Source organism: Limnohabitans sp. (assembly GCF_017848645.1).
Taxonomy (GTDB): Bacteria; Pseudomonadota; Gammaproteobacteria; order Burkholderiales; family Burkholderiaceae_C; genus Limnohabitans_A.
The window spans coordinates 1-55,798 of sequence record NZ_JAFEIF010000031.1; the positions used below are offsets into that span (position 1 = coordinate 1).

At 61.2% G+C, this 55,798-nt stretch carries 49 protein-coding genes and 1 pseudogene; 29 read left to right on the forward strand and 21 right to left on the reverse strand.

Translation table 11 applies throughout. From position 1 onward, the window contains the following. The first annotated feature begins 356 nt into the window (after positions 1 to 356). On the forward strand, positions 357 to 620 hold the full coding sequence (locus QZ190_RS07425; protein WP_291915142.1) for a type II toxin-antitoxin system CcdA family antitoxin: 264 nt from the start codon (positions 357 to 359) through the stop codon (positions 618 to 620). Then, complete coding sequence (locus QZ190_RS07430) at positions 620 to 937, forward strand: CcdB family protein (protein WP_291915143.1); 318 nt, start codon at positions 620 to 622, stop codon at positions 935 to 937. The genes QZ190_RS07425 and QZ190_RS07430 overlap by 1 nt, the downstream gene beginning before the upstream one ends. Positions 938 to 1,030: 93 nt before the next feature. Here the strand turns inward: QZ190_RS07430 and QZ190_RS07435 are convergent, their stop codons facing one another. Continuing rightward, on the reverse strand, positions 1,031 to 2,041 hold the full coding sequence (locus QZ190_RS07435; protein WP_291915144.1) for a fumarylacetoacetate hydrolase family protein: 1,011 nt from the start codon (positions 2,039 to 2,041) through the stop codon (positions 1,031 to 1,033). 125 nt (positions 2,042 to 2,166) lie between these two features. Between QZ190_RS07435 and QZ190_RS07440 the strand changes: the two genes are divergently transcribed. From QZ190_RS07440 to QZ190_RS07450, 3 genes are all read left to right on the forward strand, one after another. Beyond that, positions 2,167 to 2,994 (forward strand): IclR family transcriptional regulator, encoded by an 828-nt coding sequence (locus QZ190_RS07440; RefSeq protein WP_291915145.1) that lies wholly within the window; start codon positions 2,167 to 2,169, stop codon positions 2,992 to 2,994. Between the two features lie 83 nt (positions 2,995 to 3,077). Beyond that, positions 3,078 to 4,562, forward strand: coding sequence for a DUF3108 domain-containing protein (locus tag QZ190_RS07445; RefSeq protein WP_291915146.1), 1,485 nt, complete (start codon positions 3,078 to 3,080; stop codon positions 4,560 to 4,562). Positions 4,563 to 4,658: 96 nt separating this feature from the next. Continuing rightward, positions 4,659 to 4,940 (forward strand): DUF3567 domain-containing protein, encoded by a 282-nt coding sequence (locus QZ190_RS07450; RefSeq protein WP_291915147.1) that lies wholly within the window; start codon positions 4,659 to 4,661, stop codon positions 4,938 to 4,940. Between the two features lie 7 nt (positions 4,941 to 4,947). Here the strand turns inward: QZ190_RS07450 and QZ190_RS07455 are convergent, their stop codons facing one another. Together QZ190_RS07455 and QZ190_RS07460 are read right to left on the reverse strand one after the other, a co-directional pair. Beyond that, the gene (locus QZ190_RS07455; protein ID WP_291915148.1) at positions 4,948 to 6,024 is read right to left on the reverse strand and encodes an AbrB family transcriptional regulator; all 1,077 of its coding nucleotides are present in this window, start codon (positions 6,022 to 6,024) and stop codon (positions 4,948 to 4,950) included. Between the two features lie 31 nt (positions 6,025 to 6,055). Next, the gene (locus QZ190_RS07460) at positions 6,056 to 7,369 is read right to left on the reverse strand and encodes an aminotransferase class III-fold pyridoxal phosphate-dependent enzyme (protein ID WP_291915187.1); all 1,314 of its coding nucleotides are present in this window, start codon (positions 7,367 to 7,369) and stop codon (positions 6,056 to 6,058) included. A 301-nt stretch (positions 7,370 to 7,670) separates the two neighbouring features. On the opposite strand from QZ190_RS07460, the gene QZ190_RS07465 reads away from it, so the two are divergent. The 5 genes from QZ190_RS07465 to QZ190_RS07485 all read left to right on the forward strand — a co-directional run bounded on the left by QZ190_RS07465 (position 7,671) and on the right by QZ190_RS07485 (position 12,554). Then, positions 7,671 to 8,324, forward strand: coding sequence for a rhodanese-like domain-containing protein (locus tag QZ190_RS07465; RefSeq protein ID WP_291915149.1), 654 nt, complete (start codon positions 7,671 to 7,673; stop codon positions 8,322 to 8,324). Positions 8,325 to 8,362: 38 nt separating this feature from the next. Beyond that, the gene (locus QZ190_RS07470; protein WP_291915150.1) at positions 8,363 to 9,136 is read left to right on the forward strand and encodes a LysM peptidoglycan-binding domain-containing protein; all 774 of its coding nucleotides are present in this window, start codon (positions 8,363 to 8,365) and stop codon (positions 9,134 to 9,136) included. Positions 9,137 to 9,176: 40 nt separating this feature from the next. Then, entirely contained in the window at positions 9,177 to 10,037 is an 861-nt protein-coding gene (gene purU, locus QZ190_RS07475) for a formyltetrahydrofolate deformylase (protein WP_291915151.1), read from the forward strand. Positions 10,038 to 10,084: 47 nt separating this feature from the next. After that, entirely contained in the window at positions 10,085 to 10,960 is an 876-nt protein-coding gene (locus QZ190_RS07480) for a LysR substrate-binding domain-containing protein (RefSeq protein WP_291915152.1), read from the forward strand. A gap of 85 nt (positions 10,961 to 11,045) precedes the next feature. Continuing rightward, positions 11,046 to 12,554: an FAD-linked oxidase C-terminal domain-containing protein gene (locus QZ190_RS07485; protein ID WP_291915153.1), complete on the forward strand. Its 1,509-nt coding sequence runs from the start codon at positions 11,046 to 11,048 to the stop codon at positions 12,552 to 12,554. 28 nt (positions 12,555 to 12,582) lie between these two features. Here QZ190_RS07485 and radA read toward each other — a convergent pair whose 3' ends face one another. The 3 genes from radA to QZ190_RS07500 form a co-directional block, all read right to left on the reverse strand. Next, positions 12,583 to 13,968: a DNA repair protein RadA gene (gene radA, locus QZ190_RS07490; protein ID WP_291915154.1), complete on the reverse strand. Its 1,386-nt coding sequence runs from the start codon at positions 13,966 to 13,968 to the stop codon at positions 12,583 to 12,585. A 98-nt stretch (positions 13,969 to 14,066) separates the two neighbouring features. Further along, on the reverse strand, positions 14,067 to 15,146 hold the full coding sequence (locus QZ190_RS07495) for a nitronate monooxygenase (RefSeq protein WP_291915155.1): 1,080 nt from the start codon (positions 15,144 to 15,146) through the stop codon (positions 14,067 to 14,069). A gap of 47 nt (positions 15,147 to 15,193) precedes the next feature. Continuing rightward, on the reverse strand, positions 15,194 to 17,875 hold the full coding sequence (locus QZ190_RS07500) for a response regulator (RefSeq protein WP_291915156.1): 2,682 nt from the start codon (positions 17,873 to 17,875) through the stop codon (positions 15,194 to 15,196). 270 nt (positions 17,876 to 18,145) lie between these two features. Between QZ190_RS07500 and hpaR the strand changes: the two genes are divergently transcribed. From hpaR to QZ190_RS07555, 11 genes are all read left to right on the forward strand, one after another. Continuing rightward, on the forward strand, positions 18,146 to 18,640 hold the full coding sequence (gene hpaR / locus QZ190_RS07505; protein WP_291915157.1) for a homoprotocatechuate degradation operon regulator HpaR: 495 nt from the start codon (positions 18,146 to 18,148) through the stop codon (positions 18,638 to 18,640). After that, a complete protein-coding gene (locus QZ190_RS07510) occupies positions 18,637 to 19,269 on the forward strand; it encodes a fumarylacetoacetate hydrolase family protein (protein WP_291915158.1) in 633 nt (210 codons plus the stop codon). Before hpaR ends, QZ190_RS07510 begins: the two co-directional genes overlap by 4 nt. Next, positions 19,266 to 20,036 (forward strand): fumarylacetoacetate hydrolase family protein, encoded by a 771-nt coding sequence (locus QZ190_RS07515; RefSeq protein WP_291915159.1) that lies wholly within the window; start codon positions 19,266 to 19,268, stop codon positions 20,034 to 20,036. Before QZ190_RS07510 ends, QZ190_RS07515 begins: the two co-directional genes overlap by 4 nt. Continuing rightward, positions 20,033 to 21,502 carry a 5-carboxymethyl-2-hydroxymuconate semialdehyde dehydrogenase gene (hpaE, locus tag QZ190_RS07520; RefSeq protein WP_291915160.1) on the forward strand — a complete coding sequence of 490 codons (1,470 nt, stop codon included), beginning with the start codon at positions 20,033 to 20,035 and terminating at the stop codon, positions 21,500 to 21,502. Before QZ190_RS07515 ends, hpaE begins: the two co-directional genes overlap by 4 nt. A 2-nt stretch (positions 21,503 to 21,504) precedes the next feature. Next, positions 21,505 to 22,431 carry a 3,4-dihydroxyphenylacetate 2,3-dioxygenase gene (gene hpaD, locus QZ190_RS07525; RefSeq protein ID WP_291915161.1) on the forward strand — a complete coding sequence of 309 codons (927 nt, stop codon included), beginning with the start codon at positions 21,505 to 21,507 and terminating at the stop codon, positions 22,429 to 22,431. Positions 22,432 to 22,443: 12 nt separating this feature from the next. Continuing rightward, positions 22,444 to 22,875, forward strand: coding sequence for a 5-carboxymethyl-2-hydroxymuconate isomerase (locus QZ190_RS07530; protein ID WP_291915162.1), 432 nt, complete (start codon positions 22,444 to 22,446; stop codon positions 22,873 to 22,875). Positions 22,876 to 22,884: 9 nt separating this feature from the next. Beyond that, positions 22,885 to 23,700, forward strand: coding sequence for a 2-oxo-hept-4-ene-1,7-dioate hydratase (hpaH, locus tag QZ190_RS07535; RefSeq protein ID WP_291915188.1), 816 nt, complete (start codon positions 22,885 to 22,887; stop codon positions 23,698 to 23,700). A gap of 167 nt (positions 23,701 to 23,867) precedes the next feature. Beyond that, the gene (gene hpaI, locus QZ190_RS07540; protein ID WP_291915163.1) at positions 23,868 to 24,683 is read left to right on the forward strand and encodes a 4-hydroxy-2-oxoheptanedioate aldolase; all 816 of its coding nucleotides are present in this window, start codon (positions 23,868 to 23,870) and stop codon (positions 24,681 to 24,683) included. 166 nt (positions 24,684 to 24,849) lie between these two features. After that, positions 24,850 to 25,638 carry a class II aldolase/adducin family protein gene (locus QZ190_RS07545; RefSeq protein WP_291915164.1) on the forward strand — a complete coding sequence of 263 codons (789 nt, stop codon included), beginning with the start codon at positions 24,850 to 24,852 and terminating at the stop codon, positions 25,636 to 25,638. Beyond that, positions 25,635 to 26,618 (forward strand): 2-dehydropantoate 2-reductase, encoded by a 984-nt coding sequence (locus tag QZ190_RS07550; RefSeq protein WP_291915165.1) that lies wholly within the window; start codon positions 25,635 to 25,637, stop codon positions 26,616 to 26,618. The genes QZ190_RS07545 and QZ190_RS07550 overlap by 4 nt, the downstream gene beginning before the upstream one ends. Positions 26,619 to 26,622: 4 nt before the next feature. Further along, positions 26,623 to 27,531 carry a DMT family transporter gene (locus QZ190_RS07555; protein WP_291915166.1) on the forward strand — a complete coding sequence of 303 codons (909 nt, stop codon included), beginning with the start codon at positions 26,623 to 26,625 and terminating at the stop codon, positions 27,529 to 27,531. 14 nt (positions 27,532 to 27,545) lie between these two features. On the opposite strand, the gene QZ190_RS07560 is transcribed toward QZ190_RS07555, so the two are convergent. Next, complete coding sequence (locus QZ190_RS07560; RefSeq protein WP_291915167.1) at positions 27,546 to 28,451, reverse strand: NAD(P)-dependent oxidoreductase; 906 nt, start codon at positions 28,449 to 28,451, stop codon at positions 27,546 to 27,548. 120 nt (positions 28,452 to 28,571) lie between these two features. On the opposite strand from QZ190_RS07560, the gene QZ190_RS07565 reads away from it, so the two are divergent. Next, positions 28,572 to 29,258, forward strand: a complete 687-nt coding sequence (locus QZ190_RS07565; protein WP_291915168.1) for a YggS family pyridoxal phosphate-dependent enzyme — start codon at positions 28,572 to 28,574, stop codon at positions 29,256 to 29,258. Between the two features lie 30 nt (positions 29,259 to 29,288). Here QZ190_RS07565 and QZ190_RS07570 read toward each other — a convergent pair whose 3' ends face one another. After that, positions 29,289 to 31,595 (reverse strand): TonB-dependent siderophore receptor, encoded by a 2,307-nt coding sequence (locus QZ190_RS07570; protein WP_291915169.1) that lies wholly within the window; start codon positions 31,593 to 31,595, stop codon positions 29,289 to 29,291. 64 nt (positions 31,596 to 31,659) lie between these two features. After that, positions 31,660 to 32,664, reverse strand: a complete 1,005-nt coding sequence (locus QZ190_RS07575; RefSeq protein ID WP_291915170.1) for an asparaginase — start codon at positions 32,662 to 32,664, stop codon at positions 31,660 to 31,662. A gap of 98 nt (positions 32,665 to 32,762) precedes the next feature. Here QZ190_RS07575 and QZ190_RS07580 point away from each other — a divergent pair, with 98 nt between their 5' ends. Further along, positions 32,763 to 34,559 carry a carboxyl transferase domain-containing protein gene (locus QZ190_RS07580; protein ID WP_367114234.1) on the forward strand — a complete coding sequence of 599 codons (1,797 nt, stop codon included), beginning with the start codon at positions 32,763 to 32,765 and terminating at the stop codon, positions 34,557 to 34,559. Between the two features lie 58 nt (positions 34,560 to 34,617). Here the strand turns inward: QZ190_RS07580 and QZ190_RS07585 are convergent, their stop codons facing one another. The 3 genes from QZ190_RS07585 to QZ190_RS07595 all read right to left on the reverse strand — a co-directional run bounded on the left by QZ190_RS07585 (position 34,618) and on the right by QZ190_RS07595 (position 36,302). Then, positions 34,618 to 35,235, reverse strand: a complete 618-nt coding sequence (locus tag QZ190_RS07585) for a BON domain-containing protein (RefSeq protein ID WP_291915172.1) — start codon at positions 35,233 to 35,235, stop codon at positions 34,618 to 34,620. Then, complete coding sequence (locus QZ190_RS07590) at positions 35,236 to 35,820, reverse strand: SIS domain-containing protein (RefSeq protein ID WP_291915173.1); 585 nt, start codon at positions 35,818 to 35,820, stop codon at positions 35,236 to 35,238. A 92-nt stretch (positions 35,821 to 35,912) separates the two neighbouring features. After that, positions 35,913 to 36,302, reverse strand: coding sequence for a YraN family protein (locus tag QZ190_RS07595; RefSeq protein WP_291915174.1), 390 nt, complete (start codon positions 36,300 to 36,302; stop codon positions 35,913 to 35,915). A gap of 14 nt (positions 36,303 to 36,316) precedes the next feature. Between QZ190_RS07595 and rsmI the strand changes: the two genes are divergently transcribed. From rsmI to QZ190_RS07615, 4 genes are read left to right on the forward strand one after another with little or no spacing between them, the layout of a single operon-like run. Further along, the gene (gene rsmI / locus QZ190_RS07600; RefSeq protein ID WP_291915189.1) at positions 36,317 to 37,219 is read left to right on the forward strand and encodes a 16S rRNA (cytidine(1402)-2'-O)-methyltransferase; all 903 of its coding nucleotides are present in this window, start codon (positions 36,317 to 36,319) and stop codon (positions 37,217 to 37,219) included. Between the two features lie 41 nt (positions 37,220 to 37,260). Next, entirely contained in the window at positions 37,261 to 37,671 is a 411-nt protein-coding gene (locus QZ190_RS07605; RefSeq protein ID WP_291915175.1) for a glycerate kinase, read from the forward strand. 47 nt (positions 37,672 to 37,718) lie between these two features. Further along, positions 37,719 to 38,669 (forward strand): branched-chain amino acid transaminase, encoded by a 951-nt coding sequence (locus QZ190_RS07610; protein WP_089952215.1) that lies wholly within the window; start codon positions 37,719 to 37,721, stop codon positions 38,667 to 38,669. 9 nt (positions 38,670 to 38,678) lie between these two features. Continuing rightward, a complete protein-coding gene (locus QZ190_RS07615; RefSeq protein WP_291915176.1) occupies positions 38,679 to 38,885 on the forward strand; it encodes a zinc-finger domain-containing protein in 207 nt (68 codons plus the stop codon). Between the two features lie 51 nt (positions 38,886 to 38,936). On the opposite strand, the gene QZ190_RS07620 is transcribed toward QZ190_RS07615, so the two are convergent. From QZ190_RS07620 to QZ190_RS07630, 3 genes are all read right to left on the reverse strand, one after another. Continuing rightward, positions 38,937 to 40,247, reverse strand: coding sequence for a HAMP domain-containing sensor histidine kinase (locus tag QZ190_RS07620; protein WP_291915177.1), 1,311 nt, complete (start codon positions 40,245 to 40,247; stop codon positions 38,937 to 38,939). Between the two features lie 8 nt (positions 40,248 to 40,255). Beyond that, positions 40,256 to 40,957: a response regulator transcription factor gene (locus QZ190_RS07625; RefSeq protein WP_291915178.1), complete on the reverse strand. Its 702-nt coding sequence runs from the start codon at positions 40,955 to 40,957 to the stop codon at positions 40,256 to 40,258. A gap of 92 nt (positions 40,958 to 41,049) precedes the next feature. Next, positions 41,050 to 42,399, reverse strand: a complete 1,350-nt coding sequence (locus QZ190_RS07630; protein WP_291915179.1) for an AmpG family muropeptide MFS transporter — start codon at positions 42,397 to 42,399, stop codon at positions 41,050 to 41,052. Positions 42,400 to 42,520: 121 nt separating this feature from the next. Here QZ190_RS07630 and QZ190_RS07635 point away from each other — a divergent pair, with 121 nt between their 5' ends. Beyond that, positions 42,521 to 43,393, forward strand: coding sequence for a M48 family metallopeptidase (locus tag QZ190_RS07635; RefSeq protein WP_291915180.1), 873 nt, complete (start codon positions 42,521 to 42,523; stop codon positions 43,391 to 43,393). A gap of 6 nt (positions 43,394 to 43,399) precedes the next feature. Here the strand turns inward: QZ190_RS07635 and QZ190_RS07640 are convergent, their stop codons facing one another. Beyond that, a complete protein-coding gene (locus QZ190_RS07640) occupies positions 43,400 to 44,041 on the reverse strand; it encodes an MBL fold metallo-hydrolase (RefSeq protein WP_291915181.1) in 642 nt (213 codons plus the stop codon). Between the two features lie 723 nt (positions 44,042 to 44,764). Here QZ190_RS07640 and QZ190_RS07645 point away from each other — a divergent pair. Next, positions 44,765 to 45,577, forward strand: a complete 813-nt coding sequence (locus QZ190_RS07645; RefSeq protein ID WP_291915182.1) for a nucleotide-binding protein — start codon at positions 44,765 to 44,767, stop codon at positions 45,575 to 45,577. 20 nt (positions 45,578 to 45,597) lie between these two features. Here the strand turns inward: QZ190_RS07645 and QZ190_RS07650 are convergent, their stop codons facing one another. The 5 genes and pseudogenes from QZ190_RS07650 to QZ190_RS07665 all read right to left on the reverse strand — a co-directional run bounded on the left by QZ190_RS07650 (position 45,598) and on the right by QZ190_RS07665 (position 55,674). After that, positions 45,598 to 51,753 (reverse strand): ATP-binding protein, encoded by a 6,156-nt coding sequence (locus QZ190_RS07650; RefSeq protein WP_291915183.1) that lies wholly within the window; start codon positions 51,751 to 51,753, stop codon positions 45,598 to 45,600. Positions 51,754 to 52,189: 436 nt separating this feature from the next. Continuing rightward, positions 52,190 to 53,044 (reverse strand): hypothetical protein, encoded by an 855-nt coding sequence (locus tag QZ190_RS07655; protein WP_291915184.1) that lies wholly within the window; start codon positions 53,042 to 53,044, stop codon positions 52,190 to 52,192. Between the two features lie 3 nt (positions 53,045 to 53,047). Continuing rightward, positions 53,048 to 53,572 (reverse strand): annotated as a pseudogene (locus tag QZ190_RS18125) (TniQ family protein); the annotation flags it as partial. Further along, complete coding sequence (locus tag QZ190_RS07660) at positions 53,508 to 54,959, reverse strand: ATP-binding protein (RefSeq protein WP_291915185.1); 1,452 nt, start codon at positions 54,957 to 54,959, stop codon at positions 53,508 to 53,510. The gene QZ190_RS07660 and the pseudogene QZ190_RS18125, both read right to left, overlap by 65 nt. After that, complete coding sequence (locus QZ190_RS07665) at positions 54,952 to 55,674, reverse strand: hypothetical protein (protein WP_291915186.1); 723 nt, start codon at positions 55,672 to 55,674, stop codon at positions 54,952 to 54,954. The genes QZ190_RS07660 and QZ190_RS07665 overlap by 8 nt, the downstream gene beginning before the upstream one ends. Between the last annotated feature and the right edge of the window lie 124 nt (positions 55,675 to 55,798).

Consider the following 55,798-nt stretch of genomic DNA (forward strand, 5'->3'; position numbering starts at 1 on the left):
CGTCTGCACCAATACCCCCATCTCACACAGCGCCGTCAGCTCCCGGTACGCCGTGGCGCGTGACACGCGGCAGAGGTTCACGTATTTCTCGGTGCTGATGCCGTTGGTAAATCCTTCAGGCCCCACGTCGTAAAGCTTGTTGATTGCTTTGGTTTGTGTAGGCGTGAGCTGCAGGTGTTGCTCGCGCAGTTCGGACCAGAAGCGGGTTTTTGAAATTTGCGCTTCACCCGTGAAGCGTGAGTGGCGTTTTTACGCTTCATGCGCTTTGCAAGCCAATGCGTCGTTGTCGTCCACCCGTGCGCCCAACTAGCATGCGGGTAAGATATGCACATATTTAAATGCGCATGGAGATCGCTATGCCAGCCACCCACACAGCCCCTCGCGTGCGCACCGGCGTATCCGGCAAGCGTGCTATCAATCTGAGCCTGAGCAACGATGTGCTGGAGGCAGCAAAGCACCTCACCATCAATATTTCTCAGGTCTGCGACAGCCACCTGCGTGAAGTTGTGCGCCGCGAACAGGAGCGCAAATGGCGCGAGGATCACGCCGATTTCATCGCGGCTTACAACGCCACCATCGAGGCTGAAGGTCTGCCACTGGATGAGTGGAGAAGTTTCTGATGGCTCGCTTTGACGTTTATGCCAACCCGGGCAGCCATGCGGGCACCACCCCCTACTTGTTGGATGTGCAAAGCGACCTGCTCAATAGCTTGGACGCCAAGATGGTGATTCCTTTGCGCAGCCTCAAGCACTTCCCAAAGGTCAAGCTGCCGACTCAACTGACACCGATTTTCACCATCGAAGGTGAAGAGTATTTGCTGGAAACGCCCAAAATGGGCGCTGTGCCACAGCGGGTGCTGAAGTCTCCTGTGACCTCGCTCGCCCAGGCCCAAGACCAGATCACCGCCGCGATGGATTTTTTGTTCCACGGCTACTGATCAGCCCCATTTGACCCATTGAGTTTTCGGGGCGTTTGCCACGCCCTTCGGCCGCAGGGGCGGCCACCCACAGGGGCAGAGGGTGTGCTGGCTTCAACGCTCCAGCGGCACGATTTCCTGCTCGATCGCCCCAAACAAGCTCTCGCCGTTTTGGCCTTTCATCTCGATGCGGATCGTGTCGCCGTACTTCATGAATTCGGTGCTGGGCTTGCCGTCCAGGATGGTTTCGATGGCGCGTTTTTCGGCGATGCAGCTGTAGCCTTTGGGCCAGGTTTTTTGACCGTTGACGTCTTCACTTTTGTTGCTCACGGTACCGCTGCCCACAACCGAGCCAGCCCGCACGTTGCGGGTTTTGCAAATGTGGGCGATCAGCTGGCCGAAGTGGAAGGTCATCTCGGGGCCAGCTTCGCACATGCCCACTTTGCGGCCGTTCCAGGTGGACTGCAGCGTCAGGTGCACGCGGCCGCCTTGCCAGGCGTCGCCCAGTTCGTCGGGCGTCACGGCCACGGGGCTGAAGGCGGTGGCGGGTTTGCTCTGGAAAAAGCCAAAGCCTTTGGCCAGCTCGTTCGGGATCAGGTTGCGCAGGCTCACGTCATTGGCCAGCATGACGAGGCGCACGGCCTCGATGGCGTCGTCGGCGCTGGTCTGCATGGGCACGTCGCCGGTGATGACGGCGATCTCGGCTTCAAAGTCGATGCCAAAGGCTTCGCTGGCGCAGACCACCGGGTCGCAAGGGCCAATGAAGTCGTCGCTGCCACCCTGGTACATCAACGGGTCGGTGTAAAAGCTGCTGGGCACTTCAGAGTTGCGCGCCGCACGGACCAGCTCCACATGGTTGATGTAGGCTGAGCCGTCGGCCCACTGGTAGGCGCGGGGCAGCGGGGCCATGCATTGGGCCGGGTCGAACGGGAACGCGTGGCGGGCCTTGCCCTGGTTCAGGGTCGTGTAGAGGTCTTCCAGCTGGGGGGCCAGAAAGTTCCAGTCGTCCAGCACTTGCTGGAGTTTGCTGGCAATGCCGGTCGCATAATGTGCGGTGCTCAGGTCGCGCGAGACCACCACCAGTTGTCCGTCGCGTGAGCCGTCTTTGTAGGTCGCCAATTTCATGATGTTTGCCTGTTTGTACCGTGATTCAAAGCCGCATGCAGCGGGACCGAGCCATGCATTCAATGGCGCATCGAATTACGCATTGTTAAACTCGTTTAACTAAACGAAACCTGATTCTAGAGCATATGGCCACCGAAAGCACCTTGGACACGCCCCCTGACGGGGACAAAGCGCGCGCGGGCATCCAGTCTGTGGAAGTGGGTTTTGCCCTTCTGGACGTGCTGGCCCAGGCCCCTGGCCCCTTGATGTTGCGCGACCTGGCCAGTGCCGCCGGCATGAGCGCCGCCAAGGCACACCGCTACCTGGTGAGCTTTCAGCGCCTGAATTTGGTGGTGCAGGACGCGAACACCCGCTATGAACTTGGCCCGGCCACTTTGCGGTTGGGCCTGGCCACACTGTCCCGGCTGGACGCTGTCAAACTGGCGCGTGAGCGCTTGCCCACTTTGATGGAGCAGACCGGCCACACCCTGGCCCTGGCCGTCTGGGGCAACCGGGGCCCGACCTTGGTGCACTGGCAGGAAACGCCGCTGGCCATGCCCGTGAGTCTGCGCTTGGGCGATGTGATGCCGCTTTTGTCCTCCGCCACGGGCCGGTGTTTTGCCGCCTTCATCGGCCACGGCGGTGCTTCCGACAAGGCCCAGCCCATGATCGAGGCCGAGCTGGCCCTGGCCCGCAAACTGGGCCGCAGCGACTTGCCATCCACCCCGGCCCAGGTGCAAGCCATGCTCAGCGAGTCACGGTCGCAAGGTCTGGGCCGCGTGGTCAATGTGCTGCTGCCGGGCATTTCAGGCCTGTGCGCGCCCGTATTCGATGCGGACGGGCACCTGGTTTTGGGTGTGGTGTCGCTGGGCTCGTCGGCCACTTTGGACGCCGACTGGCAAGGCCCAGTGGCGAATGCGCTGCGCGCATTTGCTGAGCAGTTGTCGGCCGACCTGGGCTGGCGCTCGACCTGAGCGGGGCCTGTGTAAGACCCCATGCAAGTGTTCTTTCAAGGTCTCCCTCACACCCACGCACTTGACCCACACCTTGTAACAACATGAACACGGCCACTCGCCCCAAGTCGCCACCCGCTTTACAGCTGTCGGGGCAGCCAAGCACACGCAGCTTGCTGCGTTGGGGTGTGCTGGTGTTGGTGTTGCATCTGGTTGTGCTGCTGAGCCTGGCGGGCACACTGGACTGGCAACTGAGCCCCCCCCAGACTCTGCGCACGGGGCCCATGCAGACCCGAACCATCGCAGCCCCTGCGGCTGCAACAACAGCCACTGACCCCGGCAACACACCCGCAGCCCGCACGCGCATCGCCTTGGTGAAAAAGCCTGCGGTCCAACCCAAGCCCGATGCAACCCATACTGCGGCAGCCCCTAAAACGGCTCCAGCTGACAAGTCCACCCAACCGGCAACCTCGCCCGAACCAGAACAAATGTCTGCGTCAGATCTGGCCGAACCCGATCAACTGACCAGCCCAGACCTGGTCTCGGCGCAAAGCGATACCACCAAGACCAACACGGACCCCAGCGAGAAAAAGGACCTCGCTTCAGCCGCTGTCCCTCAGGCCTCTGGCATCCTTATGAACGAGGCTTCGGTGACTGTTTCACCATCCGCCACATCGACACCTGCACAAGCGGTGTTGCCAAGTCAACGCCTGCCGACAACGGGCAACGACTTCGCGCCAGCACCTGTGCCCACCAACGGACCACTCTCACCCCCAACTGCAGCACATGTGAACGTCAAGGCTGAAGCGTTTACCCCCAATGCAGAAGCCAGCACCAGCATTGCCGCCAACGCCGCTGTGGCCAAGCCTGACCCAGCCGCGCCCGATCGCATCGCCAGCGCCACCATGGCCTTACCTCAGCTGGCTTTGGCCTCCTTGCCCCCCTCGGCCTTGCTGAGCTACCGCCTCAGTGGCCAGGAAAAAGGCATCAACTACCAGGCCTCTGGCGAGCTGCGCTGGCAGCGCAACGACAGCGCTTACGCCATGAACCTGTCGGTCAAAGCTTTTTTATTGGGCTCCCGCCACTGGCGCAGCGTGGGACAGATCAGCACCACCGGGCTGGCGCCGACCCGCTTTTCGGACAGCTGGCGCAGCGAACGCGCGACCCACTTTGACCGGCCGAACCAGCGCATCGTGTTCAGCAGCAACGCGCCCACCGCACCCCTGCAGCCCGGCGCGCAAGACCAGGTCAGCCTCTATGCACAGCTGGCCGCCGTCATGGCCCAGTCTGGCCAGAGGATGCCGCCCGGCACGCGTTTACAAATCCAGACCGCCACCGTGCGCGACGCTTTGCCCTGGCTTTTGACGCTGGAAAAACTGGAGACCTTGCAAGTGGATGGAAAAAGTCTGCAAGCGGTCAAATGGGTGTGCCAGCCGCGCAACCGCTTTGATGCACAGGTCGAGTTCTGGGTATCGGCCGCACACGACTGGTTGCCTGCACGCATCCGCATCACACAAGTCAGCGGCAGCTTCATCGACCTGCAGCTGACAGGGCGAGAGGTCTTGGGCGATTTGCCACCTGTGCAATGACCCGGTCCCAGATTTCACACCGACAAAAACCACACCCACTTGAAGTTGTTACATGTGCACCCACTTGCAAGCCACAAGTTGAGGGAGAATGAACGCATGAACCTGTTGTACGAATCTGAAACCTTTGCCGTGATGCACATGCTGGCCAATGCGCCGGTGGAAACAGCGGCCCCCAGCAGCCCGCCCCAGCTGGAGCGCCATGGTTTTGAAATCGTGGACAAACGCTCGGGCAAAGAGGTGTACCTGGACGGCTCTTGGGCCGAAATGTTCCAGCAGCAAATTCAGGCCTGGCAGCAGCACACGCCCACCCAGGAAGAGGTCGAGGACACACTCGAAGGCTACACGGGCCTGGCCCAGCAGCCTGTTGTGGTGCACTGAGCAGCCCTCAGTCCTTGGACACCCGCCGCGCCACCCAGGTGAACAGCGGCCCCACGATCAGCAACACCGCCACCAAACGGCAGACCTGAAAAGCCGTGACCACCGGCACCCCCAACTGCAGCACCTTGGCCGTGATGGCCATCTCGGTGATGCCGCCGGGTGCGGTGCCCAAAATCAGCATGGCCGGGTGCAAGCCCGTACCCCACGCCAGCGCCATGCCAAACAGCACCGATGCGCCCATCATCCACACCGAACCCCAGGCCACCGAGGCCAGCCAGCGGGGTGCTGTTTTGACGAATTCGCGCCGAAACCGGATGCCCAGACTCACGCCAATGACCAACTGAGCTGCGTTGGACAGCGCGTTGGGGACAGCCGACCACTCCCACCCCGCCAAGGTCACCGCCATCGATGCCAAGAGTGAGCCCATGAACCACGGATTGGTGCGTCCCAGCTTGAGCATCACCCAGCCGCCTGCTGCTGTCACCAAGCCCAGCCACAGCAAACCCGGCCATTGCGCCAAGCGAGGGCCCGGCAACAAAGAGGCATCCACGGTCAAACCCCATTGGTGTTGTGCCCACTGCATGCCAAACGGCACGGCAATCACCACCATCACCAAGCGCATGCTGTGTGCCGCCGCGACCAGATCGGTGCGCGCCCCATAACGCTCGGCCAGCAACGTCATCTCGGACGCCCCTCCAATCGAGCCGGAAAAATACGTGGTGGCCAGCAAGGCCCGTGGCGACAAGTGCGCCAACTCCCTGCCATGCTGTCGCCGCAACCACAGGCCAAACAAGGCCCCCAGGGCCAACGCCCACAGCACGGCCAGCGCAATGGCCCACCACTGGGCCAGTACCAAGGCGCTGACTTGGGGCGTGAAATACAGACCCAGCGCGGCCCCAATCACCCACTGACCACTGTTGCGCAAAAGGTTGGCGCTGTGCGTGGGCGCGCCCGCCATGGAGGCCAGCGCCGTGATCAGCAAGGGCCCCAACATCCAGGGAATGGGAGTGCCCAACCCAACGCACAGCTCGGCCGCCAACCAGGCGACGAGCAAAGTGCCCAGGGTGCGCTGCCAGAACTTCAAGCCTGCACCCCGGCACCGATGGGCCAGCGCATCAGGCGTGACGGCGGATGCTGTCAGCGACCGTCTGCACGATCTGGTCGATGTGGGCGTCTTCCACGATGTAGGGCGGGCAAATGACGATGTTCTCGCCCGCCGGGCGCACCCACACACCTTTGTGGAAGCAGTCCATGAAGATGTCGTAAGCCCGTTTGCCGGGCGTGCCCGGGATGCTGGCCAGCTCCACCGCCCCGGCCAAGCCCAGCGTGCGGATGCCGATCACATTGGGCAGACCCTTCAAGGCGCTGTGCATCGCGTCGCCCAGCACACGGCCCTGTTGCCCCGCGCGGGCAAACAGGTTTTCTTCCTTCATCAAATCGAGCGTGGCAATGGCAGCCGCGCAAGCCACCGGGTGGCCAGAGTAGGTGTAGCCGTGGAAGAACTCGATGGCATGCTGCGGCGAATTGGCGTTCATCATCGCGTCGTAGATGAAGTCGCGGCAAATCACGCCGCCCAGCGGGATCACGCCGTTCGTCACCGCCTTGGCGAAGTTCAGCATGTCGGGCACCACGCCGTAGTAGTCAGCGCCAAAGTTCACGCCCAGACGGCCAAAACCGGTGATGACCTCGTCAAAAATCAGCAAGATGCCGTGCTTGTCGCAAATCTCGCGCAGGCGCTTGACATAACCCTTGGGCGGGATGTACCAGCCCGCGCTGCCCGCAATGGGCTCGACGATCACGGCGGCAATGTTGCTCGGGTCGTGCAGCACCAGGATGCGGTTTTCCAGCTCCAGCAGCGGGTCTTCGGCCCACACGGGTTCTTCGTGGTGGATGTAGGCGTGGTTCACCGGGTCGTGAATGAAGCGCATGTGGTCAACCCGGGGCAGCAGTTGCGCACCGAATGCCTTGCGGTTGGCCGGCAGTCCGCCCACACTCATGCCGCCAAAGTTGACGCCGTGATAACCCTTTTCGCGGCCAATGAACACTGTGCGGTGGCCTTCGCCCCGGGCGCGGTGGTAGGCCAGCGCCACTTTCAGAGCCGTGTCAGCCGCTTCAGAGCCCGAATTGCAAAACAACACCTTGTTCAAGTCACCCGGCGCCATGTCGGCAATCATCTGCGCCGCCTTGAAAGCCTTGTCGTTGCTGGCCTGAAAGGCCGTGGCGTAGTCCAGCGTATCCAGTTGCTTTTTGATGGCTTCGTTGATCGGGCGGCGGTTGTGGCCGGCGCCCACGCACCACAGGCTGGAGATACCGTCGATCACCTTCTTGCCGTCGTGTGTGGTGAAGTGCATGCCTTCTGCACCCACGAACACGCGGGGGTCTTGCTTGAAAGTGCGGTTGGGCGTGAAAGGCAACCACTGGTTGTCCATGGGAATCTGGGTGGGGTTCACGGTCGGTCTCCTTGAGTCTTGGTTTAAGCCCTCCAGTTTATAGGAGCACCCGCCTGACTTAGTGCGCTTTCTTGACAGCGCTGCCCAATCGGGTGACCCCAAGTTGGCCACGCAGCGCTTGTCTTGCAGGGCCCACCTGGCATCTGCAAGCGGGCATCTTGGGGATGGCGTATACCGATTTGTTTTTTTTGGCGATTTGAATGCACCAATGTGTCTATGGACTGTGCACAAAGTCTTTTCAGAATAAAAAGAATTCTTTTTTACTACTTAAGGAGGGCTCATGCTCAAGTGGTCACGGATGGGGTTTGCCATGCTTTTTGTGGCGTGGACCGGCGCGGGGCTGGGAGCGCAAGAGCTCAAAGTCAAGATCACCCCCACCCTGAGCGCGGTGGACGTGGTGCATGGGGGGCAAAAGGTTCGGATCCAACGCATCCAGGACACAGGCAACAAGATCATTGACGACTTTGCCAAAACCTCGCGCCCTTGCCCGGAGTTTTGCATCCATGCCATGGTGGTGGCCCCGGGCGTGGAAACCCTGGGCGAGCTGGAATTGCTCGACTTCATGACCCGCCAGGTGCCGAGTGGTCAAGGCCTGGTCATCGATGCCCGGCTGGCCGACTTCCACAAAATCGAAACCATCCCCACTTCCATCAACATCCCGTTCACGGTCATCAAGGCGGAAAACCCGCACATCGGCCAGATCCTGACCGCTTTGGGCGCAGAAATGGGCCCCAACAAACGCTGGAACTACCAGAAAGCCAAGTCGCTGGCCCTGTGGTGCAACGGCCCCTGGTGCGACCAGTCCTCGCGCGCGATCCAGGCCCTGCTCAGCCTGGGCTACCCCCCCGCCAAGCTCAAGTACTACCGGGGTGGCATGCAGATGTGGAAGCTCATGGGGCTGACCACTGTGGTGCCTGCAGCACCACGCTCCTGAGCCGCGCACACCGATCACCGCTTTATTGGAGGTTCCACATGACCAGCATTCCTGACGTCGTCATCAAAAACGGGCGCATCGTCACCGCCAACACCGCACAACACACCCGGGTCTACGCTGGCGTGGCCATTGTGGCCACTTTGGTGGCCACAGGCTTGGGTGGCTACATCATGGGCCAGTCGAGCGCCAAGCAGCCGCCTGCTGCCTCAGCCGCGCAGGTGCCAGACGCGCCCGCTGGCGTTGGGGCAACGCCCGCCACTTCGACCAGCACGCCCTCCAGCACATCTGCCCTCAGCGAGCCCCCCGAGTCCACGCAGTCGCTGCAAGCGGCCGTGTCGGCGTCGCTCAAAGACGTGACCCCCAACTCGGACAACGAAAAGAAATTTGTACAGGCACAACAAGACTACCTGCGGCAAAACCGGGAAACGCCCGAGCAAGTCAAAGCCCGGCTGGACCGTCTGGCCGCCGACCCCCAGGCGCTGGATGCACACAACCGCTCGGTCATGAACCGCGTCACCGCCAGCGCCAACCCCGCACCGCCCAACGATTTGGTGAAAGCGGTTCAGGCTTCACAACGCGTCCTGCAGGCCCCGCCCCAAGATGCGATGACCGGCGCCCTCAAGGCCGAAGCGGCCGTGCGCGAAGCCGAAGGCAAAACCTATGTGGTGCGCCCGGGCGACACGCTGTGGGCCATTGCCCAGCGGATGTACGGCGACCCCTACCAATACAAACGCCTGTTTGACGCCAACCCCCGTGTGTTGGCCGCACCAGAGCACATCTTCCCCGGACAAGTGCTGCGCGTGCCAACCTGAGGCCCGGGAATGTGGGCTGGATGGGCGACAATCCCACCCCATGAATCCACTTGCCACGTCCACCTACATCCTGACCCTGTCTTGCCCCGACCGCACCGGCATCGTGCATGCCGTCTCGGGCTTCTTGCTCGAGCGCGGGGGCAACATCGAAGAAGCGGCCCAATACAACGACCACGACACGGGTTTGTTTTTCATGCGCGTGCAGTTCGCTTGTGAACAAGCCGATGGCCCGACGCTGGAAGCGCAATGGGGCGAATTTGCCCAGACTTTCGGCATGAAATGGGACCTGCACGCCACCGCCCAGCCCATGCGCACCGTGATCATGGTCAGCAAGGAGGGCCACTGCCTGAACGACCTGCTGTTTCGCTGGAAGAGTGGCTTGCTGCCGCTCGATATCCGCGCCATCGTGAGCAACCACCGCGAGTTCTACCAACTGGCCGCCAGCTACAACGTGCCCTTTCACCACATCCCGGTGACCGCTGCCACCAAACAACAGGCCGAAGCCAAGCAGTACGAGATCATCCAGGCCGAAGGCGCCGAGCTGGTGGTGCTGGCGCGTTACATGCAAATCCTGAGCGATGACCTGTGCCGCAAGCTGGCCGGTCGGGCCATCAACATCCACCACAGCTTTTTGCCCAGCTTCAAAGGGGCCAAGCCTTACTACCAGGCACACGACCGGGGCGTGAAGCTGATCGGTGCCACCGCCCACTATGTCACCGCCGATCTGGACGAAGGCCCGATCATCGAACAAGATGTGGCCCGTGTGGACCACAGCAAAACCGTGGAAGACCTCACGGCCCAAGGCCGCGACACCGAAAGCCAGGTGCTGGCCCGCGCCGTGAAGTGGCACAGCGAGCACCGCGTGCTGATCAACGGCCACAAAACTGTGATCTTTAAATAAATGTTTTTGCGGGACAGATCTTCAGCTCTGGCCCGAACTGATTCACCATGTCCGCCACCTCACGCATACCGCCCATCCAGTGTCTTTTGACCTTTGAGGCGCTGGCACGATTGCGCAGCGTGACCCAAGCGGCCGAAGAGCTGTGCGTGACGCCCAGCGCCGTGAGCCACCGCGTCAAGCAGCTCGAGCAAATCATCGGCACCAAGCTGTTTGGCCGGGCCGATTTTTCGCTCACCACCGAAGGCAATGAATACCTGGCCCATGTGCGCGAGGGCCTGGTGTCGCTGCAGCGCTTTCCCAGCGCCAGCAACACACCTGGGCGTCGCAAACTGCGCCTGGCGGTCACACCCACCTTTGCACGCTCGGTGCTGATGCCGCGCCTCAAGCACTTTTTAGATGCTTATCCTGAAATCGACATCACGCTGCAAGTGAGCATTCCCCTGCTCGACGTGGTGGCCGAAGACGCCGATTTGACGGTGCGTTTTGGCACGGGACGCTATTCGGACGTGGAGCACATTTGTCTGGCCAAGGACGATGTGACGCCCCTGGCATCGCCCGCCTGGTTGCGTGAAAACGGCCCCTTTGCCAGCGTGGAAGATCTGCAGCGCGTGCCCTTGTTGCGCAGCCCGCTGGAGCCCTGGCGCACCTGGTTTGCGGCGCACGATCTGGACTGGCCAGAGCCCTTGGACGGCTCGTCCTTCAATGACATCGGCCTGATGTGCGACGCCGCAGCCCAAGGCCTGGGCGTGGGCCTGATCCGTACCAAACTGGGCGCGCCTTGGGTGGAAAGCGGCCAGTTGGTGCGCCTGTTCGAGCGCAGCGTGCCCAGCCCACATGCCCACTACCTGTGCTGGCGCACCGGCACCATGGAACGCTGGGAATGCGCCACCTTTGCCGACTGGCTGAAAAAAGCGCTGGCTTGATTTCACAAGCCCTTCAAAGAATATTCAGCCCAAGGGCTTGCGCTTGGGCGTACATTCAGGCCTTCATTTCAAGGTTTTGCACGCCATGAGCGCCCACACCCCCGACGAAACACAGCAACTGACCGCCACCGAACGTGCCGAGCGCCAACGCGCTGTGGTGCAGGCCTTGGGCCGGGTGTTGCCCGCCGACGCGATTTTGTACACGCCTGAAGACACCACGCCTTACGAGTGCGACGGCCTGACCGCCTACCGCGAGCGGCCTTTGGTGGTGGCGCTCCCCGAGACCGAAGCGCAGGTGCAGGCCGTGCTCAAAGCCTGCCACGCCCTGGCGGTGCCTGTGGTGGCACGCGGCGCGGGCACGGGTCTGTCGGGCGGCGCCATGCCGCACCGCATGGGCGTGACGCTGTCCATGGCCCGCTTCAACCAGATCAAAACCGTGGACCCCGTGAGCCGCACGGCGGTGGTGCAATGCGGTGTGCGCAACCTGGCCATCAGCGAAGCGGCAGCGCCTTATGGGCTGTATTACGCACCCGATCCGTCCAGCCAGATCGCCTGCACGATTGGCGGCAACGTGGCTGAAAACTCGGGCGGCGTGCACTGCCTCAAATACGGCCTCACCGTGCACAACGTGCTCAAGGTGAAGGGCTTCACCATCGAAGGTGACCCGATTGAATTTGGCAGCGACGCGCTCGACACCTCGGGCTACGACCTGCTGGCCGTGCTGGTGGGCAGCGAAGGCATGCTGGCCGTGACGACCGAAGTCACCGTCAAGCTGGTGCCCAAACCGCAACTGGCCCGCTGCATCATGGCCAGCTTTGACGATGTGCGCAAAGCCGGTGACGCGGTGGCCGCTGTCATTGCGGCGGGCATCATCCCGGCCGGGCTGGAGATGATGGACGGCCCCATGACGATTGCCGTGGAAGACTTTGTTCATGCGGGCTACGACCTGAGCGCAGCGGCGATTTTGCTCTGCGAGAGCGATGGCACGCCCGAAGAGGTGGAAGAAGAAATCGGCCGCATGAGCGCGGTGCTGCGCGGCTGCGGCGCCACGGCCATTTCGGTCAGCCGCGACGAAGCCCAGCGCCTCAAATTCTGGAGCGGCCGCAAAAACGCCTTCCCCGCCTCGGGCCGCATCAGCCCCGACTACATGTGCATGGACTCGACCATCCCGCGCAAGCGCCTGGCCGACATCCTGCAAGCCATCTCGGAGATGGAAGAAAAATACGCTTTGCGCTGCCTGAACGTGTTCCATGCGGGCGACGGCAACCTGCATCCGCTGATCCTGTTCGACGCGAACGATGCCGACCAGCTGCGCCGCTGCGAGCTGTTTGGTGCCGACATCCTGGAAACCAGCGTGGCCATGGGCGGCACCGTCACGGGTGAGCACGGCGTGGGCATCGAGAAAGTGAACAGCATGTGCGTGCAGTTCAGCCCGGAAGAAAACGAGCAGATGTTCGCCGTCAAACGCGCCTTTGACCCGCAAGGCCTGCTCAACCCCGGCAAGGTGATTCCGACACTGAACCGCTGCGCCGAGTACGGCCGCATGCTGGTGCGTGCGGGGGCCATCAAGCACCCGGAGCTGGAACGATTCTGAGGTCTGGGCGGGGGCTGCGGGGCCGCCCTCAGTCCAGCCCGCGCACCACCTGCATGGCTTCTTCGATGCGCTCGACCGGGTAAATCTTCAGGCCTTCAAAAGCCTTGTCGTTCTTCTTGGGGGCGTTGGCCTTGGGCACCACCGCCACCTTGAAGCCGAGTTTGGCGGCTTCTTTCAGGCGGTCTTGTCCACGCGGCGCAGGGCGCACTTCTCCGGCCAAACCCACCTCGCCAAAAGCAATGAAACCCTTGGGCAAAGCTTTGCCGCGCAGGCTGCTGGTGATCGCCAGCATCACCGCCAAGTCGGCTGCAGGTTCACTGATGCGCACGCCGCCCACCGCGTTCACAAACACGTCCTGGTCCATGCAGGCCACACCCGCATGGCGGTGCAGCACCGCCAGCAGCATGGCCAGGCGGTCGCGGTCCAGGCCCACGCTCAAGCGCCGGGGCGACGGGCCGCCGCTGTCTACCAGAGCTTGAATCTCGACCAGCAAAGGCCGTGTCCCTTCGAGCGTGACCATCACGCAGCTGCCGGGCACGGGCTCGGCGTGTTGGCTCAAGAAAATGGCGCTGGGGTTGCTCACGCCCTTGAGGCCTTTTTCGGTCATGGCAAACACGCCAATTTCGTTCACCGCGCCAAAGCGGTTCTTGATGGCACGGATGAGGCGGAAGTTCGAATGCGTGTCGCCTTCAAAGTACAGCACCGTGTCCACCATGTGCTCCAGCACGCGAGGGCCAGCGAGCGCGCCTTCTTTGGTGACATGGCCGACCAGCACGATGGTGGTGCCGGTCGATTTGGCGGTGCGCGTGAGGTGCGCCGCGCATTCGCGCACCTGCGCCACCGAGCCGGGGGCGCTGGTGAGTTGGTCCGAATACACCGTCTGGATCGAATCGATGATGGCGATGCCCGGCTGGCGCGACTGCAGCGTGTGCAAAATCTTCTCGAGCTGGATTTCGGGCAGCACAGGCACTTGCGAGTCGGGCAGGCCCAGGCGGCGCGAGCGCATGGCCACCTGCGCGCCGCTTTCTTCGCCCGTCACATACAAGGTGTTCATGCCACTGCGCTGCAGCGCGTCCACCGCTTGCAAGAGCAAGGTGGATTTGCCAATGCCCGGGTCGCCGCCGATCAGCACCACCCCGCCTTCAACCATGCCGCCGCCCAGCACCCGGTCGAGCTCGTCGATACCAGTAGGGTGGCGCTCAAAGTCGGCCGCTTCGATCTGGGCCAGTGGCAGCACCTCGGACGTGGGGGCCAACGAGGCGTGTACCGAGCCAAAGCGGTTTTTGCCTGCAGCGGGCTCGCTCGAACCCTCGATCAAGGTGTTCCAGGCGTTGCAGCTGGGGCATTTGCCCATCCAGCGGGCGCTGGTGCCGCCGCATTCGGTGCAGGTGAATATCGATTTGTCTTTGGCCATGGGGGGTGATTGTGCCTTTGGGCGGGGGCGTGTGTCGGACGCATGCCGCAGGTGCGTCAGACCTGAAAGCTTCAGGCCGTCAACACCCGTCTGCGCAGTCAGGCTCCGACGCCCGTCCCTTCGTGCAAGGATGCGCTGAGCCAAGCCTGCACCCACTCGCGCGTGATGTCACTCGCACTCAGGCTGCGCGCGCTCGATGCGTTCTGGCCAGACCACAGGGGCGTGAAGTCGCTCAGGCCTTGTGCTTCGGCGGCGGCCCGCAAAGGCGCGATGGCCGCAGTGGCCAGAGGAAATGCAGGGGCCGCCTCATTCAAAGGCCCCAATTCACGCATCAGGCGGTTGACGATGCCGCGCGCCGGACGGCCGCTGAACAAGGTGGTCAAGGCGGTGTGCTGGGCAGCAGGTGACTGCAAGGCGGCGCGGTGCAACGGGCTGGTGCCCGCTTCGTGGCTGCACAAATAGGCCGTGCCGATTTGCACCCCCGAAGCGCCCAACTGCCGGGCTGCCGCCACGGCTTGGGCCGTGCCCACACCGCCCGCAGCGATCACCGGCACATCCACAGCCTGCACGATTTGGGGCAACAAGGCGAAAGTGCCCATTTGCGTGCTCAGGTCGTCCGTCAAGAACATGCCCCGGTGCCCACCCGCCTCCAGCCCCTGGGCGATGACCGCATCGGCGCCGTGCGCCTGCAGCCAGCGGGCTTCTGCCACCGTGGTGGCCGATGACAGCACGAATGCACCCCAGCTTTTGACGCGCGCCAGCAAATCGGGCGCGGGCAAGCCAAAGTGAAAGCTCACCACCGCGGGGCGAAACGCCTCCAGCACATCGGCGCTGTCGTGCCCGAAGGGCACACGCCCTGGGCCCCCTGGCATTGGGGATGCGTCCAAGCCAAACTCGCTGTAATACGGCGCCAGGGCCTTGTGCCACCCAGCTTCACGCTCAGCATTCGGCGTGGGCTGCGCATGGCAAAAAAAGTTGACGTTGTAGGGCGCAGGGGTGGCTGCCGTCAGCGCCTGGAGTTCGGCCTGCAAGGCGTCCGGGCTGAGCATGGCTGCGGGCAAAGCCCCCAGCCCCCCGGCCTGGCACACGGCCAAAGCCAAGCGGTGGTTTTGTGCGCCCGCCATGGGGGCCTGAAAAATGGGCGCTTTAAGACCCAAGTGTTGGAGGAGTTGTGACATGGCCGCACTTTAATGCCTGCGCCGTGTGTCTGCACACCCCCAAGCTGTCAGGCCGCGAGTTGGCGAGGAAACTCTTCGCGCAGCAAACCCCTGATTTCATGGCGCAGCGCATCCACGGCAATGGGCTTGGACACATAACCGTCCATGCCTGCGGCCAGATAGCGCTCCTTGTCACCCTTGAGGGCATTGGCCGTGACGGCAATGATGGGCGTGCGTTTGAGTTGCTGGTTTTTCTCCAGCGTGCGGATGATTTCAGCGGCTTCCACCCCGCCCATTTCGGGCATGTGGATGTCCATCAGGATCAGATCGAACTCACGGGTTGAAAAAGCTTCGATGGCCTCGATGCCGTTGTTGGCGATGCTGACCTCGTAGCCCATGCGCTGCAACAAAATGGTCTCAAGGGTCTGGTTGATCGGCGTGTCTTCGACCAGCAATATGCGCTGCGATTTGAAAGAGGGCGCGGGCGCGGGAGCGGGGACGGATGCAGAGGTGGCCATGGTCTGCGTCAAGCCGTTCAAAACACCCACCATTTCGTTGACGTCGATCGGTTTGACCAGAAAGCCCTGAATGCCTTGCGGGTCCAACTGCTCCTGGCTGATTTGCTCGCTCAGGGCCCCCATCATGATGATGGGCATTTGCGCCGCTGAAAACAGCTGCCTCAACTGCGCGGCCAAAGCGAAGCCATCGATGTCGGGCATGTTCACATCAATCAGGGCGCATCGGGCTTGGCGCAACTGGGGCGAATGCAGCGCCTGTGCAGCGCCGTCCACGGCGGCCGTGTTCAGACCCAAGTTTTGCAGTTGGTGACTGAGTACCTTGCGGCTGCTGGCGTTGTCATCCACCAGCAAAAGCGTTTGACCGGCCCAGGTTGCGGCCAAGGATTGCGCGCTGGCAGACGCATCGACCAAGGTGTGCAACTGCACATTGAAGCTGAAGGCGCTGCCATGCCCGAGTTGACTGCTCACGCTGATGTCGCCCCCCATCATGCGCACCAGGCTGCGGCTGATGGCCAGGCCCAAGCCTGTGCCGCCGAATCGTCGCACCGTGCTGGAGTCGGCTTGGGTGAACACATCAAAAATCAGGGCCTGTTTGTCGGGCGCAATGCCGATGCCGGTGTCTTTGACGGTGAACTGCAGCCAGACGCCATCGCGGTTAGGCGGGGTGACCATGGGTTTGATGCACAGCAAAATTTCACCTTGCGCCGTGAATTTGATGGCATTGCCCAGCAAATTGGTGATCACCTGCTGCAGGCGCAGGGGGTCACCAATGACCTCGTCGGGCACGTCGCTTCCCAAATCGCAAACCAGTTCGAGCTCTTTTTCACTGGCCCGCAAAGACAGTGTGCGCGTGGCCTGCCGAATCAGGCTGTGCAATGAAAACGGGTGCGGGTCCAGACTGAGCTTGCGCGCCTCGATTTTGGAAAAGTCCAGGATGTCATTGATCACGGCCAGCAAAGAGTGCGCCGATGTCGAGACCATGTCCAGGTAACTTCTTTGCTCAGCCGTCAAACGGGTTTGCAGGCACAGCTCGGTCATGCCCAGAATGCCGTTCATGGGCGTGCGGATTTCATGGCTCATGTTGGCCAGAAAGTCACTCTTGGAGGCATTGGCCGCTTGCGCGGCATCGCGCGCCCTGGCCAGATCTTTTTCGGCGTGGATGCGCGCATCCACGAATTCATTGAAAGCGTGCGTAACCGTCTGGATTTCATGACCGCCCACTTGGGCAATGGGCGCGACGACCTGACCATCGCGCATGCGGGCAGCCGTCTGGTGCATGGCCTGGGCCAAACCATCCAAAGGCCGCACCACGCGTGCCACAAAAATCCACAGCAATGGCACCATCACCAGCAGCAACAGGCCACTGAGACCCAGCATTTTTCGGTAAAGGTTTTCCACAGGCGCAAAGGCCTCAGCAGAGGGCACCACAGAAGCCACAATCCAGCCTGTGGTCGCCAGTTTTTTGAAGGTGAACAAGCCCTTGACGCCGCGCGTGTTGTAGCCCTCTTGCGTGCCTTCGAAGCCTTTCATGGCATTTTCAAACGGGATGTTGCCGCTGTTGGGCGGGACGGTCTTGAAAATCAGCGCTGGATCGGGGTGGGCAATGCGCAGACGGTCCTGACTGACCAGGTAGTAGTAGCCGGTCTCGCCGTTCTTGCGGCTGGCAATCGAGCCCAACAAATTGGGCTTGTAAAGGTTGAGAACCCCGCCCATGATGCCCACCAACTGATCGTTGGCGTCTTTGATGGGCGCGGCCACGACCACAATGGGCTGTTGTGTGGCCCGCCCCAGAATGGGCGTGGAAATCACAGGCTTGCCTGTCTTGATGACGCCTTGTATGTAGTCGCGGGTCGACATGTCCAGCGTCCTGCGCCCTGGCTTGACCGGCCAGTCGACCAAAAGGACACCCTTGGCGTCGAAAACATAGAGATCGTCAAACACCGTCAGCAAAGCCTTTTCGTCCTGGACAAACTTTTCAAGGCTGTCCAGCTGTCCCATCGAAGCCATGGGCACATTGCGGGCCACTTGGGCCAACATGCTGATGCTGTCCTGGAGTTTTTCATCGAGGTGGCTGGCCAATTCACTCAGCTGGCGAAACTCGTGCTTTTCAATCCTCTGCACGATGTCTGTTCGCATCACCTGAAACTGCAGGGCAAATTGGGCCAGCAGCAGCGCGACGGCCAGAGCCATGGCACCGAGGGACAGTTGTAATTTGAGGCTGAGGTTTTTCATCGATCGTTCAAGCCTGCGGCGTGATCCGGTGTGTTGACTGACTGGCCATGAAAGTAATCCGCGAACAAGGCTTGCCGTGTGACAGCCAAGAGGTTCAATTGCGCTCGATTCTAGTCTCGCGCCCCATTTACCAATACCAAATAACACATATTTACCAATTTATACCCCCATAAGAGCACCATTCCCAAGACCACATCTGTTCATCAACTTGCACAAACAAGGGAAAACACGCAGACGAAGCCCTCGCCAATCAATTAACATATTAAATAAATGCCAACCACACCCTTCATCCACCGCAACCTGCCCCGCCTGCTTCTGCAGGCGCGCGAGTCGGTCATGGGCCACACCCGGCCCAGCCTGCGCGAGCACGGCCTGTCTGATCAACAGTGGCGGGTGCTGCGAGTGCTGGGCGAACACGCACACAACAGCGCCGGGGTAGAGACCGGGCGTGTGGCCAAAGAGGCGTTTTTGCTGGGCCCCAGCCTGACGGGTGTGCTCACCCGCATGGCGCGTGACGGCCTGATCGAGCGCCAGCGCTGCCCGCAAGACGCGCGCAGGACGGTGGTGCGCGCCACAGCGCTCGGGCTGGCCAAGGTGCAGGCCTTGTCGCACAGCATCGAAGCCCACTACGCCTGGATGGAAGGGCAACTGGGCAAAACCGCCTTGCAGGATTTGTATGGCCTGCTTGATCAACTGATCGCCCTGGAGGGCGATGGGCCAACCGAGCCCGCCGAGTCCACCCGCCACAAGAAAGCTGCACCATGAAACATTGGCAACCCGCGGGCACCGTGTACGGCTGCCTGCTGAATTTTCAGCGTGAATGGGACCTGTGGGCCCCGCGCATGGCCCAAGACCCGCACAAAGGCCCACCCCGGGCACCCGTGCTGTACGTCAAATCGGCCAACACCTTCAACCCGAGCGGCACATTGATGCTGCAAGACGGGGTCAAAGAGGTGGACATCGGTGCCACGCTGGGCCTGGTGATGGGCGACCATGGCACACCGAACAGCGTGGTCCTGCTCAACGACTGGTCGGTGCCGCACGACAGCTATTACCGCCCACCCGTCAAATTCCGTTGCCGCGATGGTTATCTGGGCTGCGGCTCCCCCCCGGTGCCTTGGACCCAACTGAACCTGGCATCGCTGAGCATCACGGTGCAGCTCAACGGCCAGCGTGTGCAGACGGTGCGGCTGTCTGAGCTGGTGCGCCCGGTCGAGCGCCTGCTGGCCGATGTGGGCGAGTTCATGAGCCTGCAAGCGGGCGATGTGCTGATGTTGGGCACCGATGTGCTGGCCAATGGCCAAAGGCCCCGCGCCCGAGCGGGTGACACGGTGTGCCTGAGCGCCCCCGGTTTTGCCCCATCGGTCCAAACTGTGCAGGGAGAGGCCACATGAAACACGCACGCATTGCCTGGTCGGGTGCCATCCAGCAGGCTGTTGAGTCCGATGGCCAGTTGCTGATCACCCAAGGCCCACACAAAGGCCTGCGCGTGGATTTTGACGAGGTGGTCTGGTTGCCGCCACTGGTGCCCGTGGCGCAGCCACGCACCGTGATCGCGCTCGGCCTGAACTACGCCGACCACGCCAAGGAGCTCGCCTTCAAAGCCCCCGAAGAGCCGCTGGCCTTCATGAAAGGCGAGGCCTCGCTGATCGGACACAAGGCCCTCACAAAGCGCCCCGCGGATGTGGCCTACATGCACTACGAATGCGAACTGGCCGTGGTCATTGGCCACACCGCCCGCCGCGTGAAGAAAGCCGATGCCTACGACTTCGTGGGCGGCTACACCGTGGCCAACGACTACGCGATCCGCGACTACCTGGAAAACTGGTACCGACCCAACCTGCGGGTGAAAAACCGAGACACCTGCACGCCCATCGGCCCTTGGTTGGTCGATGCCGCAGATATCCACAACCCCATGGCCCTGAAATTGCAAACCACCGTGAACGGCCAGGTGACACAAAGCGGCAACACCGCCGACATGGTGTTCGATGTGCCCACGCTGATCGAGTACTTCAGCAGCTTCATGACGCTGAACCCCGGCGACCTGATCCTCACGGGCACGCCCGACGGCATCGTCAATGTGAACCCCGGGGACGTGGTGGTCACCGAGATCGAAAGCATCGGGGCACTCACCAACACCATCGTGAAAGCACAACCATGAAAATCGACCACCTCATCAACGGCACCCAAGTCGCGGGCAGCGACTATTTCGAGACCATCAACCCCGCCACGCAAGAGGTGTTGGCCGAAGTCGCCTCGGGCGGCGAAGCAGAGGTCAATGCCGCCGTCGCAGCCGCCAAAGCCGCCTTTCCCAAGTGGGCCGCTACGCCCGCCACCGAGCGCGCGAAGATCATGCGCAAGTTGGGCGACCTGATCACCAAGCATGTGCCAGAAATTTCGGAGACGGAAACCAGGGATTGCGGCCAGACCATCAGCCAGACCGGCAAGCAGCTGGTGCCGCGTGCGGCCGACAACTTCCACTACTTTGCCGAGATGTGCACCCGCGTGGACGGCCACACCTACCCCACGCCCACGCACCTGAACTACACCCTGTTCCACCCGGTGGGCGTGTGCGCGCTCATCAGCCCCTGGAACGTGCCCTTCATGACCGCCACCTGGAAGGTCGCGCCGTGCCTGGCTTTTGGCAACACCGCCGTGCTCAAGATGAGCGAGTTGTCGCCCCTGAGCGCAGCACGTCTGGGCGAGCTGGCGCTCGAAGCGGGCGTGCCCGCAGGCGCGCTGAATCTGGTGCACGGCTACGGCAAAGAGGCGGGTGAGCCGCTGGTCTCGCACCGCGATGTGCGGGCCATCAGCTTTACCGGCTCCACCGTCACGGGCAACCGCATCGTGCAGAGTGCGGGCCTCAAGAAGTTCAGCATGGAGCTCGGCGGCAAAAGCCCCTTTGTGATCTTTGAAGACGCTGATTTGGACCGCGCGCTGGATGCGGCCATCTTCATGATCTTCAGCAACAACGGCGAGCGCTGCACCGCAGGCAGCCGCATCCTGGTGCAGCAAAGCATCTACGCCGACTTTGCCGCCAAATTTGCAGCGCGCGCCAAACGCATCACCGTGGGCGACCCGCTCGATGAAAAAACCATCGTCGGCCCGATGATCTCCAAAGCCCATCTGGCCAAGGTGCGCAGCTACATCGAGCTGGGCCCCAAAGAGGGCGCGACCATGCTCTGCGGCGGACTGGGTCAGCCCGGCTACGCCGCCGATTTGCCCGCGCATGTGAAGCACGGCAACTTCGTCTGGCCCACCGTGTTCGCCGACGTCGACAACCGCATGCGCATCGCCCAAGAAGAAATCTTTGGCCCCGTGGCTTGCCTGATCCCCTTCAAGGACGAAGCGGACGCCATTGAAAAAGCCAACGACATTGAATATGGCCTCTCCAGCTACGTCTGGACCGAGAACCTGGGCAAAGCCCACCGCGTGGCCGCTGCGGTCGAGGCCGGCATGTGCTTTGTCAACAGCCAAAACGTGCGTGACCTTCGCCAGCCCTTTGGCGGCACCAAGGCCAGCGGCACCGGCCGCGAAGGCGGGACCTGGAGCTACGAAGTGTTTTGTGAGCCCAAGAACGTGGCGGTCAGCCTGGGCGGCCACCACATCCCGCATTGGGGGGTCTGACCATGGGACAACTCGCCCTCGCCGCCAAAATCACCCACGTGCCCAGCATGTACCTGAGCGAAATTCCCGGCCCGCGTTTTGGCACGCGCCAAAGCGCCATCGACGGCCACCATGAAATCAGCCGCCGCTGCCGCGCCATGGGGGTGGACACTTTGGTGGTGTTTGACACCCACTGGCTGGTCAATGCCAGCTACCACATCAACTGCGGCCCGCACTTCAAGGGTGTGTACACCAGCAACGAGCTGCCGCACTTCATCAGCAATATGGCGTTTGAGTCACCCGGCAACCCTGTGCTGGGTCATTTGCTCGCCCAGGTGGCCAACGACTACGGTGTGGAAACCCTGGCGCACGACGCCACCACCTTGCAGCCTGAATACGGCACGCTGGTGCCGCTGCGTTACATGAACGCCGACCAGCACTTCAAGGTGGTCTCCGTCTCGGCTTTGTGCACCTCGCACTACTTGGCCGACAGCGCCCGTCTGGGTTGGGCCATGCGCGAGGCGGTGGAAAAGCATTACGACGGCAAGGTGGCGTTTTTGGCCAGTGGCTCGCTCTCGCACCGTTTTGCCCAAAACGGCCTGGCACCAGAGTTTGCCCACAAGATCTGGAGCCCCTTTCTGGAACAGCTCGACAAGCAGGTGCTGCAGATGTGGGACCAGCGCGAGTGGAAAGCCTTTTGCGAGATGCTGCCCGAGTACGCCAGCAAGGGCCACGGCGAAGGTTTCATGCACGACACCGCCATGCTGATGGGCGCCTTGGGCTGGACGGATTATGACGGCGGCGTGGACATGGTGACGCCCTACTTTGGCGCCTCGGGTACCGGACAGCTGAACGCCATTTTTGAAGTGACGCCGCAAAAAGGCGAACACATTCCCCAAGCCGTGGCCAGCAGCGCCGCCGGTTACACCGCCGTCAGCACCCGGCTTTGAGGAGAACGACGCATGCCCCACCTCGTGATCCTCTATACCGGCCAGCTGGACACCGAAGTCAACATGACCAGCCTGTGCCGCCAGATGGCCGACGCCAAGCTCACCGTCAAGGACGAGGAAGGCAAACAGGTCTTTCCGACCGGTGGCACCCGCGTGCTGGCTTATCCTGCGCCGCATTACGCGGTGGCCGATGGCGGGGCAGCGGGGCGCGAAGCCGGTGGCACGGGCGACTACGCTTTTGTGTACCTGAACCTGCGCATGGGCCGAGGGCGCAGCGAGGCCGTGCAGCAACGCGCCGGGCAAACCCTGCTCGAAGTGGCCAAAGCTTTTTTCGCGCCCGTGATGGCGCAGCGCCACATCGGCATCACGATGCAAATCGACGTCGGGCCCGAAGTGTTTGACGCCAAGCACAGCAACCTTCATCCGCTTTTCAACAAGGTTTGAGCCATGTCCGTGTTCACCGAAGACCAAATCCAACAGCTCGCGCACGAGCTCAACCAGTCCGAAAAATCACGCACGCAAATCGAGCATTTTTCCAAGCGCTTCCCGGGCATGACCATCGAAGACGGCTACCGCATCAACCGCGCCTGGATGCAGCTCAAGTTCGCCGAAGGGCGCACCATGATTGGCCACAAAATTGGGTTGACCAGCCGCGCCATGCAAGTCTCCAGCCAGATCGACGAGCCCGACTACGGCACGCTGCTCGACGACATGCTCTACACCTGCACGCCCGGTCAGGTGCTCGACATTCCCTTCACCGATTTCATCGCGCCTCGTGTCGAGGTGGAGCTGGCCTTCATCCTGAAAAAGGAACTGCGCGGCCCCAACGTGACGGTGCAGCAAGTCCTGGAGGCCACCGAGTATGTGACCCCTGCGATCGAGATCATCGATTCGCGCATCGAGCAGTTCGACCGCCACACCAAAGTCATGCGCAAGGTGTACGACACCATCAGTGACAATGCGGCCAATGCGGGCATCGTGCTCGGGGCCAAGCGGGTCGACCCGCTCACCACCGACTTGCCCTGGTGCGGTGCGGTGCTGCGCCAAAACGGCGTGGTCGAAGAAACGGGTCTGGCCGCGGGCGTGCAAGGACACCCGGCTGTGGGCATTGCTTGGCTGGCCAACAAGCTCGCGCCCTGGGGTGAACACCTGCAGGCGGGCGAAATCGTGCTGGCCGGCTCGTTCACCAAACCGGCGGTGGCCAAAGTGGGCGATGTGTTTGAAGTGGACTACGGACCGCTGGGCAAACTGGAGTTTCGGTTTGTTTGAGCCTTTGGATGCGTCTGCAGTGGCTTCGTCTTGCGATAGCGGGAGGCTGCTGGGGCCGGGGTGGCGGCCCGAGCTCAGAGGCGCTTCGCTTTGCCACATCGCCCGAGCCGCCACCCCGACCCCAACATCCTGTGAGTCATTTGGCCTTTAACGAGAGGAACTTCACCATGAACACCCCTGTGAACTTATTCAAACAAGCCCTTCAAAACAAGCAACCCCAAATCGGTCTGTGGATGGGCCTGGCCAGCGCCTACACCGCAGAAATCTGCGCCCTGGCGGGCTTTGACTGGCTGGTGATCGACGGCGAGCACGCGCCCAACGACCTGCGCAGCATCCAGGCCCAACTCCAAACCCTGGCCGCTTACCCCACCAACCACCCGGTGTGCCGAGTGCCTGTGGGCGAGACGGCACTCATCAAGCAATACCTCGACCTCGGGGCGCAAAACATTTTGGTACCCATGGTGGACACGGCCGAGCAAGCGGCGCAATTGGTTCAGGCCATGCGCTACCCGCAAGATGATGGGCAAGGCGGCGTACGCGGCATGGCTGGGGCACGGGCCTCGCGCTGGGGCCATTACCCCGATTACTTCAAGCGAGCCAACGAAGAGGTTTGCCTCCTGGTTCAAGTCGAATCGCGCGAAGCGCTGAAGAACCTCGACGCGATTGCCGCCACGCCCGGCGTGGACGGTGTGTTCATCGGTCCGGCCGACCTCTCGGCCTCGATGGGCCACGTGGGCAACGCCGCGCACCCCGAAGTGCAAGCGGCCATTGAAGACGCCATCGCCCGCATCTTGAAAGCAGGCAAAGCCCCGGGCATCCTCACGCCTGACCGCGCCCTGGCCGAGCATTACCTGAAACTGGGTGCGGTGTTTGTGGCCGTGGGCCTGGACACCCAACTCTTGATGCGCCACACCACGGATTTGGCGGCGCATTTCAAGTCGAACTTGCCAGCCACTGCACCCGTCAAAGGTGCAACGTATTAAGTGGGATCTGACACCGATGAATCCCTGTCATGCCGGACTTGATCCGGCATCCAATTGACCACAGTGGCCAACATGGACCCCGGATCGAGTCCGGGGTGACGAGCTTGGGGTGACAAAGGCAAAGATCTGGTTCTGGATGACACTCAAAAACACAAGGAAACCGCACATGTTCCCCACCCCCCAACCCTTGGTGCCCTCGCTGCAAGCGCAGGTGCACCCCGACGAATGGCAAGCGCGTTTGCAGCTGGCCGCTTGTTACCGTGTCTTTGCCCTGCTCGGTTGGACCGAGATGATCTACAACCACATCACGCTGCGCCTGCCCGACAGCGTCACGGGGGGTGAGAAACACTTTTTGATCAACCCCTTTGGCCTGCATTACAGCGAGGTCACGGCCAGCAACCTGGTGAAGATTGATGTTCAAGGACGCAAACTCGATGGCTCGCCCTACCCTGTCAATCCGGCGGGTTTCACCGTGCATGCGGCGGTGCACGAAGGCCTGGCCGGGGCGCACTGCGTGATGCACACCCACACCACGGCAGGGGTGGGCGTGGCCTGTTTGCAAGGCGGTTTGCAGCAGACCAATTTTTACAGCGCCCAGCTGCACAACATGGTGGCTTACCATGACTTTGAAGGCATCACCATCCACTCCGAAGAAGCGCCGCGCCTGCTGCGCAGCATCGGCGACAAGCAGGCCGTCATCCTGCGCAACCACGGCCTGCTGGCCTGGGGCCACACCTTGGCACAGACTTTTGCGGTGCTCTGGACTTTGCAGCGTGCTTGTGAAATTCAGTTGGCCACGCTGAGCATGGGCCAGCCCATTGTGGTGCCCGAGGCCGTTGCCGATCAATGCACTCGGGACGCCTTGCAGTTCAACCCGAACCACGGCGCGGGCCAAGACGTATTTCAATCGCTGGTGCGCCAAATTGACCGGCAAGACAAAGGGTGGAGAGCATGAAAGTCTGTATCTACGGCGCAGGCGCCATTGGCGGCTGGATCGGGACGCACCTGGACCAGCAAGGCTGCAGCCTGAGCGCGGTGGCGCGAGGCGCCACACTCGAAGCCCTGCAACAAAACGGCCTGGTGCTGCTGCAAGGCGACCAGGAAATTCGCACCTCTTTGGTGGCACGCGAGAACCCAGCCGATCTGGGCGTGCAAGACCTGGTGATCGTGGCCGTGAAAGCCCCCGCCATGGCCGACGTGGCCCGGCGCATCGGGCCACTGATCGGCCCCAACACCGTGGTGCTCACGGCCATGAACGGCGTGCCTTGGTGGTTTTTGCAAGGCTTTGGGGGCTCCTTGTCGGGCACCACTTTGCAATCGGTAGACCCGTCGGGCGTGATTGCCCAGCACATCCCCGCCGACCGTGTGATCGGCTGTGTGGTGCACGCGAGCTGCTCGGTGGACATGCCCGGCGTGATCCGGCACCACTTTGGCAACGGTTTGATTTTGGGCGAACCCTCTGGGGCAGACACAGCGCGCCTGCGTGACCTGGTGGCGCTGTTGACGCAAGCCGGTTTCAATGCCACGGCATCCGCGCAAATCCAGAAAGACGTTTGGTACAAGCTCTGGGGCAACATGACCATCAACCCCATCAGCGCCTTCACCGGGGCCACGACCGACGTGATCCTGGACGACCCATTGGTGCGCGGCTTTGTCTCCAGCGTCATGCTCGAAGCCAAGGCCATTGGTGAGCACATCGGCATCCCGATTGCGCAAACCCCCGAAGACCGCCACGCCGTCACACGCAAACTCGGGGCCTTTCGCACCTCGATGCTACAAGACGTGGACGCTGGCAAACCGGTCGAGCTCGATGCCCTTGTGGCCTCGGTGCAGGAGTTGGGCCAGCTGACCGGTGTGGCTACGCCCTTCACCGACGCCCTGCTGGGCCTGAGCCGCCTGCATGCCAGGGGTTTGGGGCTTTACCCCGCGGCATGAAGGCATGGCTTTGACCACCCCTGCGCGCTTGAGCGGTGCCGCCTTTGGCACCTTGCTGCTGGTCGCCTTCATGATGGGGGCCAACCATGTGGCCGCCCGCACCGCTTTCAACCACGGTCTGGATGTGGTGACGGCGGTGACGGTGCGCAGCGTCATCACGGCCACCGTGGTGGCGCTGATTTTGTGGCAGCAGAAGGTGGCGTTTCGTGTCTTGCCCGGGCAACGCAAATACTTGGGCGCGGTGGGCCTGCTGATCGCGGTGCAAAGCGTGTGCCTTTACTCGGCTGTGGCGCGCTTGCCGGTGGCGCTGGCCTTGCTGGCCTTCAACACGTACCCGCTGACCACGGCCTTGTGGGCCAGGATTTTGTACGGTCACCAACCGGAACGCGCTGTCTTGTGGGCCATGCCGGTCATGATGGCCGGACTGGCCTTGGCGCTGGACGTTCTGGGCGCGGCCTCGGGCTTGGGCGCGGCGCGTCACTGGGCTGAAATCGGTGCGGGAGTGGGTTTTGCCCTGGCCGCATCGGCCACCTTTGGCCTGGCGCTGGTGCTCACCCAGCACGAGACGGTGGGCGTGGACGGACGTCTGCGCACCTTCACCACCATGGCCACGGTGGGCGTGCTGGCCGCCAGCGTGGCGCTCACGCAAGGCGGGTTTCAGTGGCCGCAGGCTATGCCCGGTTGGTGGGGGCTGGCCGCACTCACCTTTTTGTACGGCACCGCTTTCACCATCATGTTCACCGTGCTGCCCAAGCTGGGTGTGGTGGGCAACTCGGCCATCATGAACGTGGAGCCCATCTTTGCGCTGGTGCTGGCTTGGGCGCTGCTGGGTCAGGCCATCGCCCCCATGCAATTGCTGGGGGCGGCGGTGGTGGTCGCCACGGTCATGTGGCTGGGCTTGCGCAAGCCCTGAGGATCAACTCAGATTCAGCGCAGGCGGCGGATCAGGCTGGAGGTGTCCCAGCGGCCACCGCCCATTTTTTGCACATCGGCGTAAAACTGGTCCACCAGGGCGGTCACCGGCAGACGGGCACCGTTGCGCTTGGCTTCGTCCAGCACCAGGCCCAGGTCCTTGCGCATCCAGTCCACGGCAAAGCCAAATTCGAACTTGTCGTCGGCCATGGTCTTGCCACGGTTGTCCATCTGCCAGCTTTGCGCCGCGCCCTTGCCGATCACGTCCAGCACCTGGTGCATGTCCAGCCCGGCTTGCTGGCCAAAGGCAATGGCTTCAGACAGGCCTTGCACCAAACCAGCAATGCAGATCTGGTTGACCATCTTGGCCAGCTGGCCCGCACCCGAAGCACCGAGCAAGGTGAAGGCACGCGAAAACGCCATGGCCGCAGGCTTGACCGCGTCAAAAGCGGCCGCATCACCACCGCACATGACGGTGAGCAGGCCATTTTGTGCGCCCGCCTGGCCGCCGGAGACCGGTGCGTCCACAAAGTGCAAACCCAGCTTTTGGGCTTCGGCGTACAGCTCACGGGCCACTTCGGCAGACGCCGTGGTGTGGTCCACAAAGATCGCACCGGGCTTCATGCCGGCAAACGCGCCATCTGGCCCCAAGACCACGCTGCGCAGGTCGGCATCGTTGCCCACACAGGCGAACACGATGTCGGCACCGGCAGCCGCCTCACGCGGCGTGGGTGCGGTGGCGTTGCCGGGGCACTCAGCGGCCCAAGCAGCAGCCTTGGCGGCGCTGCGGTTGTAGACGGTGACGTGGTGCCCGGCACGCGCCAAGTGGCCCGCCATGGGGTAGCCCATCACGCCCAAGCCCAAAAAGGCGACTTTCTTGGCGGGGGTGGCGTCGTAGGTTTTGGCTGCGATTTGGCTCATGGTTGTCTCGTTGTGGAGTGGATAAAAGGGCTATTTTGGCAGCCTGTTGGTGTTCTGGTGCGCACCAGGTGCTTTGGCTGTGTCACGGGGTGACAGGGACGCTTTTGGTACGCTCAGGCCATGAACCCTTCGATTGCCGACAACATCGCCCGCGTGCAGGCGCAGATTTTGGCCGCTTGCCACGCCGCGGGCCGCGCACCGGGCAGCGTGCGCTTGCTGGCCGTGTCCAAAACCTGGGGGCCCGACGCGGTGCGTCAGGCCCATGCCGCAGGATTGACGGCCTTTGGCGAAAACTACATTCAGGAAGCGGTGGACAAAATCACCGCCTTGCGCGATTTACCCCTGGAATGGCATTGCATCGGGCCGATCCAGAGCAACAAGACCCGCTTGGTGGCCGAGCATTTTGACTGGGTACACAGCGTGGACCGCCTCAAAATTGCCCAGCGCCTGTCCGAGCAACGCCCAGCCCAACTGCCACCCTTGCAGGTCTGCATTCAGGTGAATGTGGACGGTGGCGAGACCAAATCGGGCGTGAGCCCGCAAGAGCTGCCGGCGCTGGCGCAGGCTGTGGCCGCTTTGCCGCGCTTGCAGTTGCGCGGACTCATGACCATCCCCGAGCCTGCCGAGACCGACGCCCAGATGCGCGCCGTGCACGCCCAGGCCAAGGCCCTGTTTGAAACCCTGCGCCAGCAAGGCCTGCTGCTGGACACCTTGTCGATGGGCATGAGCGCCGACATGGCTGCCGCGATTGCCGAGGGCAGCACCATGGTGCGGGTGGGCACGGGTATTTTTGGCGCGCGGCATTGAGGCCAGACACCAAGGGCCTCAGCTGCGGTCTCAGAAACGGTAATGCACCCTGAGTTTCAGGCTGCGCCCCACATCTTCCAGACTCAAGCGGTCACCGCCCTGCAAGGCCTGAACAGTGGCCAGCGCATGTGAGCGACCGCTGTCGGTGACATCTTGCAACCACGCGCTCACCGTCATTTGGCGGCTCAGTGCCCACTGCCCGCCCAGATCGAGCTGCCAGTGGCCAGACACCTGGCGGGTCTTGCCCGCGCTGTCGGCCGACAGGGGCCAGTTCGGGGCTTCACGGTAGGCCGAGGTGTAACGCCAACCGCTCATCAACACCCAGTTGGCCCACTCCAGGCTGGCACCCCCCACCCATTGGTGCCGAGGGGTCACGGTTTGGGTGATGCCAGACACCTGCGCCAAGTCCGACACCGTGCGGCCCGTGCGAGCTTCTTGCAATTCGGACTTCAGGTACAGCACACCCTTGAAGCTCAAGCGCATCAGGCCGGCATCGGTCGGCACACGCCACTCGGTGTCGAAGTCGATGCCTTGTTTGCGGCTGCGCCCTAAGTTGGTGGCCACCAACTCCAGATAAGACCCAGCGGCATCACTGGCCCATTGGCTCTGGTCGCCCAAGGCACGTCGCACATCGATTTGCCACAGGTCTGCACCCCAAGTCCAGCGCGGCTGTGGCTCCAGCCTGAAACCCCAGCTGGCATGGGTGGAGGCCTCGGCTTGCAACTGGGCTTGACCCCGGCGCTGCACGCGCCACTGGCTCAGGCGGGCCGGGTCCCACAACAGCCCACTGCGGGTGATGCCCGGGTTGAGCTGCTCCAAACCCGGGGCCCTGAAGCCGGTGCCCAAAGAGGCTCGCATGAGAAACGGGGTCGAGGGCCGCCACCTCCAGGCCAGTTGCCCGGTCTGGGCTCCGCCCACGTCAGCGTATTGGTCATGCCGCAAGGAGGCACTCACTTCATGGTGTTCGGCCAGCGGTGTTTTGAGCTCGGCATGCACCGCCCATTGCTGCCGCTGGGCAGTCCAAATGCTGGCGGCAGGCGGGGTCATTTGGCTGCTCAAGTATTCTTGCCGCCAATCCCAGCCCAAAGCCAAAGTCCGAGGGCCTTGGGACGGGCTGTCGAGCTCGCGCTGCACTTGCACGTTCAAGGTGTGCAGGCGCGTGTCGTGGCGCTGCTCGGCCAAAGCAGGCAGGTCCTTCAAGGCCAACCAGCGGTCTTGCACGAGCCGGTCCAGGGCATCGGGCGCAGGCCCCAGTGGCAGCGGTTTTTCTTGTTGCCGAGCCTGGCCACTGGAGGCCGAAGCCAACAGGTCCCAGCCCTGCCATGGCCCTTGCAGGCCCAAACGCCATTGGTGCATGCCTTGGCGTTCACTGGGCACCCACGACCACGGGCCGGGGCGTCCATCGACCGGAAACTGGATCGCCGCATCCGCAGCCAAGATCTGGCTGACAGGGGCTTCCTGGGTGCCCAGCAGGTGCGCAAACCCGGTCCAGGGTCCGCTCAAGGTCCAGTCACCGCTCATGAACCACTGGCTGCGCGTGCTGGCGGGGGCCACGCGCAAGGCCTGCAAGTCGGGCGACCACAGCGCGCCATGCCGGCGCGACAGCGCCGCGTGCAGCTGCAGGGCATAACCGTCGGTGCGCAAGCTGCCATGGCCCCAGGCCACATTCAGCCCTTGGCCTTCGCCCCCTCCCCGGCTGGGGTGCAAGCTTTCAGCACCCATGGCCAGCCCACGCGTGCTGCGGGTGCGGATGTTGACAACCCCCGCGATACCGTCAGAGCCCAAGGCACTGGAGGCACCCGGCGTTTGCACTTCAACGCGGTCAATGGCCGACAAGGGCAAAAAACGCAGGTCCAGCGCGTCCGATCGGCCACGCCAGCCTGACGGCCCCAGGCCCGGCAAACGCTGGCCATTGAGCAACACCAGGGTGCCCGCTGCATGGCCATGCACCGACGCCAATCCCAAGGGGCCTGACAGGCCGCCGGCCTGGTGCTGCAACAGTGCAGGCAATTGCTGGAGCAGTTCACCCGCGAAGGACGCGGGGCTACGCTCCACTTCGCGCCGACAAATCACCTCCATCGGCTGGGCCAATTTGGCTTGCGCATCGGTGATGGCCACCCCCTTGATTTCAACCTCGTCAAACTGCCGGAACTGCAAGGGCGCTGCGGTGACAGTGATCTCACATTCGGGGCTGGGCACCGGCACACCCGCCGCGCTGTCCTCTGGGCTCAGCGCTTTGTCGGGTGACGCCACCGCAGCACTGCAGGCGAACCCGCAAGCCAGCAACACCCAGATGGAATGAGACCGCATGAAGCCACTGCCATTGGTTTTTTTCATGTCACAGCCCTCCAGAACTGAGGGTCATTAGAAAATAAAAGCAAGCGCTGTGCACGCCCAAACGTCACGCTTTCAATTTAAAAAGACTTTTTCGTTCACCCACCGGCACCCCTGCCACATTCAGCAGCACCTGCGCGCGCCAGGGCTCCAGCTCCTGGCGCTGCGCATCGTCCAACCAACCCAGTTGGTCCAAGGCCTCTACGGTCGCGGCAAACAGCGCCGCTTTGTTGCCATCCATGATCTTGATGGCCAGGGCCTGGCCCCTTGAACGGCTGCCTACCACCTGGACGCCGTCTGCGCCCACCTTGGTCACCCAGTCGCCCCGACCGGCGCGCATGAAATCGGCATCGTTGCGCCCGGTGCCCGAGACCAGCTCGGGGTGAGCGCTCATGGCTTGGCCCAGCTGTGCCAGGCTCTCGCCATACAAGGCGTCGGATTCGGGCTGCGCCAGCCGTGCGTAGCTGCGCGCTAAGCGTGACAAGGGCATGGCGTAATTGGGGGCCGAGCAGCCGTCGATGCCCAGCGCCAGCTCTTGCTCATCCAAGCCCGCCAAATGCGCCACGGCCTGGCGAATCTTTTGTTGCAGCGGGTGGTCCACCTCGGTGTAGCTGTCGGTGGGCAGACCGTGCTGCACGCAGTACGCCAAAAAACCGCTGTGCTTGCCGCTGCAGTTGTGGTGCCGCTCGTCGTAGGCAAAGCCCTCAGGCATGGGGCGGTCAAAAAACGTGAAGCGGTAAGGCACATGGCAGCCGCAGCGCATCTGGCGCGTGCTGCTGCCACTTTTGCGCAGGATGGACGTGACCTGCTCAACGTGCATGTCCTCGCCGTTGTGGCTGGCGCACATCAGGGCCAACTCTGTCGGTGTGAAGCCAAAATGCGCCACGCCGCCCGACTGGATCAGCGGCAGCGCCTGCATCGCCTTGAGGGTGGAGCGCGTGAAGCACAGCCAGTGCGGGTTGCCCACTTGCGCCAGCACGCGGCCCTCGGTGTCGGTCACGGCCAGTGCGCCCATGTGCACGCACTCCTGGATGCCGTTGCGGGTGAGTTCAATCAGGGGTTCAAAGTTCATGGTTTGGTTTGTTTGCGACAAGAAAAACCCAGTTTAAATTGTCCCGGACTTGACCCCCTGTCGCACGGGCAGCCCCGCACAATGAATGGATGCAAAACATCCATTCCCCCCTACAGGCGCAACTGGTTCAATGGTTGGTGGCCCCCGGCGCGAACGTGGCCGATGGCGACGTGTTGGTGATTCTGGAAGCCATGAAGATGGAGCACGAAATCCGCGCCACCCAGGCCGGGCGTGTGGGCGAGCTGTACTTTCAGGCAGGCGAGGCGGTGACCGAAGGCGAGGTATTGTGCTCGCTCATGCCCGTGACAGATGCGGCCTTGCAACCCTTGGCTCCTGCCGCCAGCACGGCAACTGCCCCCCTTTCAAAGGACCGCGCCGACCTGCAAAAGCTGCAGGCCCGCCTGGCCTTCACCCACGACGCGGCACGCCCCGAAGCCGTGGCCAAACGGCACGCCATGGGCCTGCGCACCGCCCGAGAAAACATCGCTGATCTTTGTGATGAAGGCTCATTTGTCGAATATGGCGCCCTGGCTGTGGCCGCACAAAGCCGCCGCCGCAGCGCCGACGATTTGATGCGCAACACGCCCGCCGACGGCATGGTCACCGGCATTGGCACAGTCAACGGTCAGCGCGTGGTCGTCATGGCTTACGACTTCACCGTGCTGGCCGGCACACAAGGCATGCGCAACCACCAAAAGACCGACCGCATGCTGGGTGTGGCCCTGCACAACCACTTGCCCGTCGTGCTGTTTGCCGAAGGTGGGGGCGGCAGGCCGGGTGATGTCGACGTCGCCATCGTGGCGGGCCTGAACCTGGCCACCTTTGCCTCGTTTGCGCGCCTCAATGGCCGCGTGCCAGTGGTGGGCGTGGTGGCCGGGCGCTGCTTTGCAGGCAATGCGGCGCTGCTGGGCTGCTGTGACGTGATCATCGCTACAAAGGACAGCAACATCGGCATGGGCGGCCCGGCCATGGTCGAAGGCGGGGGTTTGGGCGTGTTCAAACCTGAGCAGATTGGTCCGAGCGAAGTGCAGCACGGCAACGGCGTGATCGATGTGCTGGTCGATGACGAAACGCAGGCCGTGGCAGCAGCGCGGCATTACCTGTCGTTTTTTCAAGGGGCTGTGTCGCCATGGCAGGCTCCGGACGCCGAAGCCCTGCGCCATGTGGTGCCCGAAAACCGCCTGCGCGTGTACGACACCCGCGCCGCCATGCAGGGCATCGCCGACGAGGATAGCCTGTTGATGCTGCGCACGGGTTTTGGCGTGGGCATCCACACGGCCTTGGCCCGCATCGCAGGCCGCCCGGTGGGCCTGATGGCCAACAACCCACTGCACCTGGGAGGCGCGATCGATGCCGATGCCGCCGACAAAGCCGCCCGCTTCATGCAGCTGTGCAATGCGCACGGTTTGCCCATCGTGAGCCTGGTGGACACGCCCGGCTTTATGGTCGGGCCGGACACAGAAGCCACGGCGCAGGTGCGCCATGTTTCGCGCATGTTTGTGGCGGCTGCGCACCTGCGGGTGCCGCTGCTCAGCGTGGTACTGCGCAAGGGCTACGGGTTGGGCGCGATGGCCATGACGGGTGGGGGCTTTCACGAAACCCTGGCCACGGTGGCATGGCCCACAGGCGAGTTTGGCGGCATGGGCCTCGAAGGCGCGGTGCGCCTGGGTTACCGCAAAGAACTAGAGGCCGTGCCCGAAGGGCCTGAGCGCGAAGCGTTGTTTGAGCAGCTGCTGGCGCAGCAATACGACAACGGCAGCGCCATCAACATGGCCGCCACGCTGGAGATTGATGCGGTGATTGACCCGGCCGATACACGCGAGTGGCTGGTGGCAGGCCTGGAAGCAGGGCGCGTGCGGCCCTGTGATGGCAGCTTGGCCATAGACACCTGGTGAGGCGGGCGGCCTGGGCAGCAGGCCCCGCACGACGGCGCGCCTGCTGACGTCAAGCAGATTACTTGGTCGGACGGCTCAGGCGCTGCAGTTCCTGCTCGGAAATTTCCTCAAACACGCGCACCACCTTGGTCACGCCGCTCATGCCGCGGGCAATGTCGGTAGCGCGCTTGGCCTCGCGCGAAGTCACGCGGCCCATCAGGTAAACGATGCCGCGCTCGGTCACCACTTTGATGGCGTTGACCTGCAAATCTTTGGCGTCCACAAAGGCGGCTTTGACCCTGCCGGTGATGACCGTGTCTTTGGAACGCTGCGTGAGAGAACTGACCGGCATCACAGCCAGATCGTTCACCACAGCGTTCACGTTTTCCTGACTCTGGGCCAGTTTTTCGGCACGCTCCTTGTCGGCGGCGGTGCGCACCTCACCACTGAGCAAGACCTGGCGGTTGAAGCTGGTCACGTTCAGGTGGATGCGATCACCCATTTCATTGCGCACGGCGCTGGCCACCTTGATCTCGATGCTCTCGTCCTCGACCTGTGTGCCCGTGGTGCGACGGTCCGTGGCCATCACACCGGTCATGACGGCGCCTCCCACGATCAAAGGCGCGCAAGCACTCAGGCTGGCCAAAGAGGCCAGCAACACAGCACCATAGACCACGGTTTGAAGTTGACGTTTCATTTAAAAAGACTCCTGTTCACCCAACAACTGGGTGTCAATGCCATCACACAAACAGTGCAGCACCAACTGCTGCACCTCGCGAATTCGGGCCACGCGCTCGTGGGGCACGCACACGTGCACATCGGTCTCGCGCAGCTGCCGGGCCAAGGCCCCGCCCTGATGCCCCGTGAGCGCCACAACGCTCATTTCGCGCTCGTGCGCGGCCTGCACGGCCTGCACCAACGCGGACTCCGCCCCTTGGGCGCTGATGAGAAAAAGCACGTCCCCGGTGTGGCCCAAGGCCCGCACCTGACTGGCCAAACCTTGATCCTCGGGCCACAAGCTGGCCATCTGGGCATCGGCCGACAAGGCCATGGCCGACAGGCCCGGTCTTTCGCGCTCAAACCCGCCCACCAGCAAACCCGCCAGATACTGCGCCAAGCCCGCAGATGCGCCCAGCCCACCGGTCAGCACTTTGCCGCCACCCGTGACGCAAGCGAGCACAGCCTGCACGGCCGCATCGACCGGTTTGGCCAAACCTTCGGCCACCTGGTAGTGCAGGTCGGCACTGTCAATGAAATGCTGTTGAATGCGCAGGTCTAACATAGGGCGGCATGATAACCCCGTCAGCCTGCTGCAAGGCCTATTGACTGTGCGAGTGTGTGTCCAATCACTTCAGGCGCACAGTCAAAGCCACTTCAACCGGCATCAAAGGCTGCCTGCAGCCACTGCGGTCCCTGGCCCTCCAGCGTCACCACATCAAAGCGGGCCGGCGGCAATTGCCGCCAAGTCAGCAGGTAATGCCGGGCCGCAAAAATGATGCGCCTTTGTTTGACAGGGCCAATGGTGGCGGCGGCACCGCCAAAGTCGCTGCGGCTGCGTTTTCGCACCTCGACAAATACGACGGTGCCGTCCGGGCATTGCATGATCAGGTCAATCTCGCCCCCGCCTCGGCCCGGGGTCCGATAATTGCGCTGCAGCAGCCGCAAGCCGCGCTCTTGCAAAAAGGCCAGCGCCTCGTCTTCGCCCGCATCGCCCCGGGCTTTGGTCGTGGGGGGGCCTACCTTGTCTTTTTTGAGGAATTGCATTGACTCCGTCTCCCTTGTCTGCTTCGTTTGCCAACGCCCTTGCCGCCGCGCACGAGGCTGCCGGATCACAAAACCACCCGGCCAGCACACTGTATGTCGTGGCCACCCCAATTGGCAACCTGGCCGACATCAGCTTGCGCGCCTTGCATGTGCTTGCCCGCGTGGACGTGGTGGCCTGTGAAGACACCCGCCACACCCAGCAGTTGCTGCGCGCTTACGGGCTGGACAGGCCGGGCAGTCAGCTCTTGGCGGTGCACCAGCACAACGAAGCCGAGGCGGCGAACAGCGTGCTCGAGCGCTTGAGCCAAGGCCAGCGCGTGGCCTATGTGAGCGATGCAGGCACCCCCGCCATCAGCGACCCCGGGGCGCGGCTGGTGGCGGCTGTGCGCCAAGCCGGGTTTCGGGTCATGCCCCTGCCCGGTGCCAGCAGCGTGACCACGGCGCTCAGCGCATCGGGCATGACCGGTGACAGCGGTTTTGTGTTTGCCGGTTTTTTGCCCAGCAAAGCCACCGAGCGGCAATTGGCCGTGCAGCACCTGGCGCAAGAAAGCCGCGCCGTGGTGCTGCTGGAAGCGCCGCACCGCATCGAGGCCCTGGCCCAAGCCCTGGTGGCGCTGGGCACGCGCCGCGTCACGCTGGGGCGTGAGCTGACCAAGCAGTTTGAGCAAATCGAGACCCTGCCCGCGCAAGATCTGAGCGCCTGGCTGGCCGAGAAACCCGAGCGCCTGCGGGGTGAATTTGTGCTGGTCCTGCACGACGCGCCGGTGGACGCCGCCACCGGTGAAGGCCTGCGGGTTCTGCAACTCTTGCTGCCCGAGCTGCCACTCAAAACCGCGGTCAAACTGGCGGCCGACATCTCGGGCGAATCCAAAAATACCCTGTATGAGTTGGCCCTGGCCCTGAAAAAACAAGGCTGAGGCCCAGCCCTGTTTGGCTGCGCAAGGCACAATCTGCCCCCATGAATTTCACCCGAATCCTCACCCTCGCGGCCATTGCCATCTTGACTGTCGGAGCCTGGCAAGCCTTTGGCTGGCCGGGCATTGCCTTGGCCGTGGGCGGCATCGTCATGTGGGTGCTGCTGCACTTCACCCGCATGGTCACCATCCTGAAAAAAGCCGCTGACCGGCCCATCGGCCATGTGGCCAGCGCCGTCATGCTCCACGCCAAGCTGAAAAAGGGCGCAACGCTGATGCATGTCATCGCCATGACCCGCTCTTTGGGCCAGCGGCAAACCCCCAAAGACACCCAGCCGGAGGTCTTCACCTGGACCGACACCAGCGAATCGGTGGTCACCTGCACCTTTGTGGGCGGCAAGTTGACCGAATGGACACTGGTGCGCCCCGAACGCCCCGAAGAGCCAAACCCTTAAAATCCACGCCAACCCTGTTTATTGCAGCTATTTCAAAGGACACTTTCATGAGCGTTGTCATCCCCTCCATGTCAGACCGTGACGGCAAAATCTGGATGGACGGCCAGATGGTCGATTGGCGCGATGCCAAGATCCATGTGCTGAGCCACACACTGCACTACGGCTGCGGCGCTTTTGAAGGCGTGCGCGCCTACAAAACCGAGCAAGGCACCGCCATCTTCCGCTTGGCCGAGCACACCGAGCGCCTGTTCAACAGCGCCAAGATCTTGCGCATGAACATCCCCTTCACCCAAGCGCAGGTCAACGAAGCACAGCGCGCCGTGGTGCGCGAGAACAAGCTGGAAAGCGGCTACATCCGCCCCCTGACCTGGATTGGCGACAAAAAGCTCGGCGTCAGCCCCAAGGGCAACACCATCCACCTGATGGTCGCCGCCTGGACCTGGGGCGCGTACCTGGGTGAAGAAGGCATGAAGCGCGGCATCCGCGTGAAAACCAGCAGCTACACCCGCCACCACGTCAACATCACCATGACGCAAGCCAAGGCGGTGAGCAACTACACCAACAGCATTTTGGCCAACATGGAAGTGACCGACGAGGGTTATGACGAGGCCCTGCTGCTCGACACCTCGGGCTTTGTGTCCGAAGGCGCGGGCGAAAACATCTTTGTGGTCAAAAACGGCGTGATTTACACGCCAGACTTGTCGGCTGGCGCCCTGAACGGCATCACCCGCAACACGGTGTTCCACATCGCCAAAGACTTAGGTCTCGAGATCGTGCAAAAGCGCATCACCCGCGACGAGGTCTACATTGCCGATGAGGCTTTCTTCACCGGCACCGCCGCCGAAGTCACGCCGATTCGCGAACTCGACCGCATCGAGTTGGGCAAAGAGGGCTACGTGGGCAGCCGCGGCCCCATCACCGAGAAAATCCAGAGCGCCTTCTTTGACATCGTCAACGGCCGCAACCCCAAGTACGCCCACTGGCTGACTTTGGTCTGAGGAGCACCAATGAGCACCCAAGCTGTTGAACTGCTGGCCACCGACCTGAACCCCCAAGGCGGTGTGTTTTGCCCCAGCCCCAAGGCCGACATGAAACTTTGGAACAGCCACCCCAAGGTTTATTTGGATGTGGCCAAAACCGGTGAAGCCAAGTGCCCTTATTGCGGCACGGTTTACAAACTGAAAGCGGGTGAAGTGGTGGGACACCACCACTGAAGCTCGCGCCGAGCCATCCTGTTGGTGGCAGGGCCGCCCCACGGCGAACACTCAGGTGTTCGCTGTTTTGTTTTGGGGCACGCTGACCACGAAGCAAGCGCCACCACCCGGTCGGTCTGCACACCGCACCCGCCCGCCGTGGCGCTCGGCAATTGACTTGACCAGCGACAACCCCAAGCCCACACCGCCCACGCGCTCGCTGGCCCCAGGCAAACGGAAAAACGGCTCAAAGATCCGTTCTCGGTATTCTGGGGGCACACCAGGGCCGTGGTCACCCACCGCAATGATGACCTCCTGGCCCAAGGGTTTCAAGGACAACTCGATGCCACTGCCCTGCGGTGCATCCTGGCTACCCACCCCATACCGGCGCGCGTTTTCAAGCAGGTTGCGCACCAAGCGCCGCAACAGTTTGGGCACACCGGGCACGTCAAGCTGGGACAGGCCCTCGGGCACGTCAAACCTCGCCCCCGCCCGCGCGCACTCTTCGGCGCACAGACCCACCAGGTCCACCACTTCCACGGTGCCGACGTCGGCCTCTTGCGCGTCCAGACGGCTGGCCAGCAAGATCTCGTCGATGAGTTGGTCCAGCTCGGCCATGTTGCGCAAGATTTCGGCCCGGCTGCGGGCCAAAGCGTCAGCGTCAGCCGGGCTGTTCATCAGTTCCAGCCCCATGCGGATGCGCGCCAGCGGCGAGCGCAACTCGTGTGAGGCATTGGCCAGCAAAGACTTTTGCGAGGCCATCAGGCCCTCGATGCGCTCGGCCGCCGCGTTGAAGCGCTCGGACAGGTCGGCCACCTCGTCGTCGCCCTGCACCGGCACGCGCACCGACAAGTCGCCCTCACCCCAGCGCTGCACGCCGCGCTGCAGGCCTTCGAGGCGTTGCGTGAGCCTGCGCACCACCGGGTACAGGCCCAGCGCCACAGCCAAACCAATGAGGCCCAACATCCAGAAAAAACCCGAGGGTTTGGCCCACCAGGGCATGTCTTTGCGCAAATGGGGGGGCAAACGGCCTTCCGGGCCAGGGCCTGTATGAAGCATGCCCGGCATGCCTTGCATCGCGGTGGCGCGGGGCCGCTCGCCGCTGCGCTGCACTTGCAGCGGCAGGGTCTGGCCATCGGGCAAGGGCACCTCAAAGACCAAAGGCGCACCCGGCCCGGCGCGTGTGGTGCTGGCCAGCACATCGCCCTGGGCGTTCAGCACCTGCCATTCACGCGGCGCGGGTGGCGCGGCGTGGTGCTCGACCGTGGCGCGCCAGGCCCAGCCCACCACCAGCATCAACAAGGTCACCACCCCCACCACGGCCAACCAGATGCGCAGATAAAGGTGGCGTGACCAGTGACGGGACAGGCTGCGAATGGGCATGTGGGAGCTCAGTCTTGCTGGCGGGCAAACACATAGCCCACGCCACGCACGGTGAGGATGCGTTGTGGCGCTTTGGGGTCGGCCTCGATGGCGGCGCGAATGCGGCCCATGTGCACGTCGATCGAACGATCAAAGGCTTCGAGTTCGCGGCCCCGCACGGCCTCCATGATCTGGTCGCGCGTGAGCACGCGGCCTGCGCGTTCGGCCAGCGCCACCAACAGGTCGTATTGGTACGAGGTCAGCTCGCAGTCCTGCCCCTTGACGCTCACGCGGCGGGCATCGCGGTCAATCTCCAGCGAGCCAAACTGCATGAGCTGCGGGGGCGTGTCGTTCACCTTGTTTTTGCGCCGCAAGATGGCCTTGATTCGGGCCAGCAACTCGCGCGGCTCAAAGGGCTTGGGCAGGTAATCGTCGGCGCCCATCTCCAGGCCAATGATGCGGTCCATCGGGTCGCCCTTGGCCGTGAGCATGAGCACCGGCACTTGGGCCATGCTGCCGGGTAAAGCGCGGATGCGCTGGCACACCTGCAGGCCATCCATGTCAGGCAGCATCAGGTCCAGGATCACCAGATCGACGCCCGGTGTCTGCAATCGTTCGAGGCCACTGCGTGCATCGGGCGCGTGGGCCACGGCAAAGCCGTTTTGCCCCAGATAGTCCGCCACCATGCCGGCCAGACGCACATCGTCTTCGATCATCAAGAGTTGTTGCATGGGGTGATCATCCTCCAAGCCGAAGTGCCCAGGGTTTCGCTTTTGTAAAGCTGGGTAAATCCTGGGCCCCACCTCACCGGCGGGCCATGGCTTCAAGCCTTGCGCGCATGCACCCGGGACGCCAGGGCCACCAGCAGCAGCACGGGCAAGCCGAGCCAGGCTGTGGCCGTGAAGAAACTGGCGTAACCATGGGCATCCACAAACTCACCCGAAAACCCCGCGATGAACTTGGGCAGCAGCAGCATCATGGAGCTCAGCAGCGCGTATTGCGTGGCCGAATAGCTGATGTTGGTGAGTGAGGACAAATAAGCAATGAAGGCCGCAGACGCGATGCCGCTGGCCAGGTTGTCGGCCGAGATGACCCAGACCAGGGCCTGCACGTCGTGGCCCACGCCGCTGAGCCAGACAAACAGCAAATTGGTGAGCGCACTGAGCACTGCACCCAGCATGAGCACACGCATGACGCCCAGCCGTGCCGCCAACAAACCGCCCACAAACGCCCCCACCAAAGTCATGATGACGCCGTAGACCTTGGTCACACTGGCCACTTCGCTTTTGGTGAAGCCCATGTCCACATAAAACGGATTGGCCATGATGCCCATCACCACGTCGGAGATGCGGTAAACCGCGATCAGCGCCAGCAGCAGCACCGCTTGCCAACGGTAGCGCAGCCAGAAATCTGCAAAAGGCTCGAGCACCGCACCCCTGAGCCATTCGGCCACGTTACGCGCTGGCGCAAAGGGCGCGGGCACCGGCTCGGGCGAGGCCAGCACCACCCCCATGCCCGGCAGCATGCTCAGCGCCATGACCAGATAAGCCGCTTGCCAGGCCGATTGCGAGTAACCCGAAGCTTGCTCGCCTTGGGCAAAGGCCGCCACCCACAACACACCCGCCCCGGCCCAGATCATGGCCAGGCGGTAACCCGTTTGGTAACTGGCCGCCAAGGCGGCTTGGGCGTTGACCTCGGCCGATTCGATGCGGTAGGCGTCCAGCGCAATGTCTTGTGTGGCCGAAGCGATGGCCACGGCCAAGGCACACGCCACCAAGGGCCCGAGCAATTGCGAAGGGTCGTTCAGGGCCATGCCCACCAACCCGAGCGCGATGACCAGCTGCGAGACCAGCAACCAACTGCGCCTGCGCCCCAACTGGCGGGTGAGCCAGGGAATGGGCATGCGGTCCACCAGCGGGGCCCACATCCACTTCACGCCATACGCCAGGCCGACCCAACTGAGGTAACCGATGGTGCTGCGGTCAATGCCCGCCTCGCGCAAACGAAAGCTGAGCGTACCCAGCACCAGCAAGAGCGGCAAGCCCGCCGCAAAACCCAGCGCCAGCATGCGCAAGCTGGCGGGCTGCAAATACAGGCGCAGCGCCTCGCGCCAAGTGCGCACCGTGGCGGGCGGCGCGTTGTTGTTGGGGGCAGAAAGGGCAGGATCGGACATCTGCGGATTATCAACTGCAGCGCGAGCGGTGGCTGTGCCCGCTGTCGCCGTGACATTTGCTAACGCATCGCCCGGCGGCAAGGGGGCAAAAACCCGCTGCATTCGCTATGATTTGTTCACCATGTGCTTTATTTGCAACCTCAAAACCGCTTCCGCCCACGCCTCAACCGAGGCCGTGACCCCTTCATCGCCCCGCTGGCAAGCCCGGCGGGCCTTCCTGCTGGCCGCAGGAGTCGGCGCTGCAGGCTCGGCACTGGCCCAGGTCGATGTCGGCTCGTCCTCGGGTTTGCGCAAACTGGTACCGGCCGAGACACTGGAAAATTCAGCCCGCCAGCAATACGCGCAAGTGCTGAGCGAGGCCCGTGCCCAAAACGCATTGGCACCCGATGGCCACCCACAGCTGCAGCGCCTGCACACCATCGCCCAAAAACTCATCCCGCACACCACGCCCTGGAACAAACGCTCACGCGACTGGAAGTGGCAGGTCAACCTGATCGGCAGCAAGCAGATCAATGCCTGGTGCATGCCCGGCGGCAAGATCGCGTTCTACACCGGCATCCTGGAGCAGCTGCGCCTGAACGACGACGAAGTGGCCATGATCATGGGGCACGAAATGGCGCACGCCCTGCGCGAACACGCCCGCGAGCGCCTGGCCAAAACCCAGGCCACCGGCTTGGGTCTCTCGATCGCGTCGCAATTGTTGGGCTTGGGCTCTTTGGGTGACGCTGCGGCCAACCTGGGCACACAGCTGCTGACCTTGAAGTACAGCCGCGACGACGAAACCGAATCGGACCTGGTGGGCCTGGAGATCGCCGCACGCGGCGGCTACCGGCCCGAGGCCAGCGTGAGCTTGTGGCAGAAGATGCAAGCGGCCAGCGGCAATGGCGGACCCTCTTTTTTGTCGACCCACCCCAGTGGCAACAACCGCATCGAAGAGCTGCAGGCCAACCTGCCCAAGGTGCAGCACCTGTACGAGCAAGCCCGCAAGGGCTGAGTCTGATCAGGTCCCACCAACGTAGGGGTTGGACTGACGTTCACGCCCAAAGGTGCTCTCGGGCCCGTGCCCAGGAATGAACACCGTGTCGTTGCCCATGGGCCACAGGCGCTGGGTGATGCTGGCGATCAAATCGTCGTGGTTGCCTTGCGGAAAGTCGGTGCGGCCAATGCTGCCGGCAAACAGCACATCGCCCACAAAAGCGCGCTTGATGTCGGGCGAATAAAACACCACATGGCCGGGCGTATGGCCCGGGCAGTGGCGCACCTGCAAAGTGTGCGCCCCCAGCGTGACCGTGTCGCCATCGGCCAACCAACGCGTGGGCTTGAACACCCGAGCAGCCGGAAAACCATAGGCCGCAGCGGCCTGCGGCAAACCGTCGATCCAGAACTGGTCTGCGGGGTGCGGCCCAATGATGGGCAAGCCCCCGAGCTGCTCGGCCAGATCGGCCGTGCCCGAGGCGTGGTCCAGGTGGCCATGGGTGATCCAGATCTGCTCGAGCTGCAGGCCGTGTTGGCGCACAGCGTCCAAAATCAAGTCCAGATCGCCCCCTGGATCAATCACCGCCGCTTGGCGGCTCTGGTCGTCCCACACGAGTGAGCAGTTTTGCTGAAAGGGCGTGACGGGAATGGTTTGGTATTGGAGCATGGGCAAATTATATGGAGCGTGATAACAAAGTTTAGAACTTGCATCAATAGTTTGAAACTCGCCGAGATCAACCGCAACAGGGCTATTTTCAAAGTTTCGAATGCCTCTGATCAATATGAGATTTTCTCAACTCAGGCAGGTAAGGTCTACTCGTTCTCAAAGTCTGATAACAAAGTTTAGAACTCTGATTTGGGACGCCCTCAGCTCATTTACTCGGGATGAAACTCTCCAAATTGATTGAAGTCTTGATTTCGACCTGCAATTCCTTGGTCTCTTGTTGTCTATCGAGAGACGGTTATGCAGCGATTGCCGCCCTTGGCGCCACGCCGTCACTTTACGGTTTGATCCTCACAACAGTCACTCGAAAGCAAACGTCCTGCGCGGAACCAACGGCAGGTATCAGGTGAACAGCTGACGCTGGCGGTTCTCAGACACGCTGCGGTGATTTGAAAGTCTTCGGCCGGGGATTGCAAATGGGAGTTGCCGACCCGTTGCGGTACTAGCAGTCACACAAATTGGGGCCAGTGGAAATCGTTCAGCGGTTGAGTCAGCGGCTACCGTGTGCAGTCCGCAGGATTGACACTTTGGTTTCTTTTGCACTCCATAGGTCTAAAAACACCAAAAAAATTCAATCTTAGAGGCTATTAACTAGGTATAGATAAAGGGGGTCGGACAGCTAAATGCATTAGCATGTTGTTCCCCCAGCTTCATCCTACATGACACATGACTCGCAGCAAGCAAAACGACAGAACGCAAGAGCGAACTCGATTGATTGTTCCACTCACGGAGGCGCAGGAGCGGGTCAAGCTGCAGTTGGAGCGCGGCAAGGCAGTTCCCAATGCGTCGATCAATGAAAACGATGAGGCCAGGCGCTGGTACGAGTTCACCGCAGAACTCTTGCGGCAAATCAGTAGCACAGATGAACTGCAAGATGAGTTCACAGGTAAAGGTAGCTTCAGTTTTGGCGGTGACATCTCAACAGGGCACTATCTTAAGAAGCTGCTATCCCTGTATGAAAAGTTGGAATTGCTGCCGGCTCCAGAAAGCCAGCTCGATGCGGCTTCGACCAGAGTCGCGAAAGCAAAGCCGTCATCGCGTCGCGTGTTCATAGTCCACGGGCATGACGAAGGCATCAAGGAAACCGTCGCTAGATTTCTGGGCAAGCTCGATCTTGAACCGGTGATCCTGCATGAGCAACCGAGCCGCGGACGAACCGTCATAGAGAAGTTCGAGGACTATTCCGACGTCGCATTTGCAGTGGTTCTATTTACACCGGACGACATCGGCCACGCAAGGGGCAAAGAAGGCGATGCAAAGCCCCGTGCCCGCCAGAATGTTGTGCTTGAACTGGGATTTTTCATGGCCGCTCTCAGCAGGTCGCATGTATGCGTCCTCTACAGCGGCGGAGTGGAGGTTCCCAGTGACTACGCAGGCGTTCTCTATGAAGAGTTTGATAGCAAAGGGATGTGGCGATTCCGGCTTGCGGCAGAAATCAAGGCCGCTGGAATAGACGTGGACCTCAACAAAGCCGTCTAGCAGAGGGCGCTACCGCTAGTTCAAGCGTCCTCTTTGAGCTCAATCAGTTGAACTCGACTGAGGTCCTTCAAAGGCCCCCCAAATGTTGAATGCAATATCTCTTCAAGGTCTGGGCGAAGAAGCAGCTCACAGCCCTGAGTGGCATAGGATTCCACATCAAGCCCTTGCCCCCTTAGGCGCCATGTTCTGAGGACCACCGCAGCCTTGCCAGCTTTGTCTGCCCATCGAAGAGGCGCACCAAATGCTGGGGGGATAAGCTCGGCATTGAGTCGCAGTGCCAAAGGCGGCACCAACGCACCGCACTGCCCCAACCAATCAGTCGTAGCGAACTTTTTTACCAGTTGCGGTCTTCGCGCATCTTCCAGCGCCTCGTCTCGGTCATATTCTTCTCGCCACGGCCACATATCGCTGGCTCCAAAGGGGCCGGCTGAAAGCGGAACCGTTCCGTCAATCTCAGTACGAACGACGCCAGCAGCAAAAAGGGTACTGCGGTTGGGAGCATCCCAATGACGGTCGTCGGATCGGAAGAAGTGAACTTCCATTGCCGCAAGTCGTATCCATGAACCGTAAGACGGGTCATCTTTCGCCACGCGGACAACGGGACCGAGCAAACGGTGGTCTTCTGTATGCAACGGAACAGGTGGTCGAGGGCCCAAACTGGCATGGGACGCAAGGCGCGTTTCCAGATCGGGCAGGATGGCCCACAGCAGCTCGTAGTCGAACGCAGGCTTCCACTGCCCCGTTCGCCACAAGTAGTCGGGTAGACCGCAAAGAACGTCATCCAGGATTGCAATGACTAACTCGGAGGGCCAAGACAATACATCCGCTCGTGGACGACTTCTTTCATGGCGGTCCTTCTCGAGCTCATACCTCTCGCGCCCAATGCGATTGAAGGACTCATTGTCTACATCGCTCCTTTGCATCCGTCGTGCAACGATTCCTGGGAGCTCAGGCCAAAGTTGTGCGAGGCGAGGCAGCACTGCCCCAGCGTCTCCCATCGACGCAAGCACTCTGCCGCGATGAGATGCAGGCTCGCTAGCCCCTGAATGAGGCATCCTAGCGGCCGTCTCGTTGATACCGATCTTGCTCAAGAGAGCCACGGCCAACATCGACAGGCTCCAAGATCTCGATTTGGCATAGGCGCGAAGGACATCCTCGTTGAAGGCGATGACGCTCGATACATCCCATGGTGACTCTAGGAGCAATTGGAGGACTGCCTGAACGGTCGCCACCGTAGCATTGCCGGTGATGAACCACCGAATCGGTCGCGGAAGGACATCAGGGCGCTTCTCTATGAGGCGCACCAGGCCTGATAGGGCGGTAATCCTTCTTGGAGTTGTAGGGTCGCCTGATCGAGCAAGAAGCAGCGCGGTCAAGCCTTCGTCCAGGCTCCAATCCACTCCATCGTTAATATCCAACGGCTCGAAGTACGTCGCATTGCCAGCCATTGGAAGCCGCGCCTCCATGACCAGGAATGCCTCCTCCCATGCCGCCATTGCAACAGCCGGTTCGTCCCAAAGGGCGATCTGTTGGATCAAATGCATGGTCAGGCCTTGAAAGCCTCTAACGCGAAGTTTGCGTGCCGTTTCGCCCGCCAATGCCTGAAGGGCGTTGCTCCTGTCTAGATCGAACGCCCTTTGAAGTTTTGAGGAGTGTTCATGGTCGCCAAAGGTGAGCCGTCCACCTCCACCACGCGCCGTCGTGAAAGCAAGGACATATGCAACGGCAGCGATCCGCTGATGGCCGGCATTGTCGAGGCACCGGGCAAGTACTCCTATGGGGTGCGGAGTCGAGTAGTTCCACCCTGTTGCCTCGTGGACGAGGAAGTAGATCACGCGCTGCGTCTGCGCCTCTTCACCGCGCTCCACCATTTCGGTGAGCATGTAGCTCAGAGGCAGCGTAAGCAGGCCGTACATGTCTTCTTCACTGACCTGCGCTCTGGCGATTCTGCGAACTGTTGCGAGGATGCTGACAATCTCCGGGTTTGTGGTGAATGCCGGCCGAACTCCTGCACTGAGGGGCTTTTCGCCAATTGGCCGCGAGACAGTGTCTCGTGCCCCGCTGGATTCGCCGCGCTTCGTCGTACCAGTCTGCTGCAGTTGGAGGCCATGGCGCTCAGAGAAAGCCTGAAGCGGTGCGGCTGTGCCAGATGCATGTCCACGCGAGTCGTTTTGCGCTTGCCCGCACAGACGAGTGAAGCGATCCCTCATGTACGTAGGGTCAGATGATGCGAGGCGTTCCAGAGGAACAAGGCGCTCATTCACCATCTTCTCGCCTTCACCGTCATACTCGATTTCAAAAAGTAGCGTCTCCCACAACGCATCCGCAATCAGCGGGTCAACGTCGTTCGACACTTCTCTTAGCAAGTCCCGCAGCGCCTTCAAGGCGATCCATGATGGACGACCTGGATCGACAACGAATGTCTGACTCAGTGCCACAGCTGCACGAATGCTGTCAACTTTAAGCAAGGCCTTAAACCAGGCGTTGGGTGCGTGCTGAGTCTCGCGTTGGTCCGTATGGCGGAGAACCGCACTTAACAGGGGTTGAAGCTTCACCAAGCCGTGCAATGCGGCTTTTCCTGGTACGCTCTTAAGAGCGACTACGCTTTGAACTATGTCAAATAGTGCTCCGTCCTTGTGAAAGGTGTAGCAGGTCATTAGCTTGGCAGCTTGTTGCCAGTGGCCCAACGCAACCTGCGTGTTCCCCGTAGCTGCGTGTAGTTGTGCCAAGCGCATACGGAATAGCGCATGGGTGGAGTAGTAGGTGCCGGACTCCTCTTCGTCAGCAAGCATCTTTTCTAGGGCTTGGATGATAGCCACGGAGGCTTGGGGATTCTTAGCGTGGGACAAAAGGATCGAGAAAAAAGCGCCCGCTGTTATCGGGCCGCCGTCTTCCCGGTCCAAACGGGTCGCAGTACTGTTGCGAGCCTCAGCGATGCAATCGACGGCTAAGTTCCACTCCGCAGGTGCCCTGAGTAGCGACAAGCCACGTTCCAAACTCTCATTGATAAGTCCGTGTATGAAGTAGAGATCACAAGCCCTCGGCGATCCAACAAATGGCCGCATATCGACGTTAAGCTCGCGAAATGCTGAGACGGCATCGTATGCAGCTCCCTCAGCTGCCAGCCCTTCCGCAATGGCAACGCGCAGCGCGAACCGAACCCAACATAAGTACCAACCCTCTCCTCGCGCAGCATGTACCAGTTCGTCGACCTCAACACGCCCTTCTTCGGTTCTAGCCAATAGCCGTACCGTAGAGAGCCAAGTGCGCATGCTCGAGACGCCAGCCTGCCTTACGCCCTCGGATAGAAAAGCGTTCAGTTCGGCTAGTTTCACGGGTTTGTTTCGGGCCGCCTCCAGGGGTGCACCCGCGTCAAGACACCTAAGCACCTCGTCTGGCGTAGTAGCAAGGGCCAACGCCAAACTTGCATATGGAGGCTGCGGTCCGCAGAACTCTGGCGCCTTACTAGCAACATCTGAAAGGCCCAGAAGCAGGGCGCATCCTGCCTTCGGTGACAACCGAAATCTTCCTTCGTGAGTTGGAGTTGCCCTTTTGACCAGCTGACGAACGACTTCAGCCGGGCCCTGCTCGGCCATCAACTGAGCGAACTTGCGAATGAATCTTGAGGTAACGTTTCCGTCCGGGTTGCTGAGGTACTCCAGTGAGGATCGGACGACCCTGCAGTGATGCCCTAAGCGCAGCCGCCCGTAGATTGCGGCCAGGTAGGTCTCTTCGTCCGCAGAAAGCGCTCCAAGTTCATCGAAGTCATAGGTGTACGACTCTCCTCCCTCGGAGAACGGTAGGGATAAATATTCTCGCCATGGCGCCGGAGCGCCTGCCGTATCGACGGCTGCGCATACAGATAGCCCTTCGCTTCTGCTTAGAGTCGGCCTACCATCAAAAAGGAGACGATCCGATGTCGCTTGAGGACCGAAGATCGCTAGGAACGTCTGCCAATACTCTTCCCAGTCGTTGTTTCCTTCTGAGTAGCACGCATCGAGTGCACGAGAAAGTTCGGCAATTCGCAATAGGGACGGCCAGTCGAGACTGCGCGCTGCAACGTCTGCCGCTAATGCCAAGTTACGCTGAATTGCATCCTCTGGATGGCCGTGTTCAACGCTGAGATACACAAAATCCGCAGCGACTTTCTGAAGAATCTCAGCTTCTCGACCGGACCGGCGCATCATGGGAAGCATGAAGCGATAGCTCTTGGCATCGATGAAAAAATCCTTCGACTCCAGCCATTGCGCGACGGGCTTAAGGATATTCGCCAAGGATGTGCCGCGATGCTGGATCGCCGTCATCATGAAGCGTCGAAAGCTTTCGTGAAACACACGTACGCCGCCCTGGGCTGCGGCCTGCGACAGCACGGGCGAAAGCACGGTGAGCGCTTCTGGGACTCGGTCCTCCAGAAGCGGGCCAACGATTTCCTTGACTTCGTCGGGTGTAACCGCGAAGTCGAGTACACCCAGAACATCGGCGATAGCTTGTGCGTCCCTGCTCACGGAGTCGAGTAAGTGCTGGTAATAGCGGGAGATGTCTCCCTCGATGACGGGCGCCGATCCAAGCCATTCGCCAGGCGAAACAATGCGCGCCGAACTCAGTCCACCGATCAAGGATCGGGTCAGGTAGCGTGCATACAGCGGGTTGCCCTCCGCCCGTTCAGCAAGCGCACTTAACACAGCCCTACGTGACTCATCGTCCGTCAGCGCAACGTGGTCAAGAGCCGCCGATATTCCCAAGGCAATGGCGAGTCCTTCGATTTCCTGGTTGCTCCATGAAGGCAACGAATGTTCAACCACCTTTGGCTTGTACGCAACTCGAATTGGATCGAGGTGCTGCCCAGGTTGCGATCCGACAACTAAGCTGACCTTGTCTGGAAGGCGCACTGTCGCAAGTCGCTCGACGATGTCGGTCTCTGCGTCACTAAGTGAATTAGACCCGGCTACGACACGCGCAATGTGGTCCATGCCATCCACGATAACCACGACATGCCTGCCGTCTTGCGCGGCGTGCAGAAGCATCCGTTCGAGTTCATCTAAGCCCGCAGCAAAGACTGCTTCGCGCGCAATCTCGCGTCGTTCCATCGAATCGCTGAGTTCGCCAATTAGGTTCCCAAAGAAGACGTCCGTCGTCACGCGACGTTCCACCAGCTCATCGCCAGGCTCAAGGAAACAGTAGTGCCGCGCGACGACGGCTCCTGCTGCCTCCAAGTCCTCTGCGAGTTGGGTCAGCATCCATGACTTCCCCGAGCCTGGACCGGCCAACAAAAAGTGGATGCCGCCCTCCATGACCGCATTCGCGAAGCTCTTGCGTACCAACCCGCGATCCTGCATTACGGCTCTGTCGAGCGGATATGCCTGCGCGATCCGGCCAAAGTCCGTACGGATGTCTAGTCGTCGAACTAGGTCCGCCTTAGTTAGCGTCTCGCCTGCCGTTCGCCCGGTCATTGCGACATAAATTGCAAGCGCTGCGACGTCTTCGACTCTTCGTGCATCGTTGGGATAGCGACCGATTCCAATCCCGGTGTCAAGCGCGCTCAACAGTAGGCGCTCAAGAGGGCCTGGCGCCTCCAAATCCAACGAAGCCTGCGGCAGTTCAATCTCGATGACAAACCTCTCGCAAAAGCTCAGCACATCCGCTTGGCAAAGGCCACTTCCCGCAACCAGCGCAGGTCGTGCATTCGGGAAGATCAGCGAACCATCGCCCGTCCATAGCTTCGGTACGTCGAACCTCATCAACATCGTGTCGAAGTCGACAAGCGTGCCGGGCATGTCGGCAGGTTTAAGCAGATTGACAAGTGGGTCACCTGATTTTGGAAATTCCCACGTAGCGCACAGGCGGTACTCATTTGCCTGGTGAGGTGTTTCGTCGACGAATGTCCGCACCAATCGGTCGAACCGCAGTGTCGAAGCAGCGTCATTGAAATCGCTGAACGAAAGGCAGCGTCCAGTGTTCGCACTGGACTTGATTTGCCTCCGCAAACGTCGGCCTGAAATGCAGGTTTCGACATCGTCAAAGCGGTCGTCTTCGACCACCTTTTTATCGACAACGATTTGGTTAAAACCAGAAATCAGCCCCTGCACAAGCAGGTACGCAGTGAGAAGGTCCTGATAAACGTATCCCCGATGAGCCGCAGCGAGTGGATTGGTACGTAAAGATGTCGTTTTTCCCATCGGTCAAGGCAATACAGAAGTGGCGGATGCCGTTATTAGACCTTGGACTTGACCCAAGCTACTTGATGTTGCTCGAATTGTTCCATCTCCCACTTGAAAGCGCATCGGACGTCCGTAGGTGAAAGCCGTAGTCGGAGCATCTAGTTTTGCGGTGGAGGCAGCAAGTGAAATTGTTTCTCTCTCCGACTTGCTAGTGCCGCTTGAAAACGCCGAGCTAGTTCGGCAGAGACTTCAGCAGGATGCGGGCATAGAGCGAGTACGGCATACAAACACTTGGAAAGCAGCCCTGTACGAGGCGTTGGCTGGCTCAGCTTGGTATTGCGGGGGTGGCTTGCGTGTCGGCGATTGGCCATGAAGAACTGTTCAAGTGAGAAGTCTGAGTGTCCGAGAAAGCTGCCAACCGGTCACCAGCCTCCGTTCGTTTACCCGTGAGAATTTATATCCTCAACTCGAATCCAAACTGCTTTTCTCGCTTCTCTGAAATCTGTGCCAACAAAGAGGCTAACAGCTCTGGCTCCCATTTTGATAACCAGCTCACGGCTCCTTTGCACCTAAGGTGAATTTCTGTCTTCGAGACATCCGGTTTATTTTGAATCAGTGCCGCAATTTCAGCCAGCGCATCTACTTTCCTTGCTTGCCGCCGACTCTCTGCACGAACCAATTTCGGCGCACATTGCGCTTCCCGCATGTACCGCCTGACTGTGATGATTGAAACATTCAGTTGCCGTGCAGCATCTCTGATCGTCTCTGCACTGCGAACAATGGCCTGAACCCGGTCATCGCCTTGAAAATTCCCCTCTACCCAGAGCACTCCTTGTCCATCCTCTTGCCAGATGAGGGTTGCATCAGGCTCGTGAAATCCTCGAACCACTTCTTGCTGGGAGGTTCCTTCAAACGCGGCCACCCAAAGCATCATCCACAGCAGGGGGTGGTTTGAGCGGCGCTTGAGAAGTGTTTCGTAGATCCAAGGGCGCGCAAATATGGTTTGAAAGCTCGGCTGCACCTGTTCAACAGCTGCCGCTAAATCCGTTTTGACAAACCAATCCTGCAAGTCGGCAGGAGAAACCGGTTTCATGGAGGTTACGACACCCATGTCTCTCAACCGCGCAAGAAGCGCGCGCTTGATTGAGACCAGATTGATTTGCTCTTGCCCAACCAGACTGCCCGCCAATGCCGACAAGATGAGCAAGGACTGCCGCAGTCCAACAGTCAGCCTCAACTGTGCACTTGATTCTGAAACACCAGGCAAAATCCACTCCGCTCGACCGGGTGTCAGCCTGTTGAGAGGCATGCCGTGTTCCACACACCACCATGCCCCTGGCATCTGGTGAGACAGACGCCACCTAGCCGCACACCAATCTCCTACATCTTCCTCGGCGCAGCACGGACACCAACGCATTTCAGACCCATCTAGGGTGCTGGCACGCATGCCAAACCGAGTCAGCCACGGGGTTCTCTGGGCAGTTGCGGCCCGTTCATCAAAGTCTTGGCGTTGCTCTGCCCTCAGGAAGGGGTAGTAAGCCGCAAGCACAGTTCTCTGCAGCAAGATGCTTCTGATGTTCCCCAGCGATCCACCCGTGACAAGCTCCAAATGATCTAAGCGGGTGCTGACCGCCCACTCTTTGTAGGCATGAGAAGCGTCAAAGAGCCTTTTCCCAGTCTCCTTGGTCACACCTCCCAAAAGTCGATGCATCCGCGCAGACCAAGAGTACAGGGTCTCATCCCCGCGCCAGTCAGGGATGAGATGCAGCGGCTTAATCGACATCTTTCTTGCCACGCTTACCGGCCTGCCTGGCGCGGCGCTCTCTGCCAGCCTCATCGGTCAAGGATTTCAGTCCAGCCATCAATCTCTTTTGCTCTGCGGCGGCGTTAGATTCCTCCTCCTTGTCGGTGCTCGCAACGGTAAGCTGTGAATCAAATGTCTCACCAGACTTTGGCTTTTTTCGGGCCGTGCCTGGCAAATCCTTCAACCAGTAGTCACGCAACTGATTGTGCGGCAGATCCCGGTAATCCATCAACGCGTTGATGTCATGGTTGGCCAAAGCATGGTTTCTCGCCCTCACGATAGAAAACTTCGGCGACTGAACGAACACCTTAAAGACCAAATCAGTCGTCACTTGCGACACGTTGTTGATCAGTGCCCAATCCATGACTTCGGCCCTCAATCTGGCCAACTGTCTTGGCAAGCCTCCTGTCATTTGCCACAGGAGTGACGGCCAGTCCGTTGCCTCACCCATGGCATCGAGAGTTTTGAACGGCGCATCCTCTAAATCGAGCAAACAGGGCTGCCAGAGACCAGGTAGCCATGACTTGGTCCAAGTATCGCTTTGAGGCCCCCATTCAGGAAACATGGTGAACCACCCCCCTTCCGAAAACCGATCTACGTCCTGAGCATGCGTTCGCAGTTCTATGAAAGACAGGGGATTTCCCACAATCATTGTTGGGATTCCCCAGTTCAGAATCCTCAGGAAGAAGTTCAGGAAGTCTCGCGAGAACACCTTTGATCCCAAATTGGCTTCTTGAGCCTCTTCGATGATCAGCATGCCGCAACGGTGCTGCACCAGCAGCTGCATCACTCCGACGATCAGGGTTTCGATTTTGTTGGACTGTCGAATCAATGACTTGTAGTAATCGGTTTCGAGGACTCGGTCCATTTCGGCCAATATGGAAGCAAGAAGGCCCCGACGGGAATGGTCGGCAGGCATTGGCACCTTGAGCCAAACCAGCTGCCTGAGCTTGAGCATGCCCCAGTCACCTTTGGGCTCATGGTCCACAACCTGCGGCAAAAGACCCAACACTCGCTCAACAACGTGTGACTTACCGATACCGGTCATCCCTTCAAGAATCATGCCCTTGGCCTGCACAGGATTCCACGGAATTTCATCAACACTGCGCCGATACCATTGCTGGGTGGCGTTGATCCATCGCTGGACCTCAGGCCAAGTTGGATTGCGGCGCTCCAGCCCTTGCAGTAACGCGCTCAGCATGCGGTCTGAAATCCGCATAACTTGGTAAGTGGGTACAAAGATCTTCTGGTACTGATCCGTCAATCTTCTGCGCTGCGCAAGGGGTGAGTCACACTCGCCTGCAAACGGAACCGGCGAATGGATCAGCGCCTGAACCAGCAACTTGGGATCAGCAAGCCATCCCGAGATGGATGAAAGCCCCGGCGCCTGCAGCAAAGGGTTCTGAATGGGGTTATCCATTTTTCCCTCCACGGCGGCTCTCGTAGATCTGAGCTGCCATATCGTGCCACAGGTCATTGGATGGGCCGGGCTGTCCTTGAGTGAGCATCTGGGGCGCGGGACTCAGCTCTAACGCTTTATCCACCTTCTCTGACTCCCATGGCAGCGGCTGCTTTACGGGCATGCCCGTCTGGATCGCTTTTTCCATTTCGGTCATAACCCGAACGTCACGCTTCATTTCTGTTTTCGTCGGTTTTCCGTGTGTCTTGATGGCTTCCTGCTGGGCTTTTTTCCCTGCCTTGTAACGATTTTCGGTATTGGCTAACTTGTCAGCAAGATGCTGTGTTTCGAACTTCTTCGACAAGAATTTTGCAAGCTTGTCGTCTTCACTGATAGCTAGCCAGTCCATCAATGTCACTCCTTCAAAATCCTGATCACCTGTCGCCAGATCAAAGCGCTTAAGCCCGTCAATGTTTGCCCAAATGTGAGTCAGGTCAATTGGATTCATGTGCACTACCAGCCGCCTTACCTTGCGTTGGCTTAAGTGCAATAGTCCTTGTGTTAACAGGTACTCACTGCGATAGACCAACTTACGAATCAACCTTTCTCCACCAGCGCCGGGCACAAATAGATGAATACCATCGGCATGCATGGAGGCGTCAAAACGAGGCAGACACGTAACCCTGAGCACATCGATATCCATCGGCGATGACGACAGATAGTGGTGCTCGATCATCCATTCGACAACACCTCTTCGCGTCCTGTTTGACGACAATTACCTTGGCCGGTTGACGACAACTATGTTGGCCGGTTAGAGGCCTGTTCCGGGCGGGTCCGGGAGGCGGGGCTACCGTTGAGCC

Coding starts and splice junctions, on each gene's coding strand:
- QZ190_RS07425 (WP_291915142.1), top strand. CDS start 357: ATGCCAGCCACCCACACAGCCCCTCGCGTGCGCACCGGCGTATCCGGC.
- QZ190_RS07430 (WP_291915143.1), top strand. CDS start 620: ATGGCTCGCTTTGACGTTTATGCCAACCCGGGCAGCCATGCGGGCACC.
- QZ190_RS07435 (WP_291915144.1), bottom strand. CDS start 2,041: ATGAAATTGGCGACCTACAAAGACGGCTCACGCGACGGACAACTGGTG.
- QZ190_RS07440 (WP_291915145.1), top strand. CDS start 2,167: ATGGCCACCGAAAGCACCTTGGACACGCCCCCTGACGGGGACAAAGCG.
- QZ190_RS07445 (WP_291915146.1), top strand. CDS start 3,078: ATGAACACGGCCACTCGCCCCAAGTCGCCACCCGCTTTACAGCTGTCG.
- QZ190_RS07450 (WP_291915147.1), top strand. CDS start 4,659: ATGAACCTGTTGTACGAATCTGAAACCTTTGCCGTGATGCACATGCTG.
- QZ190_RS07460 (WP_291915187.1), bottom strand. CDS start 7,369: ATGGACAACCAGTGGTTGCCTTTCACGCCCAACCGCACTTTCAAGCAA.
- QZ190_RS07465 (WP_291915149.1), top strand. CDS start 7,671: ATGCTCAAGTGGTCACGGATGGGGTTTGCCATGCTTTTTGTGGCGTGG.
- QZ190_RS07470 (WP_291915150.1), top strand. CDS start 8,363: ATGACCAGCATTCCTGACGTCGTCATCAAAAACGGGCGCATCGTCACC.
- purU (WP_291915151.1), top strand. CDS start 9,177: ATGAATCCACTTGCCACGTCCACCTACATCCTGACCCTGTCTTGCCCC.
- QZ190_RS07480 (WP_291915152.1), top strand. CDS start 10,085: ATGTCCGCCACCTCACGCATACCGCCCATCCAGTGTCTTTTGACCTTT.
- QZ190_RS07485 (WP_291915153.1), top strand. CDS start 11,046: ATGAGCGCCCACACCCCCGACGAAACACAGCAACTGACCGCCACCGAA.
- radA (WP_291915154.1), bottom strand. CDS start 13,968: ATGGCCAAAGACAAATCGATATTCACCTGCACCGAATGCGGCGGCACC.
- QZ190_RS07495 (WP_291915155.1), bottom strand. CDS start 15,146: ATGTCACAACTCCTCCAACACTTGGGTCTTAAAGCGCCCATTTTTCAG.
- QZ190_RS07500 (WP_291915156.1), bottom strand. CDS start 17,875: ATGAAAAACCTCAGCCTCAAATTACAACTGTCCCTCGGTGCCATGGCT.
- hpaR (WP_291915157.1), top strand. CDS start 18,146: ATGCCAACCACACCCTTCATCCACCGCAACCTGCCCCGCCTGCTTCTG.
- QZ190_RS07510 (WP_291915158.1), top strand. CDS start 18,637: ATGAAACATTGGCAACCCGCGGGCACCGTGTACGGCTGCCTGCTGAAT.
- QZ190_RS07515 (WP_291915159.1), top strand. CDS start 19,266: ATGAAACACGCACGCATTGCCTGGTCGGGTGCCATCCAGCAGGCTGTT.
- hpaE (WP_291915160.1), top strand. CDS start 20,033: ATGAAAATCGACCACCTCATCAACGGCACCCAAGTCGCGGGCAGCGAC.
- hpaD (WP_291915161.1), top strand. CDS start 21,505: ATGGGACAACTCGCCCTCGCCGCCAAAATCACCCACGTGCCCAGCATG.
- QZ190_RS07530 (WP_291915162.1), top strand. CDS start 22,444: ATGCCCCACCTCGTGATCCTCTATACCGGCCAGCTGGACACCGAAGTC.
- hpaI (WP_291915163.1), top strand. CDS start 23,868: ATGAACACCCCTGTGAACTTATTCAAACAAGCCCTTCAAAACAAGCAA.
- QZ190_RS07545 (WP_291915164.1), top strand. CDS start 24,850: ATGTTCCCCACCCCCCAACCCTTGGTGCCCTCGCTGCAAGCGCAGGTG.
- QZ190_RS07550 (WP_291915165.1), top strand. CDS start 25,635: ATGAAAGTCTGTATCTACGGCGCAGGCGCCATTGGCGGCTGGATCGGG.
- QZ190_RS07555 (WP_291915166.1), top strand. CDS start 26,623: ATGGCTTTGACCACCCCTGCGCGCTTGAGCGGTGCCGCCTTTGGCACC.
- QZ190_RS07560 (WP_291915167.1), bottom strand. CDS start 28,451: ATGAGCCAAATCGCAGCCAAAACCTACGACGCCACCCCCGCCAAGAAA.
- QZ190_RS07565 (WP_291915168.1), top strand. CDS start 28,572: ATGAACCCTTCGATTGCCGACAACATCGCCCGCGTGCAGGCGCAGATT.
- QZ190_RS07570 (WP_291915169.1), bottom strand. CDS start 31,595: ATGAAAAAAACCAATGGCAGTGGCTTCATGCGGTCTCATTCCATCTGG.
- QZ190_RS07575 (WP_291915170.1), bottom strand. CDS start 32,664: ATGAACTTTGAACCCCTGATTGAACTCACCCGCAACGGCATCCAGGAG.
- QZ190_RS07585 (WP_291915172.1), bottom strand. CDS start 35,235: ATGAAACGTCAACTTCAAACCGTGGTCTATGGTGCTGTGTTGCTGGCC.
- QZ190_RS07590 (WP_291915173.1), bottom strand. CDS start 35,820: ATGTTAGACCTGCGCATTCAACAGCATTTCATTGACAGTGCCGACCTG.
- QZ190_RS07595 (WP_291915174.1), bottom strand. CDS start 36,302: ATGCAATTCCTCAAAAAAGACAAGGTAGGCCCCCCCACGACCAAAGCC.
- QZ190_RS07605 (WP_291915175.1), top strand. CDS start 37,261: ATGAATTTCACCCGAATCCTCACCCTCGCGGCCATTGCCATCTTGACT.
- QZ190_RS07610 (WP_089952215.1), top strand. CDS start 37,719: ATGAGCGTTGTCATCCCCTCCATGTCAGACCGTGACGGCAAAATCTGG.
- QZ190_RS07615 (WP_291915176.1), top strand. CDS start 38,679: ATGAGCACCCAAGCTGTTGAACTGCTGGCCACCGACCTGAACCCCCAA.
- QZ190_RS07620 (WP_291915177.1), bottom strand. CDS start 40,247: ATGCCCATTCGCAGCCTGTCCCGTCACTGGTCACGCCACCTTTATCTG.
- QZ190_RS07625 (WP_291915178.1), bottom strand. CDS start 40,957: ATGCAACAACTCTTGATGATCGAAGACGATGTGCGTCTGGCCGGCATG.
- QZ190_RS07630 (WP_291915179.1), bottom strand. CDS start 42,399: ATGTCCGATCCTGCCCTTTCTGCCCCCAACAACAACGCGCCGCCCGCC.
- QZ190_RS07635 (WP_291915180.1), top strand. CDS start 42,521: ATGTGCTTTATTTGCAACCTCAAAACCGCTTCCGCCCACGCCTCAACC.
- QZ190_RS07640 (WP_291915181.1), bottom strand. CDS start 44,041: ATGCTCCAATACCAAACCATTCCCGTCACGCCCTTTCAGCAAAACTGC.
- QZ190_RS07645 (WP_291915182.1), top strand. CDS start 44,765: ATGACTCGCAGCAAGCAAAACGACAGAACGCAAGAGCGAACTCGATTG.
- QZ190_RS07650 (WP_291915183.1), bottom strand. CDS start 51,753: ATGGGAAAAACGACATCTTTACGTACCAATCCACTCGCTGCGGCTCAT.
- QZ190_RS07655 (WP_291915184.1), bottom strand. CDS start 53,044: ATGCCTCTCAACAGGCTGACACCCGGTCGAGCGGAGTGGATTTTGCCT.
- QZ190_RS07660 (WP_291915185.1), bottom strand. CDS start 54,959: ATGGATAACCCCATTCAGAACCCTTTGCTGCAGGCGCCGGGGCTTTCA.
- QZ190_RS07665 (WP_291915186.1), bottom strand. CDS start 55,674: ATGATCGAGCACCACTATCTGTCGTCATCGCCGATGGATATCGATGTG.